General features: G+C 75.3%; 47 protein-coding genes, 2 tRNA genes, 1 other RNA gene, 1 pseudogene and 1 riboswitch. Of the genes and pseudogenes, 22 read left to right on the top strand and 29 right to left on the bottom strand.

Translation table 11 applies throughout. From position 1 onward, the window contains the following. Positions 1-4,160, top strand: a pseudogene (locus GYH36_RS11345) (hypothetical protein); the annotation flags it as partial. A 15-nt stretch (positions 4,161-4,175) separates the two neighbouring features. On the opposite strand, the gene GYH36_RS11340 reads toward GYH36_RS11345, so the two are convergent. The 3 genes from GYH36_RS11340 to upp form a co-directional block, all read right to left on the bottom strand. After that, complete coding sequence (locus GYH36_RS11340) at positions 4,176-4,898, bottom strand: SDR family oxidoreductase (protein ID WP_162289890.1); 723 nt, start codon at positions 4,896-4,898, stop codon at positions 4,176-4,178. 142 nt (positions 4,899-5,040) lie between these two features. Next, on the bottom strand, positions 5,041-5,760 hold the full coding sequence (locus GYH36_RS20065) for a winged helix-turn-helix domain-containing protein (protein ID WP_162289889.1): 720 nt from the start codon (positions 5,758-5,760) through the stop codon (positions 5,041-5,043). 328 nt (positions 5,761-6,088) lie between these two features. Then, positions 6,089-6,724 carry a uracil phosphoribosyltransferase gene (gene upp, locus GYH36_RS11330; RefSeq protein ID WP_024841493.1) on the bottom strand — a complete coding sequence of 212 codons (636 nt, stop codon included), beginning with the start codon at positions 6,722-6,724 and terminating at the stop codon, positions 6,089-6,091. A 443-nt stretch (positions 6,725-7,167) separates the two neighbouring features. Between upp and GYH36_RS11325 the strand changes: the two genes are divergently transcribed. Then, positions 7,168-7,599 (top strand): nucleoside deaminase, encoded by a 432-nt coding sequence (locus GYH36_RS11325; RefSeq protein ID WP_024841492.1) that lies wholly within the window; start codon positions 7,168-7,170, stop codon positions 7,597-7,599. Positions 7,600-7,745: 146 nt separating this feature from the next. On the opposite strand, the gene GYH36_RS11320 is transcribed toward GYH36_RS11325, so the two are convergent. Continuing rightward, on the bottom strand, positions 7,746-8,549 hold the full coding sequence (locus GYH36_RS11320; protein ID WP_162289893.1) for an NAD-dependent protein deacetylase: 804 nt from the start codon (positions 8,547-8,549) through the stop codon (positions 7,746-7,748). 396 nt (positions 8,550-8,945) lie between these two features. Between GYH36_RS11320 and GYH36_RS11315 the strand changes: the two genes are divergently transcribed. From GYH36_RS11315 to GYH36_RS11305, 3 genes are all read left to right on the top strand, one after another. Continuing rightward, a complete protein-coding gene (locus GYH36_RS11315; RefSeq protein WP_162289888.1) occupies positions 8,946-9,785 on the top strand; it encodes a siderophore-interacting protein in 840 nt (279 codons plus the stop codon). An 8-nt stretch (positions 9,786-9,793) separates the two neighbouring features. Continuing rightward, positions 9,794-10,795: an iron-siderophore ABC transporter substrate-binding protein gene (locus tag GYH36_RS11310; RefSeq protein ID WP_162289887.1), complete on the top strand. Its 1,002-nt coding sequence runs from the start codon at positions 9,794-9,796 to the stop codon at positions 10,793-10,795. A 96-nt stretch (positions 10,796-10,891) separates the two neighbouring features. Further along, a tRNA-Ser gene (locus tag GYH36_RS11305) sits at positions 10,892-10,981 on the top strand. Positions 10,982-11,242: 261 nt separating this feature from the next. Here the strand turns inward: GYH36_RS11305 and GYH36_RS11300 are convergent. After that, positions 11,243-11,689: a hypothetical protein gene (locus GYH36_RS11300; protein ID WP_162289886.1), complete on the bottom strand. Its 447-nt coding sequence runs from the start codon at positions 11,687-11,689 to the stop codon at positions 11,243-11,245. Positions 11,690-12,392: 703 nt separating this feature from the next. On the opposite strand from GYH36_RS11300, the gene GYH36_RS11295 reads away from it, so the two are divergent. Then, entirely contained in the window at positions 12,393-13,058 is a 666-nt protein-coding gene (locus GYH36_RS11295; RefSeq protein WP_162289885.1) for a Type 1 glutamine amidotransferase-like domain-containing protein, read from the top strand. Positions 13,059-13,094: 36 nt separating this feature from the next. Here GYH36_RS11295 and GYH36_RS11290 read toward each other — a convergent pair whose 3' ends face one another. Beyond that, complete coding sequence (locus GYH36_RS11290; protein ID WP_162289884.1) at positions 13,095-13,688, bottom strand: TetR/AcrR family transcriptional regulator; 594 nt, start codon at positions 13,686-13,688, stop codon at positions 13,095-13,097. 21 nt (positions 13,689-13,709) lie between these two features. Between GYH36_RS11290 and GYH36_RS11285 the strand changes: the two genes are divergently transcribed. Then, positions 13,710-15,047: a YbfB/YjiJ family MFS transporter gene (locus GYH36_RS11285; protein ID WP_162289883.1), complete on the top strand. Its 1,338-nt coding sequence runs from the start codon at positions 13,710-13,712 to the stop codon at positions 15,045-15,047. On the opposite strand, the gene GYH36_RS11280 is transcribed toward GYH36_RS11285, so the two are convergent. Then, a complete protein-coding gene (locus GYH36_RS11280; RefSeq protein WP_162289882.1) occupies positions 14,942-16,348 on the bottom strand; it encodes a DNA polymerase IV in 1,407 nt (468 codons plus the stop codon). The two genes, GYH36_RS11285 and GYH36_RS11280, sit on opposite strands and share 106 nt — an antisense overlap. 139 nt (positions 16,349-16,487) lie before the next feature. On the opposite strand from GYH36_RS11280, the gene GYH36_RS11275 reads away from it, so the two are divergent. After that, complete coding sequence (locus GYH36_RS11275; protein WP_115943290.1) at positions 16,488-18,239, top strand: glycosyl hydrolase family 18 protein; 1,752 nt, start codon at positions 16,488-16,490, stop codon at positions 18,237-18,239. 193 nt (positions 18,240-18,432) lie between these two features. Here the strand turns inward: GYH36_RS11275 and GYH36_RS11270 are convergent, their stop codons facing one another. The 3 genes from GYH36_RS11270 to GYH36_RS11260 form a co-directional block, all read right to left on the bottom strand. Next, positions 18,433-19,140 carry a phosphatase PAP2 family protein gene (locus GYH36_RS11270; RefSeq protein ID WP_024841648.1) on the bottom strand — a complete coding sequence of 236 codons (708 nt, stop codon included), beginning with the start codon at positions 19,138-19,140 and terminating at the stop codon, positions 18,433-18,435. Further along, a complete protein-coding gene (locus tag GYH36_RS11265) occupies positions 19,140-19,829 on the bottom strand; it encodes a phosphatase PAP2 family protein (protein WP_162289881.1) in 690 nt (229 codons plus the stop codon). The genes GYH36_RS11270 and GYH36_RS11265 overlap by 1 nt, the downstream gene beginning before the upstream one ends. A 228-nt stretch (positions 19,830-20,057) precedes the next feature. Next, on the bottom strand, positions 20,058-20,453 hold the full coding sequence (locus GYH36_RS11260; RefSeq protein WP_115943287.1) for a RidA family protein: 396 nt from the start codon (positions 20,451-20,453) through the stop codon (positions 20,058-20,060). 137 nt (positions 20,454-20,590) lie between these two features. On the opposite strand from GYH36_RS11260, the gene GYH36_RS11255 reads away from it, so the two are divergent. Together GYH36_RS11255 and GYH36_RS11250 are read left to right on the top strand one after the other, a co-directional pair. Beyond that, a complete protein-coding gene (locus GYH36_RS11255; protein WP_162289880.1) occupies positions 20,591-21,082 on the top strand; it encodes an NUDIX hydrolase in 492 nt (163 codons plus the stop codon). An 81-nt stretch (positions 21,083-21,163) separates the two neighbouring features. Then, positions 21,164-21,376: a hypothetical protein gene (locus tag GYH36_RS11250; protein ID WP_024841652.1), complete on the top strand. Its 213-nt coding sequence runs from the start codon at positions 21,164-21,166 to the stop codon at positions 21,374-21,376. Here GYH36_RS11250 and GYH36_RS20060 read toward each other — a convergent pair. The 3 genes from GYH36_RS20060 to GYH36_RS11240 all read right to left on the bottom strand — a co-directional run bounded on the left by GYH36_RS20060 (position 21,361) and on the right by GYH36_RS11240 (position 24,257). Continuing rightward, positions 21,361-21,489, bottom strand: coding sequence for a hypothetical protein (locus GYH36_RS20060; RefSeq protein ID WP_256891154.1), 129 nt, complete (start codon positions 21,487-21,489; stop codon positions 21,361-21,363). The genes GYH36_RS11250 and GYH36_RS20060 overlap by 16 nt on opposite strands. Positions 21,490-21,679: 190 nt before the next feature. Beyond that, entirely contained in the window at positions 21,680-22,906 is a 1,227-nt protein-coding gene (locus GYH36_RS11245) for an acetyl-CoA C-acyltransferase (RefSeq protein WP_162289879.1), read from the bottom strand. Positions 22,907-23,015: 109 nt separating this feature from the next. After that, the gene (locus GYH36_RS11240; RefSeq protein ID WP_024841654.1) at positions 23,016-24,257 is read right to left on the bottom strand and encodes an acyl-CoA dehydrogenase family protein; all 1,242 of its coding nucleotides are present in this window, start codon (positions 24,255-24,257) and stop codon (positions 23,016-23,018) included. A 176-nt stretch (positions 24,258-24,433) separates the two neighbouring features. Between GYH36_RS11240 and GYH36_RS11235 the strand changes: the two genes are divergently transcribed. Then, positions 24,434-25,087, top strand: coding sequence for a hypothetical protein (locus GYH36_RS11235; protein WP_162289878.1), 654 nt, complete (start codon positions 24,434-24,436; stop codon positions 25,085-25,087). 4 nt (positions 25,088-25,091) lie between these two features. Here GYH36_RS11235 and pnuC read toward each other — a convergent pair whose 3' ends face one another. Beyond that, the gene (gene pnuC, locus GYH36_RS11230) at positions 25,092-25,796 is read right to left on the bottom strand and encodes a nicotinamide riboside transporter PnuC (RefSeq protein WP_024841656.1); all 705 of its coding nucleotides are present in this window, start codon (positions 25,794-25,796) and stop codon (positions 25,092-25,094) included. 147 nt (positions 25,797-25,943) lie between these two features. Beyond that, positions 25,944-26,067: riboswitch (FMN riboswitch) on the bottom strand. Positions 26,068-26,230: 163 nt separating this feature from the next. Further along, positions 26,231-26,992, bottom strand: a complete 762-nt coding sequence (locus tag GYH36_RS11225) for a TetR/AcrR family transcriptional regulator (protein ID WP_024841657.1) — start codon at positions 26,990-26,992, stop codon at positions 26,231-26,233. 81 nt (positions 26,993-27,073) lie between these two features. On the opposite strand from GYH36_RS11225, the gene GYH36_RS11220 reads away from it, so the two are divergent. Continuing rightward, positions 27,074-27,544, top strand: coding sequence for an MOSC domain-containing protein (locus GYH36_RS11220; RefSeq protein ID WP_162289877.1), 471 nt, complete (start codon positions 27,074-27,076; stop codon positions 27,542-27,544). Here the strand turns inward: GYH36_RS11220 and GYH36_RS11215 are convergent. The 4 genes from GYH36_RS11215 to GYH36_RS11200 all read right to left on the bottom strand — a co-directional run bounded on the left by GYH36_RS11215 (position 27,526) and on the right by GYH36_RS11200 (position 29,673). Continuing rightward, positions 27,526-28,695 carry an SAM-dependent methyltransferase gene (locus GYH36_RS11215; RefSeq protein ID WP_312028598.1) on the bottom strand — a complete coding sequence of 390 codons (1,170 nt, stop codon included), beginning with the start codon at positions 28,693-28,695 and terminating at the stop codon, positions 27,526-27,528. The genes GYH36_RS11220 and GYH36_RS11215 overlap by 19 nt on opposite strands. Before the next feature lie 131 nt (positions 28,696-28,826). Continuing rightward, positions 28,827-29,072, bottom strand: a complete 246-nt coding sequence (locus GYH36_RS11210) for a hypothetical protein (RefSeq protein WP_162289875.1) — start codon at positions 29,070-29,072, stop codon at positions 28,827-28,829. A gap of 179 nt (positions 29,073-29,251) precedes the next feature. Continuing rightward, positions 29,252-29,539, bottom strand: a complete 288-nt coding sequence (locus GYH36_RS11205; protein WP_024841661.1) for a hypothetical protein — start codon at positions 29,537-29,539, stop codon at positions 29,252-29,254. Then, complete coding sequence (locus GYH36_RS11200) at positions 29,536-29,673, bottom strand: hypothetical protein (RefSeq protein WP_162289874.1); 138 nt, start codon at positions 29,671-29,673, stop codon at positions 29,536-29,538. Before GYH36_RS11200 ends, GYH36_RS11205 begins: the two co-directional genes overlap by 4 nt. 200 nt (positions 29,674-29,873) lie before the next feature. On the opposite strand from GYH36_RS11200, the gene GYH36_RS11195 reads away from it, so the two are divergent. Next, positions 29,874-30,473, top strand: a complete 600-nt coding sequence (locus tag GYH36_RS11195; protein WP_115943793.1) for a dihydrofolate reductase family protein — start codon at positions 29,874-29,876, stop codon at positions 30,471-30,473. A 12-nt stretch (positions 30,474-30,485) separates the two neighbouring features. Here GYH36_RS11195 and GYH36_RS11190 read toward each other — a convergent pair whose 3' ends face one another. After that, the gene (locus GYH36_RS11190; protein WP_024841663.1) at positions 30,486-30,692 is read right to left on the bottom strand and encodes a DUF2510 domain-containing protein; all 207 of its coding nucleotides are present in this window, start codon (positions 30,690-30,692) and stop codon (positions 30,486-30,488) included. 116 nt (positions 30,693-30,808) lie between these two features. Further along, positions 30,809-31,723 carry an LLM class flavin-dependent oxidoreductase gene (locus tag GYH36_RS11185; protein WP_162289873.1) on the bottom strand — a complete coding sequence of 305 codons (915 nt, stop codon included), beginning with the start codon at positions 31,721-31,723 and terminating at the stop codon, positions 30,809-30,811. A 23-nt stretch (positions 31,724-31,746) separates the two neighbouring features. Between GYH36_RS11185 and GYH36_RS11180 the strand changes: the two genes are divergently transcribed. The 3 genes from GYH36_RS11180 (at position 31,747) to GYH36_RS11170 (ending at position 34,509) form a co-directional block, all read left to right on the top strand. Beyond that, entirely contained in the window at positions 31,747-32,046 is a 300-nt protein-coding gene (locus GYH36_RS11180) for a Dabb family protein (RefSeq protein ID WP_024841665.1), read from the top strand. A gap of 53 nt (positions 32,047-32,099) precedes the next feature. Next, positions 32,100-33,023 (top strand): LLM class F420-dependent oxidoreductase, encoded by a 924-nt coding sequence (locus GYH36_RS11175; RefSeq protein ID WP_162289892.1) that lies wholly within the window; start codon positions 32,100-32,102, stop codon positions 33,021-33,023. Between the two features lie 163 nt (positions 33,024-33,186). Beyond that, positions 33,187-34,509, top strand: a complete 1,323-nt coding sequence (locus GYH36_RS11170; protein WP_024841667.1) for a uracil-xanthine permease family protein — start codon at positions 33,187-33,189, stop codon at positions 34,507-34,509. 129 nt (positions 34,510-34,638) lie between these two features. On the opposite strand, the gene GYH36_RS11165 is transcribed toward GYH36_RS11170, so the two are convergent. The 8 genes from GYH36_RS11165 to GYH36_RS11130 form a co-directional block, all read right to left on the bottom strand. Next, positions 34,639-35,247: a GNAT family N-acetyltransferase gene (locus GYH36_RS11165; RefSeq protein ID WP_051471851.1), complete on the bottom strand. Its 609-nt coding sequence runs from the start codon at positions 35,245-35,247 to the stop codon at positions 34,639-34,641. A 52-nt stretch (positions 35,248-35,299) separates the two neighbouring features. Beyond that, positions 35,300-35,950: a LytR C-terminal domain-containing protein gene (locus GYH36_RS11160; protein ID WP_024841669.1), complete on the bottom strand. Its 651-nt coding sequence runs from the start codon at positions 35,948-35,950 to the stop codon at positions 35,300-35,302. A 25-nt stretch (positions 35,951-35,975) separates the two neighbouring features. Further along, positions 35,976-36,272: a type II toxin-antitoxin system VapB family antitoxin gene (locus GYH36_RS11155; protein WP_024841670.1), complete on the bottom strand. Its 297-nt coding sequence runs from the start codon at positions 36,270-36,272 to the stop codon at positions 35,976-35,978. 96 nt (positions 36,273-36,368) lie between these two features. Continuing rightward, the gene (locus GYH36_RS11150; RefSeq protein ID WP_143314392.1) at positions 36,369-37,220 is read right to left on the bottom strand and encodes a TetR/AcrR family transcriptional regulator; all 852 of its coding nucleotides are present in this window, start codon (positions 37,218-37,220) and stop codon (positions 36,369-36,371) included. Positions 37,221-37,299: 79 nt separating this feature from the next. After that, positions 37,300-38,973, bottom strand: coding sequence for an ABC transporter permease (locus GYH36_RS11145; RefSeq protein ID WP_203231777.1), 1,674 nt, complete (start codon positions 38,971-38,973; stop codon positions 37,300-37,302). Continuing rightward, on the bottom strand, positions 38,970-39,905 hold the full coding sequence (locus tag GYH36_RS11140) for an ABC transporter ATP-binding protein (protein WP_162289872.1): 936 nt from the start codon (positions 39,903-39,905) through the stop codon (positions 38,970-38,972). Before GYH36_RS11140 ends, GYH36_RS11145 begins: the two co-directional genes overlap by 4 nt. Then, positions 39,902-40,603 carry a TetR/AcrR family transcriptional regulator gene (locus GYH36_RS11135; protein ID WP_162289871.1) on the bottom strand — a complete coding sequence of 234 codons (702 nt, stop codon included), beginning with the start codon at positions 40,601-40,603 and terminating at the stop codon, positions 39,902-39,904. Before GYH36_RS11135 ends, GYH36_RS11140 begins: the two co-directional genes overlap by 4 nt. Positions 40,604-40,956: 353 nt before the next feature. Continuing rightward, positions 40,957-41,042, bottom strand: a tRNA-Ser gene (locus GYH36_RS11130). Between the two features lie 129 nt (positions 41,043-41,171). Here GYH36_RS11130 and ffs point away from each other — a divergent pair. From ffs to GYH36_RS11100, 6 genes are all read left to right on the top strand, one after another. After that, positions 41,172-41,268, top strand: an RNA gene (gene ffs / locus GYH36_RS11125) — signal recognition particle sRNA small type. A gap of 68 nt (positions 41,269-41,336) precedes the next feature. Beyond that, the gene (locus GYH36_RS11120) at positions 41,337-42,632 is read left to right on the top strand and encodes an ion channel protein (RefSeq protein WP_162289870.1); all 1,296 of its coding nucleotides are present in this window, start codon (positions 41,337-41,339) and stop codon (positions 42,630-42,632) included. A gap of 486 nt (positions 42,633-43,118) precedes the next feature. Further along, the gene (locus GYH36_RS11115) at positions 43,119-44,021 is read left to right on the top strand and encodes a MetQ/NlpA family ABC transporter substrate-binding protein (RefSeq protein WP_024841676.1); all 903 of its coding nucleotides are present in this window, start codon (positions 43,119-43,121) and stop codon (positions 44,019-44,021) included. Positions 44,022-44,180: 159 nt separating this feature from the next. Continuing rightward, entirely contained in the window at positions 44,181-45,386 is a 1,206-nt protein-coding gene (locus tag GYH36_RS11110; RefSeq protein ID WP_376739822.1) for a methionine ABC transporter ATP-binding protein, read from the top strand. Beyond that, positions 45,386-46,048: a methionine ABC transporter permease gene (locus GYH36_RS11105; protein WP_024841678.1), complete on the top strand. Its 663-nt coding sequence runs from the start codon at positions 45,386-45,388 to the stop codon at positions 46,046-46,048. Before GYH36_RS11110 ends, GYH36_RS11105 begins: the two co-directional genes overlap by 1 nt. 46 nt (positions 46,049-46,094) lie before the next feature. After that, positions 46,095-47,385: DNA polymerase III subunit gamma and tau (locus tag GYH36_RS11100; RefSeq protein WP_162289868.1), on the top strand; the 1,291-nt coding region annotated here is incomplete at its 3' end.

Raw genomic sequence — 47,385 nt, 5'->3', positions numbered from 1 at the left:
GTGCCGCCGCGAGCGGCGGGGCCCTCGCCGCCGCCGGTGCGGGCGGTCTCGTCGCGCTCGTCACCTCGGCGCCGCTCGCCGCGGCGGCCGTCACGGTCGGCGTGCTCGCCGTCGCGGGCCTGGGCGTCGCGGGCGCGCTCGGCGTGTTCTCGCCCGAGCCGCCGCCCGCAGCGGGGTCCTCCCCGACCGGGTCCACCTCTCCTGATCCGTCGTCGGACGGCGGGACCTCGACCACGCCGTCGGACACCGGCACGGACCCGACGTCGCCGTCGAACATCCCGACGGAGCCGGTCGACGAGAGCGCGCCTCCCGCCACGGACACGGGGACGACGGCGACCGGCGAGCCCGCGCCCGTCGGGTCCACGCCCGAGGCGCCGACGACCGGCGGGACGACCGACCCCGGGACCAGCACGGACGTGCCGGCCGACCCCGGGTCGGGGACCTCGACGGACACCCCGGCCGCCCCGACGCCCGACCCGACGCCCGACCCCACGCCCGCTCCGGCGCCCCCCGCGCTCGACCTGTCGCTCGCGCCGGTCACGCTCGCCGCGCGCGAGCCGGCCGACCTGCTCATGACGGCGGCGAACACGGGAGGACGTTCCGCGGAGGAGGTCGTCGTCGACCTGACACTGCCGGCGGGCGTCTCGGCGCCGAGCTCGACGCTCGTCGCGCGCGGCACCGCCGTCGCGGGCCCGCTCGCCGCGGCCGCGCTCCCGTGCGGCAGCGCGACCGGGCAGCCGGACGGCACGAGCCTCGTCACGTGCTCGGTCGGCGTCCTGTCTCCCGGCGCGTCGCAGGACCTCCTGGTGCAGGTCGTCGCGCAGTCGGGCGGCGAGTACGCGTTCGCCGCCGACCTGCGCGCGAAGGGCGTCGAGCCGGTCCGGCGCACGTTCGCACCGACGCCCGTGCGCCACTACGGCCCGGAGATCCGGGTATCGACGACGGCCCCGTCGTTCGACAACCCCGGCGACGGGGTGCTGCGCGTGACCGTCCGCAACAGCGGCGACCAGCCCGCGGTCGAGCCGAGCGTCACCGCCGTGCTCCCCGCGGGGCTGCGCCTCCTCGACGACACGGCCGGCACGTGGTCCTGCACGGCGGACGACCGGACCGTGACGTGCGCGTCGCCGCCGGGCACCACGCTCGCGCCCCAGGCGGCGGTGGAGGTCCCGCTCGCGCTGCTCGCGGACAGCGAGGGGCCGCTGGACGCGACCGTCAGCCTGCGCGGCACCGCCGACGGCGCGCACCCGGGCAGCACGGGCGTCCCGGTCGACGTCGACGAGCCCTGGGCCGACGCCGAGGCGGGCCTTCTCGGCGACGACGGGCAGCGGCTGGGCGTCGTCCCGCGGTGCACCGCGCGCGACGGCCAGGACGTCGCGTCGCTCGTCGCGAGCTACACGAACACCACCCCGTACGACGACCTCGACGTGACGCTCGAGGCGGCCGGGTCGAGCGCCACGACGACGGTCCCCGCCGGGGACCGGGCGACGGTCCGGGTCGACGACGGCGTGCGCTTCCCGGCCGGCAGCGCGACGCTCGTGCTCACGACGACGTTCGGCGACGGCGAGTTCGCGCAGAGCTTCGAGCACCGGCTCGACGCGGGCACGTTCGACGCGCTCGACTGCTGGACCCCGCCGTCGTGGCTCACGGCCGCGGACGTGCGCGTCGCCGCGGAGAACGACCGGGGGACCGTCCGGTACACGGCGACGGTCACGAACGGCACGGGCGCGGGCGTCGACGTCCGCCTCCTCGCGCCGACCGGCGGCACGTGGTCCGGCGTCGCGGACTCCGCCGCGATCGCGCCTCTCGCCGACGGCCGCACGGGCGACCTCGTGCTCGCGACCGGGCTGCGCGAGACGACGCGCGCGAACGCGGTGCTGCGCCAGTACCGCTGGCACGTGGACGCCGACGGCGACGGCAAGGGCTACCAGTCGCTCCTGCCCGTGCTGCTCGACGAGCACCGGATCGCCCCGGCCGTCCCCGAGCCCACCGTCGGGCGGTGCACGTTCGACCCGCGCACCGACACGTCCAGCGCGCCGGTGACGCTGCGCCTCGACAACTCCGCGTCGACGCTCCCCGTGACGTTCTCCGTGCCGGGCGTGACCGAGCCGGTCGAGGTCCGGGGCGGCGTGGCCCGGTCCGTCACCGCCGTCGTGGGCGGGCAGGCCACGACGTTCCCCGTCCTCGCCGACGGCGCGCCGCTCGCGTCGCCGACGGTGCCGGGCGCCGACTGCTTCACGTGGGACGTGGACGCCACCGCGGAGGCGGGCTGGCTCGCCGACGAGCGCTCGGTCGCCGTGACCGGCACGTTCCGCAACGGCCACGCGGCGACGCGCCTCGCCGTCGTCATGGACGCCGGCGCGTGGGGGGCCACCGAGCCCGTCGAGGTCGGGCCGGGCGAGGAGGTCTCGCTCACCGTCGGGACGGGCTCGCGCGACGTCGACGCGGGCGAGGTCACCTTCCGGGTCGCGCGGGTCGGCGGTGCCGGGTCGCACGTCGTCACGGCCGCGTACGACGCGGTGCGGCACGCCCCGACGGTCGGCGCGCCGAGCGTCGGGCAGTGCGTGCTCGACCCGCGGACCGAGGTCTCCTCGGCGTCCGTCACGCTGCGCTACGACAACGCCCGGTCCACCGTGCCCGTCGTGTTCTCCGTCGACGGCCGCGACGACCTGACACGGACGGTCGCGGGCGGTGCCGTCGTGACGGTCGCCGTGCCGGGCGGCGTGGGTGCTCAGCCGCTGACGCTCGCGGTCCGGGCCGACGGCACGCCGCTCGCGAGCCACGTCGTCCCCGGCGTCGACTGCTTCGCCTGGGACCGGGTGGCGGGCACGGCGAGCGCGAGGGCCGCGTGGGTCGTGCCGTCGGGCGCCGGTGTCGGGACGTCGGTCGTGACCGGCACCTTCCACAACCCGTACGCCGCGACGACGCTGCGCGTCGGGATGTCGACCCCGCACGGCGACGCCGCGCCCGTCGAGGTCGCGCCCGGCGCCGACGTGACGCTCTCCGTGGACGCCCGCGCGCTGACCGTCCCCGCCGGCACGGCGACGTTCACGGTCGAGCGCGCGACGCCCGCCGGGCCCGGGTCGCGGACCGTCGAGGCCGCGTACGGCGCCGTGGCGTACGCCCCGCAGTGGGCTCGCACCGCGTCCGTCGAGGCGCGATGGCAGGACGGGTCGGTCAAGCTCGTCGGCACCGTCACCAACGACTCGCCCGAGACGGTCGACGTCGTCATGACGGCCGGCGCCCACGGCGACTCCGGCCCCGCGCGCCCCGTCGCGCCGGGCGCGACGGAGACGTTCACGGTCGACACGCGCGCGCTCGACGTCAAGCACGGCGCCGTCACGTTCGCCCAGTCGCGCACCGTGCTCGGCACGACCTTCACCGACGCGGGCCTCACCGCGAAGCACCAGGGCGCGACGTACCAGCCCGACTGGTCCGTCACCCCGACCGTCACCGCGCAGTGCGCGCCGGACGGCGTGGTGCTCAGCGTGGGCGTGCGCAACGACGCGTCCGAGGCCACGCACGTCGTCGTGCGCACCCCGTTCGGCGAGCGCGACCTCGGCGACCTCGCGCCGGGCGCGAGCGCGAGCGCGGACGTCCCCGCGGGGGCGCTCGCGGTCAAGACCGGCAAGGTCGAACTCGTGCTCTCGCGCACGGTGCTCGGGGTCGTGCACACGCACACCGTGACGGAGCGGTACGCCGCGCTCGACTGCGCGGTGACGAAGCCCGCGGCGAGCCTCGTGCTCGGCGACCCGTACTACGACGCGCAGCGCGGGCACTCGTACCGCGCCGTGTCGGTGCTGCTCGACAACTCCGGCTCGAACGTCCCGGTGACGTTCCGCGTCACGGGTCACGCCAAGGGCGAGTGGACGCTCGCGGCCGGCGAGCGCCGCACCGAGACGCTCGGCGAGGCGCCGGGGTCCGGCGCGACGTACGTCGTGCACGCCGGCTCGTGGTCGCAGCAGCTCAAGGTCGAGAGCTTCTCCGCGGCGCCCGCGTGCTTCGACGAGTGGGAGCGCAGCACCTGGTACGACCGCGGCGACCAGGTCTCCTACCGCGGCTGGAACTACACCGCGCGCAGCGGCACCGTGCTGGTGCGCCCGGACGACCCCGTGCTGGGCTGGGTGTTCTGGGACCGCGGGTCGGCCTGCGGCGAAGGCTGAGCGGCCCCGGCCGGTCTACGGCAGGACGTCGGCGAGCGCCTCGTCGACGGGGCGGTCGCCCGCGACGAGGTCGAGCACCAGACCGGCCGACCGCGGCTCGTGGAGGACCGCCGCGAGCACGAGCGCGACGTCGTCGCGCGTCACGTCCGCCCGCTCGCCGACCGCCGCGCCCGGCTTGCGCCGCTTGCCGCGCGGCTTGTCGCCGTCGCCCACGGGGGCGAGGGCGACGAGGCCGACGCCGGGGTCGTCGGTGAGCCGACCGGGCCGCACGATCGTCCACTGCAGCCCGTCCCGCGCGCGCAGGTCGTCCTCCGCGGCGGCCTTCGCCCGCAGGTAGGACCAGAAGACGTCGTCGACGCCCTCGGGCCGCTCGTCGGCGCGCGCCGCCTCGACGCCGCGGGACGAGACGAGCACGTAGCGGCCGACGCCCGCGCGCTCGGCGGCGTCGGCGAGCAGGGCCGCGCCCGCGCGGTCGACACTGTCCTTGCGGGGCGCGCCGCTGCCCGGTCCGGCGCCCGCGGCGAACACGACGGCGTCCGCCCCCTCGAGCTCGAAGGACACCGCGACCGCGTCGTCCTTCTCGAGGTCGATCAGCGCGACCTGCGCGCCGAGCTCGGTGACGTCGGTGATCTGCGCGGCGGACCGCACGAAGGCGACGACGTCGTCACCCCGTTCCACCAGGGTCCGGGCCAGGCGACGGCCGACCTGGCCGTGACCTCCCGCGATGACTGTGCGCATGGGGCGAACGTATCGCCGCCCGCCCGTGCGCGCCTGGCGAGCAGCGGCCGCGCCCGCAGGGAGGCGCGGGTCGGGGGTGCGCTGCCGGGCGCGGGGTCCCCCCACGTACCCCCACGTGACCGCGGCCCGGCAGCGCGAGTCCTCAGGCGGCGTCCCCCGTGCCGCCGAGGACGACGGGGGTCTGCGGGTCGAACCGGTAACCGAGCCCGCGGACCGTGGTGATGACGTGCTCCAGCCCGAGCTTCTCGCGCAGGCGTCGCACGTGGACGTCGATGGTGCGGCTGCCCGCGGCGACCTCGTGGTCGGCCCACACCGTCTCGAGCAGCTCGGCGCGCGTCACGACGCGGTGCGCCGTGCGCGCGAGGTACGACAGCAGCTCGAGCTCGCGGAACGTCAGGTGCGCGGTCCGGTTCTCGACCGTGACCGTGCGACCTGCGGGGTCGATGACGACGCGCGGCACGGGGGAGAGGGTCGCGAGCCGCTCGCGGAACGCGGCGATGTCCTGGACCGGCGACGCGGTCGCGGTCGTCGGCTCGGCGAGGGCGAGCGCGGTGTAGGTCTCCGCGCTGGGCAGCCAGTCGCGCGCGAGCTCGCCGAGGGCCTCGGCGAGCTCGACGAGCTGCGCCTGGGGCTGCTCGCCCTCCGCCGCGTCGACGCCGACGTAGAGGACGAACCCGGGGGTGCGGCGCGGCGCGACGGGCTCCGCCGTCGTGCGGGCGGGCACCGCGGCACGGGGTGTCGCCGGGCGCTGCGGGGCGGCGGGTCGCTGCGGGGTGGTGGCGCGCTGCGGCGCGGCGGTGCGGGGTGCGGCGGCGCGGGCGGGCGCGGTGCGGCGGGCAGGGCGGGTGGCGGTGAGCGTCATGGGTGGCTCCGGGTGCGTCGGGCCGACGGCAGCGCCGGAGGACCGGCGGGTCGGCAGGGGTCGAGGTCTGAACCGAGGTGCGGGAGAGGGTTCAGGCCTGACAACAGACGCACATGACCGCGCCCAGGAGCGCGCCGGACGGCGCGCTGGCGGGACGGGTCGAGGTGCTCACGGGAGCGAGCATGGCAGCGCGCGACGTGGCGCGCCAAGAGGTGCGACGGAACTTCTCAGCATGCGGACCGTTCGGGTCTCGCGTTCCGGTCGGCGAGGTGCGGCGGCGCGGGGGCCGCGCCGGGTGCGTTCGGAGCGTCGGCGCAGGTGGGACGGGTCAGACGACGCCGTACAGGCGGTCCCCGGCGTCGCCGAGCCCGGGCACGATGTACGCCTTCTCGTTGAGGCGCTCGTCCACCGCCGCGACCACGAGCTGGACGTCGACGCGGTCGCCCACGGCGTTCTCCAGCACCTGGATGCCCTCGGGCGCCGCGAGCAGGCACACCGCCGTGACGTCGCGCGCGCCGCGCGCGAACACGTAGTCGATCGCCGCGACGAGCGTGCCGCCCGTCGCCAGCATCGGGTCGAGCAGGAACACGTGCCGGCCCGTGAGGTCGTCGGGGAGCCGGTTCGCGTACGTGACGGCCTCGAGCGTCTCCTCGTCGCGCTGCATCCCGAGGAACCCGACCTCCGCCGTCGGCAGCAGGCGCGTCATGCCCTCGAGCATGCCGAGACCCGCGCGCAGGATCGGCACGACGAGCGGCCGCGGCTCCGCGAGGCGCACGCCGATCGTCGTCGTCACGGGCGTCTCGATCTCGTGGGGCTCGACGCGCACGTCGCGCGTGGCCTCATAGGCGAGCAGCGTCACGAGCTCGTCGACGAGGAGCCGGAACGTGGCGGACGCCGTCTCCTTGTTCCGCAGGACGGTGAGCTTGTGGGCCACGAGCGGGTGGTCGGCGACGTGCAGGCGCATGGCGACAACGGTATCCGACCGCACGGGCTCCCGTACCGCCCGGTAACCGTGGCCGGGCCGCGAGTTGTCGCCGTCCCGGCGCTCTATAGCCTGGTGGGGCCGTCCGCCGCGCATCAGCGCGGCGCCGGACCGGCCACGTGCCGGTACGCCCGTTCCTCGCCCCCGGAGGTCCCGTGCCCGACGACGACGCCCACCCCGGCGACCCCGCGCACCCGGGTGCGGGGCCGACGTCGGGCACCGCGCCGACCCCGGACGCGCCTGCCTCGCACGCGCCGGCCTCAGGCGCATCCGACGCCGGTGTTCCGGGACCGGGCATCGAGCTGGAGCCCCGTGACGCCCCGACGCCGGACGCTCCCGGGCCGCGCGGGCTCGACCTGCCCTGGGCGGAGGGGACGTTCCCGCCGGGCACGGTGGCGGGCCGCCGGCACGTGTGGGACGCCCTCATGGGGCTCGCGCTGCACGAGGCGACCCACGCGCTCGCGAGCGACGACGTGCCCGTGGGGGCGCTCGTCGTCGGGCCGGACGGGCGGCTGCTGGGCGTCGGGCGCAACCGGCGCGAGGAGACCGGCGACCCGACCGCGCACGCCGAGGTCCTCGCGCTGCGTCAGGCGGCCGCGACGGTCGGGGAGTGGCGGCTGGAGGGCTGCACGCTCGTCGTCACCCTCGAACCGTGCGTCATGTGCGCGGGGGCGCTCGTGCTCGCGCGCGTGCAACGGCTCGTCCTCGGCGCGTGGGACCCGAAGGCCGGTGCGACCGGGTCGGTGTGGGACCTCGTGCGCGACCAGCGCGCCAACCACGCGGTCGAGGTCGTCGGCGGCGTCCGCGAGGACGAGTGCGGCCGTCTCCTGCGCGACTTCTTTGCCGCGCAACGCTGAGCGGTCACGCGACCGAGGTGGCCTGCGCGGTGGGGAGGGACGACGACGCCGGGTCTACCATCCGGCGCCTCGTTCCTCGGCGCCTCCCGCCAGGCCCGCCACGACCCGGCGCCGTCCTTCCACCCCACCGCTCGTCGGTGGCCGGCTCAGCGCGTGAGCGCCTCCGCGAGAGCGGTGAGGGTCTCGGTGGTGCCGGCCTCGACCTTGAGCGTGGCGAGCGGGTCGCCGCGCGTCCAGCCGCGGTTGACGATGACGACCGGCTTCTCCTGCTTCGCCGCGTGCCGCACGAACCGCAGGCCGCTCATGACCGTGAGCGACGACCCCGCGACGAGCAGCGCGTCGCCGTCGTCGACCATCGCGTACGCGCGCTCGACCCGCTCGCGCGGCACGTTCTCGCCGAAGTACACGATCTCCGGCTTGAGCACCCCGCCGCAGAACTCGCACGGCGCGGGCCGGAAGTGCGACGTCTGCTCGATCACGGCGTCCGCGTCCGGCGCGATCTCGACGTCCTCGACGTCGCCGATGCTCTCGACGAAGCCCGGGTTGAGCGCGGTGAGCCGCTCCGCGAGGTGCTCGCGCGAGATGACGCGCCCGCACTGCAGGCAGATGACGCGGTCGTAGCGGCCGTGCAGGTCGATGACGTTCCGGCTGCCCGCGTCCTCGTGCAGCAGGTCCACGTTCTGCGTGATGAGCCCCACGAGCACGCCCGCGTCCTCCAGCCGCGCGAGCGCGCGGTGGCCCGCGTTCGGGTGCGTGCGGTGCACGTGCTGCCAGCCGACGTGGTTGCGCGCCCAGTAGTGGCGGCGGAACGCCTCGTCCTGCACGAACTGCTGGTACGTCATCGGGTTGCGCGGCGGAGAGTCCGGGCCGCGGTAGTCCGGGATGCCCGAGTCCGTCGAGACGCCCGCGCCCGTGAGCGCCGTGACCCGCAGGCCGCGGAGCAGCTCCACCGCGTCGTCGACCGTTCCCGTGCGGGGCGCCGGCTCCGAGCCCGTCGGCGGCTGGCTCGGGCGCCACGCGAGCCGCGAGGTCAGGGTGGGGACGGCCGACGGCAGGTCGGCCGACGACGTCGCGACGTGGGCGGGGGAGGAGGTCGGGGGGAGGGACTCGCTGGGCACGTCTCCCACGGTACGACGCGGCGCGCGGCGTCACGCGGGGTCACGTCAGGGTCACCTGCGCCCGCCGCGAACATGCGGCTACCTCCCGTCCCGGCGACCGGACGGGCCACAACCACATGCTCGGCGGGGTCGGTGGGTCGGTGGTCGGGTGGGCGCGGGTGACCGGGGTCACGGCCGGGCGTTGCCAGGCGCTGTTAGGCTCGCCTAAGTCATCGACGAGAGGTTCTCATGCCGACCACCACCGCGCCCGCACCGCGGCGCGCCCGCCCGCAGACGGTCCTCGAGGTCGTCGAGACGACGCGGCTCTCCCCGCACCTCGTGCGGGTCGTGGCAGGAGGCGACGGCTTCGCCGCGTTCACCACGAACGAGCACACCGACAAGTACGTCAAGATCTACTTCGCCAAGCCCGAGCTCGGCCTCGAACCGCCCTACGACGTCGCGGCCCTGCGCGAGACCCTCGCCCCCGACGACGTGCCCGTCACCCGCACGTACACCGTGCGGTGGGTCGACGTGGCGGCGCAGCGGCTCGCGATCGACTTCGTCGTGCACGGCGACGAGGGACTGGCCGGGCCGTGGGCCGCGCGCGCGACGCCCGGCGACCGCCTCGTCCTCTCCGGCCCCGGCGGCGGGTACGCGCCCGATCCCGCCGCCGACTGGCACCTGCTCGCCGGCGACGACTCGGCCCTGCCCGCGATCGCCGCCGCGCTCGAGGCCATGCCGCGCGACGCCGTCGGGCACGCCGTGATCGAGGTCGGCACCGAGGCGGACCGCCTCCCGCTCGAAGCGCCCGACGGCGTCCAGGTCACCTGGGCGCTGCGCGGCGACGCACCCGCCGGGACGACGACCCTCCTGCCCGACGCCGTCGCCGACCTCCCGTGGCGCGACGGCCGCGTGCACGTCTTCGCCCACGGCGAGCGCGAGGCCATGAAGGCCCTGCGCCGCGTGTTCGCCGAGCGCGGCGTCCCCCGCGCCGACCTGTCGCTCTCCGGCTACTGGGCCTACGGCCGCGCAGAAGACCGCTTCCAGGCGGAGAAGCGCGAGCCCGTCGGCAAGATCTTCGAGGACTGAGGAGTCCCATGCACCGCACCACCACGTTCCGCCGGGCGCTCGCGGCCGCGTCCGCGCTCGCCGTCCTCGCGCTCGCCGCGTGCTCGTCCGGCGGCGAGGACGACGCGCCGACGGGCGGCACGAGCAGCGACGGGGCGTTCCCCGTGACCGTCGCCACCGCGTTCGGCGACGTCGAGATCGCCGAGCAGCCGACGCGCGTCGTCGCCCTCGGGTGGGGCGACGCCGAGACCGCCCTCGCGCTCGGCGTCCAGCCCGTCGGGGCGAGCGACTGGCTCGCGTTCGGCGGCGACGGCGTCGGCCCCTGGCTCGACGGCGCCTACGACGAGTCGCCCGAGATCATCGGCACGCTCGAACCCTCGTACGAGCAGATCGCCGTGCTCGACCCCGACGTCATCCTCGACGTGAAGTCGTCCGGCGACCCCGAGCGGTACGAGCGGCTCACCGAGATCGCGCCCACCGTCGCGATCCCCGAGGGCGGCGAGGCCTACCTCACGCCCATGGAGGACCAGGTGACGATGATCGCCGCCGCGCTCGGGCGCAGCGAAGAAGGTGAGCAGCTGCTCGCCGAGGTCGACGACGCGTTCGCCGCCGCGCGCGACGAGCACCCCGACTTCGCGGGCAAGACCGCCGTCATCGGGTCGTACTGGGCCGAAGGCTTCGGCGCGTACGTGTCGTCGTCCAGCCGCGGCGAGTTCATGCAGGCCCTCGGGTTCGAGACCAAGCCCGAGATCGACGAGGCCGCCGGCGACGCGTTCTCCGTCACCCTCGGCACCGAGAACGTCGACCTGCTCGACGCCGACCTCACCGTCATCCAGCCCATCGGGTTCACCGCCGCCGACGTCGAGGCGCAACCCATCTTCCGGACCGTGCCGTCCGTCGCCGACGGCCGCTACGTCGTGCTCGACGACGCCGACCTCTCCAACGCGTTCTCGCTCGGCACGCCCACCGCCGTGATCTACGCGATCGACAACGTCGTGCCCCTGTTCGCGGACGCGCTCGGCGGGTCGTGACGGTGCGCTTCCGACGGCCGATCGGCCGGTCTGACCGGCCGATTCGGTGTCCGGGGGTGTGACCAGGTATCCTTCCTGGGCCGGGTATCCCGGCGAGGTAGCGTGTCCGAGCGGCCTAAGGAGCACGCCTCGAAAGCGTGTGTGGGTGAAAGTCCACCGTGGGTTCAAATCCCACCGCTACCGCCACACGAAGGGCCCCACCCGCATAATCCTGCGGCTGTGGGGCCCTTCGTCATGTGGAGGTCACCGGAAACTCACCTGTTTGGTGCTCGGTGGTCGTCGACCCCGCCGCATGACTTTCCCTGCTGGCTCAAGGCGCGGCTTCGCCGCGCGTCCCGTCCTCGTTGGCGAGGGCCCCGCGCTTCGCTCGCTGCGCTCGCTCCGCACCCCACCCCCGAGACCGGTCCGGGCATGCGAGGTGGCCCCAAAATCGAACCCGGGACCGCCTCATCGCGACTGAACAGTCTCCCCCGGCGTCCCTGGGCCGCGCGAGCCAAGGTCCATTCGCCTGAGGATCACTCGCGTCCACCTCCGTGGCCAGCGGACGTGTGCGCATGAGAACGCCAGCACGGTCCACCCGGCGAGCAGGAGCATCCAGTGCGGCTGGAAGATCGGTAGGTCGACGCCGTCTACGCTGACCGCGTCCGGACTGCCAGCAAGGAAGGAACTTGCGATGAGCCCGGCGCCAACGAGAGCCCCGAGAAGCGTGTACTCGCCGTTGTCGCTCCACCAGGTACGCAGCCGTGGGACCAGGCGCAGAGGAAGGCCGAGGACGAGAACAACTCCAGTCGTCAGGACCGCCAACGCTGCACTCCAGAAGAGCCACCCGAGAACAGCAAGGAGTCCGTCGTACGGGCCCGCGATCACGCAGGTGATGAGACCGACCGTGACCATGGTTGCGAGGGTCAGGAGGGACTGGAAGCCGACGAGAGCTACAGCTGAGAGGGCTGTGCGAGCTCGCGTCCAGTTGACCGGCGCCGGTTTGACAGGTTCTTGGGCCGGCAACCGATGAATCTCCGCCACTCCTGGTCGGTCCACGGCGGCGAGCCTATCGGTCACCTGTACCCACGCGGGCGCAGTCGAATCCCCGGTACAGCGAGAACTCGGGGTTTGCGTCCCGGCCCCGCACCGAACGTCGAGCATCCGGTCGGCTAGGGCCCGCGTCAAGGGCGCCTGCGGCGTCGCTGCGCGATGGCCTGCGGCCACCCCTGACCCGGACCTTCGCCGACCTCCTGTGCTCCGCCATCGGTCCGGCGCCTCCTGGTGTCCCCACCGCGGTGCGCTGCCCGAGCCCATCGGTATGCCTCCGTCTTGCCTGACGTGCGGGTGCTCCTGTGCGCAACCCCGTACGAGGAACGTCCGGGCGACGGTGCAGGTCAGGGGCCAGTTCTGGCAGCCTCGACCGAGGGCATGGAGGCCGACCATCCACACCCTCCGCCACCGCCACCCGAAGGACCCCACAGCCGCAGTACCCTGCGGCTGTGGGGCCCTTCGTCGTGCCCGGGCCGGAAGCGCTGCGTACCGTGACGCGAGCGAGCGATGACTTCCCGACCTCGTCGCGGTCTGCCGCGCATACCGCCAAATCCCGGAGGGTGCGATGAAGCTGTTGCTCACGTCAGGGGGAGTCAGGAACCCGACCATCGAGGGGGCGCTGGTCGGGCTGCTGGGCCGGCCGATCGGTGAGTGCTCGGCGCTGTGCATCCCCACGGCGCTGTACGGGCACCCGTGGGTGGGGCCGGGGAAGAACGCCCGGGACTTCATCACCGGAGAGTCGGACCACATGGCGGGTCTGGGCTGGGGGTCGGTCGGGGTGCTGGAGCTGACGGCGCTGCCGAGCATCCCCGAGGACCGCTGGTTGCCCCTCGTCCGCGAGACGGAGGTGCTGCTGGCCGCGGGTGGTGACGCCCTCTACCTCGCGTACTGGATGCGCCGCTCCGGTCTGGCCGACCTCGTCCCGACGCTCACCGGGACGGTCTACGTCGGGATGAGCGGCGGGAACATGGCGTTGACGCCGCGGGTCGGGCAGGAGTTCGTCGGGTGGGTTCCGCCCGACGGCGAGGAGGTCGCGCTCCTCGGGCTCGTCGACTTCTCGCTGTTCCCGCACCTCGACCACCCCGACCTCCCCGACAACACCTCGGCGGCGGCGGAGCGGTGGGCGGCGTCCCTGGGCGGGCCCGTCTACGCGATCGACGACGAGACGACCCTCGTGGTCGACGGCGGCGTCGAGGTCGTCTCGGAGGGGAGCTGGCGCCGGCTGGCGTGACCCCGCCGGCGGCCCGTTCGCGCGGGCCTTGGGCGACTATCCGGCGCGGTGGCGCGCGACTGCGGCCGCGGCGAGCGCGCGGCACGGGAGCGCGGCGGGGCCGTCGTCACCCGCGACGACGCGCCGCGTCCGGGAGGCGAGTGCGGCGTCGTACAGGCCGAGGATCTCGGCGGCGAGGGCGTCGGGGTCGGCGGCGCCGCTCTCGGCGGCGAGGTTGCGCAGCCGCTCGACGAGCAGGTGGGTGTCGGCGGCGAGCCAGCGGTACGCGGGGTGCTCGGGCTCGGTGACCTCGACCGCGGCGGCGAGGAACGCGCACCCGCGTGTGCTCGTCGCGGTGGGGAAGTCGTCGAGGGCGTCGAAGATCGCGAGGACGCGGGCGTCGGGGTCGTCGCCGCAGCGTTCGAGGGCGGCGTCCCACGTGGCGCGCCACCGCTCGTGGCGGCGCTCGAGGTAGCCCGCGACGAGGTGGTCCTTGCCGGGGAAGTGCGCGTAGAGCGTCGCGGGGGAGACCTCCGCGCGGCCGAGCACGGCGTCGACGCCGGTCGCGGCGATCCCGCGCTCGACGAACAGTTCCTCCGCGGCGTCGAGCAGACGGTCGCGTGCCGTCCCGCGTGCGTGGGTCCGAGGCATGGGACTACTGTAACGATCATTATGCTGAAACGATCGTTACACCCGCGCAGCGCGACGTCGCCGGGCCGTCTCGTGGCCGCGGGGACGAGCCTGATCGCGGTGACCTACGGCGTCGTGCGCTACGGCTACGGGCTCCAGCTGCCCGCGCTGACGAGCGAGCTGGGTCTGTCCTCGGCGCTCGCGGGCGCGATCGCGGCGGGGAGCTTCGCCGCGTACTGCGCGGCCGCGCTGTGGGCGCAGCGGGCGATGGCACGACGGTCGCCCCGGGCCGTCGTCTGGGTCGCGGCGGCTCTCGCGGCGTCGGGCGCGCTCCTGGTCGGCGCGTCCTCGTCGGCGTGGAGCCTCGCGGCGGGCGTGCTCGTCGCCGGCAGTGCCGCGGGCGCCGCCTCGCCCGCGCTCGTCGCCGCCGTCGCGTCCACGGTCGACGCGCGGCGCGCCGGCCGGGCGCAGGCCGTGGTCAACGCCGGGACGGGCGTCGGGGTCGCGCTGGTCGGCGCCGCGACCCTCGCCGCGCCCGACGCCTGGCGGCCCGTGTGGTTCGGCGCCGCGGCGGGTGCGCTCGTCACGGCCGCCGTCGTCGACCGGAGCGCACGCTGGCCGTCAGGCCCCGAGGGCTCGCCGCCGACGGACGACGCCGGCCCTCCCGGGCGGCAGGCCGTCGCACGGCCTCGCGGACCGTTCGTGCGTGCCGGCGTCGCCGCCGCGGTCGCGGGCGTCGGCAGCGCCGCCGTGTGGACGTTCGGCCGCGACCTCGTGACGGTCACGGGCGGTCTGCCCGGGCGCACCTCCGCCGCGCTGTGGTGCCTGCTCGGCGTGGCCGCGGTGCTCGGCGCGCTGAGCGGCGACGCCGTGCGCGTGCTCGGCCTGCGCCGCGCCTGGGTCGTCACGGTGCTGGCGACGGCCGCCGGCACCGCGGCCCTGACGCTCGCGCCCGGCAGCGTGCTCGTCGTGGCGGCCGGGGGCGCCGTCTTCGGCGGCGCGTACACCGCGATGAGCGGCGTGCTCATCGCGTGGGGCGCCGCGCTGCGCCCGCACGCGGCCGGCCGCGCGACCGCCGTCCTCTTCGTCGCGCTCACGGCCGGGCAGGCCGCAGGGGCGCTCGTCACGGGCGGGCTGAGCGACGTCGTCGGCCCGCAGGCGGCCTTCTGGGCGGGGGCGGCGGCCCTCGTCGCCGCGGCCGGGATCGTCCCGACGGCGGCCCCCGGCCCGGGCGGCCCGAGCACCACGACGGCGGGCGGCGCCGGGGAGGGCGGCTACGCGTCGTCGTCCGGTGGCACAGGGCGTACCGGCTCGCCGTCGGGGCCGAGCGGCTCGACGAGCGTGAGGTCCTCGGCGTCGGGGTCGACCCAGCGCTGGTAGCCGGGGCCGGTCCGCGCCGTCTCGAAGCGCACGGCGACGCGGCCGTCGTCGCCGACGCGCACGACCCACCCGCGCCCGTCGGCCGCGGTGACGACGTCGAGCCCGGGCGCGACGTTCGCGGCCGTCGCCCGGACCGGTCCCGAGGGCGACGGCGCGGGCAACGGCACGGCGTCGGCGGGCTCCCCGGCGGCTTCCGCGCGCTCGTCGCCGAGCGGCAGCATGAGCTGCGCGTGCTCGGACAGCGCGTGGAACGCGACCCCGAGGAGCCGGACGGGCTCGGTGACGTCGGCGAGGCGCAGCGCGCGGTGCGCGGCGTCGCGCAGCGCGCCCTCGTCGGCGGTCGGGCGGGGCAGGGTCACGGAACGCGTGAGCGTCGTGAACGACGCGAGCCGCACCTTGACGACGACGGTCCGCGCGGCGACGGCGTGCCGCTCGAGGCGGGCGAGCGCGGCGTCGACCACGGGGTCGAGGGCGGTGGCGATCGCCGCCCGGCCGTGCAGGTCGGTGTCGAAGGTGTGCTCGGCGCCCGCGGACTTCCGCTCGCGCACGGTGGTGACCGGACGGTCGTCCCACCCGCGCGCGATCCGGTACAGGTTCGTGCCGCCCGCCTCGCCCGCGGCGAGGAGCAGCGTGTCGAGCGGCTGCCGGCGCAGGTCCGCGACCGTGCGGACCCCGAGCTCGTCGAGGCGCGCGGCGGACACGGGCCCGACGCCCCACAGCGCGCGCACGGGCAGGTCGAGCAGGAACGCGTCCTCGTCGTCGGCGCCGACCACGCGCACCCCGCCGGGCTTCGCGGCCTCGGACGCGAGCTTCGCGACGAGCTTCGACCGCCCGAGCCCGAGGGACACCGGCAGCCCGCTCAGCTCGCGCGCCCGCTCGCGGATCCGGTGCGCGAGCGCGCGAAGGTCGGTCTCGGGCCCGACCGCGCCCGCGACGTCCGCGAACGCCTCGTCGATGCTCACCGGCTCGACGAGCTCGGTGACCTCGCGCAGCGCGGCCATGATCCGCGCCGAGTACGCCGCGTACGCGGCGAACCGTGGCACGACGACGACCGTCGACGGCGGGCACAGCCGCCGCGCCTGCTCCATGGGCATCGCGGAGCGCGCGCCGTACTGCCGCGCCTCGTACGACGCCGTCGCGACGACGCTGCGCGGACCCACCCCGCCGACGAGCACGGGACGCCCGCGCAGCGACGGGCGCTGGTGCTGCTCGACGGCCGCGAAGAACGCGTCCGCGTCGAGGTGGACGATCGTCGGGCGCGCGCGCAGCACCGGGGCGTGGGGCGCGCGGTCGATGCTCACCGCCCTACTCTGCCCGCCCGGACCGACACGGCGGACCTTCGTTCGGACCCTGGCGTAAACATGCCGCCGCCAGGTAAGTTGCAGGAGACCGAACAAATCCCGGGATCCCCAGCCCGGGCCGAAGAGCAACGAGGCCTTCATGACCGATCGATCGACACCCAGCGTGGCCTCCTCGGGCCGCTCGTCCACCCCCTCCCCGCACGCACCGACCGCCCGCTCGCGCGCGGTCGCGACCACCGCCGTCGTCGGGGCGCTCGCCCTCGCGGCGTCCACCTTCGCCGTGCCCGCCGTGGCGGCACCGCAGCCCGCGGCGAAGCCGACGGCGTCCGTCACCGGGCCGTCGGACATCAACGGGTTCCGCAGCGTCGGCTATGTCATGGCCGACTCGCGCGTGACCCGCGACTTCCACGTGGCCGACCTCGTGCGCACCGGGGCGATCGAGGACCTCACCCACATCAACTACGCGTTCGGCAACGTCACCACCGACCTCGTGTGCGACATCGCCGACGTCCCGGGCGAGGGCGACCCGCTCAACGACTTCGTCGCCGAGGTCCCCGCCGCGGACTCCGTGGACGGCAAGGCCGACAAGCCCGGCCAGGTGCTCGCCGGGAACTTCAACCAGCTGAAGAAGCTCAAGGCCGTCAGCCCCGAGACGAAGATCCTCATCTCGCTCGGCGGCTGGACCTGGTCCGACAACTTCTCGGAGGCGGCGTCGACCCCCGAGGGCCGCACCGCGCTCGTCGACTCCTGCCTCGACCTCTACATCGACGGCGACCTGCCCGTCATCGACGGCAAGGGCGGCCCGGGCGCCGCGGCCGGGATCTTCGACGGCATCGACATCGACTGGGAGTGGCCGGTCACGGGCGGCGAGACGGCCAACGCCCGCCCCGAGGACAAGGAGAACTTCCTCCTCCTCATGGAGGAGTTCCGCGCCGAGCTCGACGCGCGCGGCGCGGCGAACGGGCAGGAGTACCTCCTCACGGCGTTCGCCCCGGCGGGCGGCTGGAACGCGGGCGAGGGCGGCTGGCTCGACCCGCGCCTGTTCGCCGTCGTCGACTTCCTCAACGTGCAGGGCTACGACTTCCACGGCGGCTGGGTCCCGAACCAGACGGGGCACCAGGGCAACCTGCACCCCGACGGCACGCAGAACTGGGGGCTCGGGCTCGACGGCGCGCTCGCCATGTACGTCAACGCGGGCGCGGACCCGTCGCAGATCAACGCGGGCCTCGCCGCCTACGGCCACGGCTGGTACGGCGTCGAGGACGGCTCGCAGGGCTGGCAGCCCGCCGCGGGCTACGTGGGCACCAAGACGTACGCGGAGCTGCGCTCGTTCGACGGCGAGGCGTTCTTCGACCCGGAGATCGGCGCGAGCTGGCTCTACGACGGCGACGAGTGGTGGAGCTACGACGACCCGGCGTCGGTGACGGCCAAGGCCGAGTTCGTCGCGACGCAGGGCTACGGCGGCGCGATGTGGTGGGACCTCTCGGGCGACTACCGCAACGAGCTGGGCGACGCCCTGGGCTCGACGCTGCGCGCGGCGACCCCGGGACCGGGCGTCGCGGCCGAGTGCGCGGCGCCCTGGTACGGCACGGGCGTCTACACGGGCGGCGACGTCGTGTCGCACGAGGGCGCGGAGTACGCGGCCCAGTGGTGGACGCGCAACCAGGAGCCGGGCGCGAGCAACGCCTGGAAGAAGATCGGCCCGTGCGGCACGGCGCCCGCGGTCGAGGTCGCGGACTGCGCCCCGGCGTGGTCGCGCGAGGCCGTGTACGCCGGCGGTCAGACCGTCTCCCGCGCGGGCGTGAACTACCGCGCCCAGTGGTGGACGCAGGGCGAGCTGCCCGGGTCCGTGACGTGGGGCTCGTGGGACCCGGTGGGTCTCTGCGCGTGACCTGACGGTCGGCCGGGCGGTACGCCGCCCGGACCACCCCGGCACGACGACGGCGGGCCCGGTCCTCGAGGCCGGGCCCGCCGTTCGCGTCGGCGGGGTTGGCGCGATCGTCGCGGTCGGCGCGGTGGCGCGAGAGCCCGCGGCGGGCGCGGCGGGCGCGGCAGGCGCGTCAGGTGCGGGAGCGCCGGGAGGCTCAGCGGCGCTCGCGGGTCACGGCGCGCACGTCGCGCCGCAGGTAGTTCCACGCGAGCACGCAGCAGACGACGCCGTTCACGAGGCCCGCGACGACATCGGCCGTGCCGTGCGCCCCCCGGTACAGCCGGGACACCCCGACGCCGAGGGGCACGAGGCAGCACAGGATCGTCACGACGACCCGCAGCACCGGGTGCGTGATGCGCTGAGCGAGCAGCATAAGCGTCAGGTAGAACGCGGCTGACGCGCCGGTGTGGCCCGACGGGAAGCTCGACGTGGGCGGGGCCTCGTCGAGCCGTGAGACGTCGGGCCGCTCGCGCCCCACGACGATCGACGACGTGAGGAAGATCAGCGCCTGCAGCGCGACGGCGAGCGCGGGCACGACGGCGAACCACCACTGCCGCGTCCGCCACCACACGAGCAGCACGGTGAGCAGCGTGCCGCCGATGATGAACTCGGTGGTCCCGATGAGGGACAGCACGTCGGTCACCGCGTCCCAGGTCGGCGTGCGGCGCTCCTCGAACCAGCGGTTCACCGCGACCTCGCCCGGCAGGTCGCCGAGCGGCCCCCGCACGAGGAACCCCGTGGCGACGATGAGCACCCACAGCACCGCGCCGGGCACGAACGCGCGGAGGCCGACGTCGCGCAGCACCTCCTTCGCGGTGGGTCGGGACGTGTCGAGCTCGTAGCGGTGCACGAAGGGATGCATCAGACCTCGATCCTCGGAGCGGACCCGGACGGGGCGGCGGACGCCCACCCGTGGTGGCCGACGGCGGACGCCCCGGCGACGACGCCGCCGAGGAGGAGCCCGCCGACGACGTCGGACGGGTGGTGCACGCCGAGCAGCACGCGGTCGGCGGCGGTGACGAGCGCGAGCACCACGGCCGCCGTCGCGACCGCGGCACGACCGCGACGGCGCAGCAGCGGCCGCACGAGCACCGTGAGGCTCACCCCGACGGCGGCCGCGTTCATCGCGTGACCGGACGGGAAGCTCGTGCCCGGCACCGTGGTCACGACGTCCTCGACGACGGGCCGGGCGCGGCCCACGAGCCCCTTCGCCGCGAGGCCGAGCGCCCACGCGCCCCAGACCGTGCCGGCCGCCCAGGCGGCGCGCACCCCGAGGCCCCGGCGGCGCCAGGCCCACGCGCACACGCCCGTGGCGGCGAGGTTCACCCACCGCGCGGCGAGCGCCTCCTGCCCGACGAGCAGCGCGCGACGCAGCGCCGGGCGCGCGGCCGTGAACCGGGTCGCCGCGGCGACGGTCACGCGGTCGGCCTCGGCGACGACGCCCGACTCCGCACGCACGAGCCACCCGAGCGCGAGCACCGGCACGCTGGCCGCGACCCCGTACGACGCGGCCCGTCCGAGCGCGCGGCGCGAGGTCCGGTCGGCGAGCACCCCCGGACAGTAGCGGCGCCCCCGTGCGCACGCGCGCCAGACGACACCCGCCCCGCGCGCGCACGTCGGGACGGCACCCGCCCCGCCCGCAGGCCAGGACGCGTGCTCGCGCTCGCCCGCCTGCGTCCGCACGCCATGACGACGCCACGCGCGCCCGCACGGAACGGCACGACGTCGTCCCTCGACCGCGACGCCTCGTCGACGCGAGCGGGCGCCCCCCGTCGGACGTCAGGCGGGGAGGGCAGCGACCGCCTCGATCTCGACGAGTGCGCCCGGCCGTCCGAGGCCGACGCGCAGCACGGTCACGGCGGCGGGGTGGGGACCCCACACCTCCCCGACGGCCGCGAACCCCTCCATGAGGTCGGCCTCGGGGTCGAGGTAGACGGCGAGGCGCGCGACGTCCTGCGGGCCGGCGCCCGCCTCGGCGAGGACGGCGAGCACGTTGCGCAGGGCCTGCGCCGTCTGGGCCGCGATGCCGCCCTCGACGATCGCGCCGTCGGCGTCGGTGCCGTTCTGGCCGCCCACGTACAGCGTGCGCCCCGTCTCGACGATCGTGCCCTGCGAGAACGCGGGGTTGCGGTGCAGCCCGGGCGGGTTGAGGTGCGTGACGGTCGGCGTGGTCATCGTGGTCCCTCCTGCGGTCCGGTCCTCGGGCGGTCGACGCTACGCCGCACCTCCGACACGCCCGCGCGCACCGCTCGCCGGGGCGACGGCTGCGCGCCCGACGGGCCGGAGCGGCGTCCGCTGTGTAGGAAGGAGGGGTGAAGCAGTCAGCAGGGCTCGTGCTCTACCGGATCCGTGACGGCGTCGTCGAGGTGCTCCTCGGGCACATGGGCGGCCCGTTGTGGGCGCGCAAGGACGCGGGCGGCTGGACGATCCCCAAGGGCGAGGTCGAACCGGGAGAGGACGATCTGGCCGCGGCGCTGCGCGAGTTCGCCGAGGAGCTCGGGGTCCCCGCGCCCGACGCGGCGGCGCCGGACCTCGACCTGGGCACCGTGCGCCAGCGTGCGGGCAAGCTCGTGTCGGCGTGGGCGCGCGAGGCGGACCTCGACGTCACGGCGATCGCGAGCAACACGTTCGCGCTGGAGTGGCCGCCGCGCTCGGGGCGGATGCAGGAGTTCCCGGAGCTGGACCGTGCGGCGTGGTTCCCGGTCGCGCGCGCCCGCGGGCTCGTCGTCTCCGGCCAGGTGCCGCTGCTCGACCGCCTGGAGGAGCTCGTGGCGGGGCCCGAGGACCGCGCGTCCGGGTCGTAGGCTCCGGGCGTGGCGCTCTACCACTACGGTCTGTCACGGCCGCCGGGGAATCCTCGGCGGCGCCGCGCATACGCCGTCGGGGTGCTGCTGCTCTGCGTGCTGCTCGCCCCGTTCGCGGTCCGGGGTGCGGTCGAGGGCTGGGCCGCGGGCGAGGTCCCCGGGGCGGCGGTGCTCACGCTGCTCGTCGTCCTCTGCCTCGTCGGCGCGGTCGGCGCGGTGTGGGCGCTCGTCGACTCGTTCCGGCGGGCCGGCCCGCGGGACGACGACGGCGGGCCGGGTCAGCCCAGCAGGTAGGGCGCGGCGGCGAAGCCGGCGGCGAGACCGACGAGCACGACGGCGACGGCGGACAGGTGCGAGTGGCGCGCGCGGCTCGCGGTGCGGCGGGCGGCGTCGGTCACGGTGGTCATGGCGGTCCTCTCGTCGGGGTGGTACCAGGGAGAGAGACCGCGCCAGACGCGATCCATGACGCGAAATCGGCCGACCTCGGCGCGATCTGCGTCACACCGCGGCGACCGAAGCGCGCCAACCCTGGTGCAGCATCGTGCACCAGGGTTGGTCGGTTCGCGCGGCGGAGCCCCGACGGCGCCGCCCGGAGGGTCAGGCGCGCAGGATCAGCGCGTCGCCCTGACCGCCGCCGCCGCACAGCGCCGCGGCGCCGATGCCGCCCCCGCGGCGCCGCAGCGCGAGCGCGAGGTGCAGCGCGAGGCGCGCGCCGGACGCGCCGACGGGGTGCCCGAGCGCGATCGCGCCGCCGTCGGTGTTGACGACGTCCGCGTCGATGCCGAGGTCGGCGATCGACTGCAGCGCGACGGCGGCGAACGCCTCGTTGATCTCCACGAGGTCGAGGTCAGCGGCGGAGACCCCCTCGCGCTTCACGGCGGCCTCGATGGCGCGCGCGGGCTGGGAGTGCAGCGAGCTGTCCGGCCCGGCGACCTGGCCGGCGGCGCCGATCTCGGCGAGCCACGACAGCCCGTTGCGCTTCGCGAAGGCGCGGCTCGCGACGACGACCGCCGCCGCGCCGTCGGACAGCGGCGAGCTCGACCCGGCGGTGATGGTCCCGTCCTTCACGAAGGCCGGGCGCAACCGCTCCAGCGCCTCGAGCGTCGTGTCGGCGCGCACCCCCTCGTCGTGCCGGACGACGACCGGCTCGCCCTTGCGCTGCGGCACCTCGACGGGCGCGATCTCCTCGGCGAGGCGGCCGGCGTCGCGCGCCGCGGCGGCCCGCTGGTGCGAGCGCAGCGCGAACGCGTCCTGCTCGGGGCGGCCGATGCCGCGCGTCGCGCAGCCGCGGTCGGTGAGCTCGCCCATGACCTCGCCGCTGAACGGGTCGTTCAGGCCGTCGTGCGTGAGGGAGTCGGCCATCGTGACGTCGCCGAACGCGAAGCCGGAGCGCGTGCCGACCACGAGGTGCGGCGCGTTCGTCATGGACTCCTGGCCACCCGCGACGACGACGCTCGCCTCGCCCGTGCGGACCAGGCGCGCCGCGTCGATGATCGCGGTGAGCCCCGAGAGGCACAGCTTGTTGATCGTCACGGTCGGCACGTCCCAGCCGATCCCGGCGAGGATCGCGGCCTGGCGGGCCGGGCCCTGCTTGGCGCCCGCCTGCACGACCTGCCCGACGACGACGGCGTCGACCTGCTCGGGCGCGACACCGGCCGCGGCGAGCGCGCCCCGGATCGCGTGCGCGCCGAGCTCGGCGGCCGAGAGCGAGGCGAGCGCCCCGCGGAAGCGCGCGAACGGGGTGCGCGCGCCGTGCAGGAGGACCGGGGTGACCTCGTCCTCGGCGGTGACGGCTGCGCCGTCGGGAAGGGTGTCGGTGCTCATGGTGCTCCGTCCGGGAGAAGGCGGGACGCGGGGATCGGGGAGCCCCGGCGCCGCGAGGAGGGGCGAGCGGCGCCGGGGAGCGAGGGGAGGGCGTGCGCCCTCGGGGCGGTCAGACGAACGCGGAGACGCCCGTGATGTCGCGGCCGACGATGAGCGCCTGCACCGACTCGGTGCCCTCGTACGTGTGCAGGGCCTCGATGTCGGCGAAGTGCCGCGCGACGCGGTTCTGGAGCAGGATGCCGTTGCCGCCGAGCAGGTCGCGCGCGCTCGCCGCGACCTCGCGGGCCCCGCGGGTGCACGAGTACTTGGCGAGCGACGCCTGCGGGCCCGTGAGCGTGCCCGCCTCGTCGAGCCGCGTCATCTGCGCGACGAGGAGCTGGAGCTGCGTGATCGTCGAGAGCATGCGGGTGAGGCGCTCCTGGATCATCTGGTTCGCGGCGAGCGGGCGCCCGAACTGGACGCGCTGCTTCGCGTACGCGACTGCGGCCTCGTAGCACGCGACCGCGTGCCCGACGGCGGCCCACGCCACCCCGAGGCGCGTCGCGAACAGCACGCGCGACGTGTCCTTGAACGACCGCGCGCCCGGCAGGGCGTTCTCGGCGGGGACGAACACGTCGTCGAGCACGACGTGCGCCTGCCAGATCGCGCGCAGCGACACCTTGCCGGTGATGGTCGTGCCCGTGTACCCGGGGGTGTCCTGCGGCACGACGAACCCGTGGACCTGGCCGTCGCCGTCGTCGCCGACGAGGCGCGCCCACACCACGGTGATGTGCCCCGACGACCCGTTGCCGATCCACTTCTTCTCGCCGTTCAGCACGTAGCCCTCGACGCCGTCGCGGGTCTCCTTGCGCGCCGTCGTCTCGAGCGAGACGGAGTCCGAGCCGTGGGTGGGCTCGGTGAGCGCGAACGCGCCGAGGATCTCCCCGCGCGCCATGGGCTCGGCGTACCTCGCCCGCTGCTCGTCGGAGCCGAGCATCTGGATGCTGCGCAGCGCGAGACCGCCCTGGACGCCGCAGATCGTCGCGACGGAGCCGTCGCCGCGCGACATCTCCATCGCGGCGAGGCCCGCGGCGAGCAGGCTCACGTGCGGGCGCCCCTCGACGTCGACGCCGTCGCGCAGCAGGTCGAGCTCGCCCATGCGCTTGACGAGGTCGAACGGGACCTCGGCGCGCTCCCAGTAGTCGTCGATGACGGGCAGCACCTCGTCCTGGACGAACTGCCGGACGCGCTGCTGGTGGGCGCGGTCCTCCTCGGTCGCGTCGGCGAACGCGCCGGCGTAGTCGAGGTCGAGCGGCGTCGCGAGGTCGTAGGTGGGCTCGGTGACGCCGGGCATGATCGGGGTGGTGGGCATCGGTGCTCCCCTGGGAGGGCGGCTGCGGTCGGTCGTGCGACCGGCTCCGGCGCGGTGCTCCCGGGTGCGGGCCCGGCGTCGGCGGCGGTCCCTCCCATAGTGCAGCGATACCCGGTCTCAGTCAATCTGAGACGGCGTATCGGCGTCTCTCGCGAGCCGCGCCGTAGGGTCGGGGCATGGTGACCTGGGACGACGACGCCTCGGCGGGCGCGTGGATCGCGCGGCGGCTCGGCGAGTTCGGCCCGACCGTCGACGGGACCGTCCCGCGCGGGTACACCGCGTACGCGGGCGTCGCGCACCCGGGGTGGGACGACGACGGCTCGCTCGTGGCGCAGAGCGTCGCGCTCGCGGCGGCGCTCGCGCCGTTCACGGGGGAGCAGCCCGTGCACCTCGCCCTGTGGACGGGGCACGGCTTCCTCTACGACCACGGCACCGACCCGCGCGCGACGTCGGGCGTCGCGCCGTTCGTGTCGTGGTCGCCGGACGAGCCCCCGCCGAGCCCGCAGGAGCGCGAGCGCGCGCTCGACGAGGCGTGGGCGGCGATCACGGCGACGCTCGTCGAGCGCCCGGCCGCGCCGATGCTCCTGCTCCCGCACCGCGAGTACCACCTGTGGACGGGAACGCTCGCCGACGCCGCCGGGTTCCGTGCGCACGACCAGCCCCCGAACCTGTGGTGGCCCGAGGACCGGTCCTGGTTCGTCGGGACCGAGATCGACGCGGCAGCGACCTACGTCGGCGGGAGCGACGCCGTCGTCGAGGCCCTGTGCGCGGACCCGGCGCTGCGCGCGACCCGGGTCGCGCCGTCGGACCGGATGCTGTTCGACGACTGAGCCGTCAGGCGACCGCCGCGGCGGCCTCCTCGTCGGCCGTCGCGCGACGACGCACGCGCCACCACACGAAGAACCCGACGAGCGTGAACGCGCCGTAGAAGACGTACATGAACGCCGACGCGTAGTACCCGGCGGACAGGAGCAGCGGGACGCCCACGACGTCGACCGCGACCCAGATCAGCCAGAACTCGACCCAGCCCTTGGCCATGCCGTACGTCGCGAGCAGCGAGCCCATGAAGATCCACGCGTCGGCCCACACGGGCTCGTACGACTCCAGCGCGCGGAACACGGGCGTGAGGAGCGCCGTGCCGCCCACGAGCGCGACGACGAGGAACGCGCGCTGACGCCACGACGCCCAGCGCGGCACGACGGCGACGCCGTGGCTGTCCGCGTCGGCGTCCGCGCCGTCGAGCCGCTGCCGGGTCCGGCGCCACTGCACCCACCCGTAGACCGACACGATCACGAACATCACCTGGCGGCCGGCCTGGCCCAGCAGGTTCACGGGGTTGGGCGTCGCGAACACCGCGCCGAGGAACACGGTGAGCAGCAGCAGGTTGCCGACGATGCCGACCGGCCACGCCCACACCTTGCGTCGCATGCCGCCCAGCGCCGACGCCAGGCCGAACCCGTTGCCCACGATCTCGCGCCACAGCAGGTGCTGGTCGCCGATCGTCAGCTGCGCGTCGAACAGCGCGTGGATCAGGTCCATCGGATGTGTCCTCGTCCTCCCGGGCACGCCGGGCTCCGGGGCGAGGGCGGGCGGCGCGCCGGGCCGACCCGACGGCGTCGCTCACCACGGCGGGACGCGTCCCGTGCGCGGGCTCGCCAGGGAGCCCGGCCGAGGACGGCCGCGCCGCACGTGCTTCCTCCCATCCGGACTGTCACCGTCGGTCCCGGAGTTCCACCAGGTCAACCGCGCGTGGGCGCGGGTCGCGGACTGTCACCGCCGGCTCGGAATTGCACCGACCCCGGAGCACGTTCGTGCGTACTGCGTTCTGCAACGGCCGATGCTACCCGCGCATTCCCTTCCCGGGGGAGGCCGTCCGTCCGTCGCGACGTCGGCACGCGCGTCCGAGATCGGCAGTCGGGATCACCGAGCTCGGCAGAATCCGCCGACCTCGGCGCGAGCTGCCGATCTCGCGCCTAGGCGAGGGCGTCGCGCACCGCGCGGGCGACGTCGTCCGCGACGGCCTGGGCGTCCGCGCCGGCGTCGACCACCGTCACGACGACGCGCCGCGCCGCGGGGACGCCGTCGCCGGAGCCGCGCTCGACGGCGGCGTCCTCGGGCGGCCCGTAGCGACCGACGGCGGCGCGGCGCAGGTCGGCGAACGCCTCCTCGAGCTGCGGGCGCAGGTCCTGGTCGGGGGAGCGCAGCCACCGGCGCAGGAGCGCGTTGTGCACCGCGACGACGGACGCCGCGAACGCGATGGACGCGGTCGAGCGCCGCGCGTCGGGCGGGAGCGCGTCGCGCAGGTACGCGGTGAACGCGCGCTCGTAGCGGTGGGTCGTGACGAGCTCACGGTCGCGCAGAGCGGGCACCTGCTGGAGGAGCTGCCACCGGGCGAGCGACGTCTCGCGCTGGCCGACGTGGTGGTCGAACACGAGCCGCGCCGCGCGGCAGACCTCCAGGTACGGGTCGACCGACGGGTCGGGCGTGAGCCGGCCCTCGGCGTCGGGCACGGGGCGGGTCGCCGCGAGCATGACGACGACCTCGTCGAGCAGGAGCTCGTGGTCGGCGAAGACCACGTCCTCCTTGGACCCGTAGCGGCGGAAGAAGGTGGCGCGGCTGACCTGGGCGGCGTCGGCGATCTCCTCGACGGTGGTCTGCTCGTACCCCTTGCGGGTGAAGAGCTCGATCGCTGCGTCGACGGCCTGGGCGTGGGTGCGGCTGCGGACGTCGGTCATGCACCGGACGGTACACCGGTACCGGTCGCTCGCTCCCTCCCGGGCGGCGGCCCCGCCGTCCGCCCGTGCGAGGCTGGGACCATGCCCGACCAGCCCCGCGTGCACGCCATCCACGTCGCGAAGGCGCGCCGGCTGCCGACCCGCGTCGTCGAGGAGGTCGAGGCGGAGGAGGGCAAGGGCCTCGTCGGCGACCGCTACCACGGCTCGAAGCACCGGCACGTGACGATCCAGACGCTCACCGACCTCGCCGACGCGTCCGCCGCGCTCGGTCAGGAGATCGACCCGGGCCTGACGCGCCGCAACGTCACGCTCACCCACGGCGACCTGCCCACGAAGCCGGGCACGTTCCTGCGGATCGGCGACGTCGAGCTCCAGGTGCTCCGCGTCGCCGCGCCCTGCCGGCTCCTCGACGACTGGATCGCGCCCGGGGCGATGCGCGCGATGCACGCGCGCGGCGGGGTCGTGTGCCGGCTGCTCTCGTCGGGCACGATCCGCGCCGGCGACGTCGTCGTGTGGGACGACCCGCCCGACGCTCAGGGCACGAGCCGGTAGAACCGGAAGAAGGCGAAGTCCTCGACGGGCAGCACCTCGACGTCCGCGAACCCCGCCTCGCGCGCGTACCGGCGCAGCGTCGCCGGGCGCATCACGGTCCCGGTGCCGACCGACGGCGGGGACGACAGCCCGTCGGGCAGGCACACGAACAGGCTGTACCCGTACATGACGCGGTCGACGTCGTCGGCGGGCGCGGTGAACTCCTCGCCGACGGCCTCGTCCATGACGACCACGACGCCGTCGGGCCGGACCGCGCGTCGCACGGCGTCGAGCACCGCGACGGGCCGGGGCATGTCGTGGACGCACTCGAATGCGAACGCGGCGTCGAACGGGCGCCCGGCGGGCTCGACGAGCCCGAGCTCCGCGGCGTCGGCGAGGTGGAACGTCACCCGGTCGGCGAGGCCCGCCTCCTCGGCGGCGGCGCGTGCGGCCGCGACCGACGGCCGGTCCACGTCGACGCCGTGCACCACCGCGTCCGGGTAGGCGCGTGCGAGCGCGAGCGTCGACCACCCGAAACCGCACCCGACGTCGACGACGCGCGCGCCCGGCCGGCTCAGCACGTCGTGGACCTCCGGGACGCCGGCGAGCGCGGGCGCGAGCTCACGCTCGAACCAGGGGCGGTTGACGTCCGCCTGGGCCTCGCGCGCGTCGTCCCCGAGCTGCTCCCACGACACGCCGCCGCCCGTGCGGTAGGCGTCGAGCAGGTGGGGGAGCTGCGGCCCGATCGCCCCGACGAAGCGCGCGAGCGGCGCGAGGTACGCGAGCGACGACGTGTCCGCGAGGACCTCCGCGTGCGCGGCGGGCAGGGCGTAGAGGCGCTCGCGGCCCACCGTGGCCGGGTCGGCGCCGACCGCGGGGGCGGCGCCCGGGTCCTCGGCGACGAGGATCCCGCTCGCGGCCTGCTGCTCGAGCCACTCGCGCGCGTACCGCTCGTGGGTGCCCGTGCGCTCGGCGAGCCCGGTGGACGTGAGCGGGCCGCCGTCGGCGAGCGCCCGGTACCACCCGAGGCGGTCGCCCACGTAGACGGCGAGGACGTCGATCGCGCCGAGCGTCGCGGAGAACAGTCGCTCCGCGAACACGTCGGCGTCCGACGGGGCGGGGCCGCTCTCGCGCTGGTCGCCCGGACCCGGGGAGTCGTCGTCTGAGGACACCATCGCAGCCTCCGCCTGACGTTGGCCGGGCGCGTACCGGAGGCAGCGGCGCCCGTGGTTCGACGGTAGACCTCGGCGGGCGCCGCGTCGACGGGTCGAGGGGCTGAAAACCGGGTGCTCGGCGCCGCGCGTCAGCGGCCGAGGAACGCGTTCATCGCGAGGACGGAGAACAGGATCGCGCCGGCCACGACGGCGACCGCGACGAGCCACCCGTTCGCGCGCTCGACCGGCGGGACGTCGGTGCGGCGGGGGCTCGCGTCCCGGGAGCCGCGGCCCCGGCGCGCGATGGACCGCCGGCGGCGCGAGGCGGCGCGGGCGGAGCGCTCGGGGGCCTGGTCGGGGTGCGCGGCGTCCCGGGCGGGGGTGTGGGTCGTCACGGTGCGCCTCCGGTGGTCAGCGGCGCCGCTGCCCGACGCCGTGCCGCCAGTCTTCCCCGCGACCTCCCCCTCGCGCGTCGCCCGTCCGGTGGATCCTGGGGTCCACCGGGGTGCGACCTCCGGATGACGGTCGGTGCCGCCGCGTGGCCCGGGCGAGCGACCGGGCGCCGTCGTGACGGTCAGCGGGGCGCGTTCTCGTGGTAGCGGGGACGCCCGCCGCGTGCGGCGCGCTGCAGGTAGCGGACCTCGCGGAGCGCGACGGCCGCCGCCGCGAGGAGCGGGAACCAGGCCCAGGCGCGGCCCCGCAGCACGAGCACGAGGCACACGAGCGCGACGGCGATCCCGCCGAGGACGGTCCCGACGCTCGCCCAGCGCACCCCGGTGCGGACGTCGTCGGCGCGCTGCCACCAGCGGCGCAGGCGCTCCCCGAGGCCGGGCCGCGGCGCCTGGCCCGGTGCGGCGCTCACGCCCGCTCCTCGGGGGCCGGCGCGACGCCGGGCCGGTCGTCGAGCACGGCGCGGGCGTCGCTCCCGAAGAGGGAGGACGACCCCGCCCCGGTGCTCGCGGCAAGGGACTCCCGCACGCTCGTTCGTGCCGTCACGCGGCCCACGATAGCCCCCCGTCGGCCGGCACCTCACCGCGCGGGAACCGCCGCGAGGCACGGACGGCGGCCCGCTCGCGCGTCGCCCCCTCGCCGCGCGTCCGCGCCACCACCGATGAGTTCGGATGACCGCCGCGGTCCCAGGAACGTCAGGTGTGGACGACGGCGGCCGGCGTGCCGACCGCGGAGGGGAGCGCGGCATGGGCAGGGTGACGTGCGACGTGTCGGTGTCGGCGGACGGGTTCTCGTCCCGGCCGGACCAGACCCTGGAGCACCCGTTCGGCGAGGGCGTGGACCTGCACCGGTGGATGTTCGAGACCCCCGACGAGAACGCGGCCGAGCTCGAGGCGATCCTCGCGGCCGGCGCGTTCGTCATGGGACGCAACATGTTCACGCCGGGGCGCGGCGAGTGGGACCTCGACTGGACGGGCTGGTGGGGCCCGGAGCCGCCGTACCACGGGCCCGTCTTCGTCCTCACCCACCACCCGCGCGAGCCGGTCGTCATGGACGGCGGGACGACGTTCTTCTTCGTCACCGACGGCATCCGGTCCGCCGTCGCGCAGGCGCGCGAGGCGGCCGGCGACCGCGACGTCGCGATCGCGGGCGGTGCCGCGACGATCAACCAGGCGCTCGCGGCGGGCCTGCTCGACGAGCTGCGGCTGCACGTCGTGCCCCAGGTCCTCGGCTTCGGCGACCGCGTGCTCGACGGCGTCCCACCCCTCGCGCTCGAGACCGTCGCCGTACGCGCGGCGTCGCTCGTCACGCACGTGACGTACCGCGTGGTGGGACCGCTCGGCTGAGCGGCCCGCGCCTCAGCCGACGACGGCGAGCAGGAGCGGCGCCGCCACGACGAGCACGACGACCGACCCGACGGCCAGGACCTGACGCCACGGCCCGGCGTCGTGCGGCGCGCCCGACGACCGGGCGCGCGTCCGCTCGGTCCACGCGGAGCCGTCGTACCAGCGCTCGCTCCCCGAGCCCGGTGCGTCCGCGTACCACCCCGCCGCTGCCTTGCGCACGTCGCCTCCTCGCGTCCGGTCCCGTCGGCCCCTCCGCAGAGACCTGTGTCACGGCGCCCCTGTCTCTTTCACGCGGCAGCACGCCGGGAGGTCCCGCGCGCCGCGGGGCGGTCGGCTCAGGCCGACGACGTCCCCGTCGCGAGGCCGCGGACCTGCGCGGCGCCGTCCGTCGCGATCCGCTCGAAGACCCGCTCGTCGGCGGCGAACTGCGTGCCGGGGATCGGCTGGTGCACGACGATCTCGGTGATCCCCACCTCGGCGTAGCCGTGCGCGGTCTCGACGAACGCGTCGACGGACTCGAGCGCGGGATCGGGCGTGAAGCCCGTGAGCAGGATGCGCTCCACCGACCCCGGGTCGCGACCGGCGTCGCGGCACGCGGCGTCGAGCCGCTCCACCTGGTCGCAGACGGCGGCCCGCGACTGCGCCGGGGTCGCGTCGTCGGCGAGGCGGCCCTCGCCCGTCGTGACCCAGGCCTGCCCGTAGCGTGCCGCGAGCCGCAGGCCGCGCGGGCCCGTCGCGGCGATCGCGAACGGCACCCGGGGCGACTGGACGGGGCCGGGGATGGTCCGCGCCTCGTGCGCCCGGTAGTGCCCCTCGTCGTGCGTGACGGCGGGCTCGGTGAGCAGGCGGTCGAGCAGGACCGTGAAGTCGCGCAGCCGGTCGGCGCGCTCGCGGGCGGACCACGGCTCGCCGCCGAGGACGGTCGCGTCGAAGCCCGTCGTCCCGGCGCCCAGTCCGACGGTGACCCGCCCGCCCGAGAGGTCGTCGAGCGTCATGACCTCCTTCGCGAACGTCACCGGCTCGCGGAAGTTCGGCGACGACACGAGCGTGCCCAGCCGCACCCGCTCGGTGACGCCCGCCGCGGCGGCGAGCGTCGGGACCGCGCCGAACCACGGGCCGTCGCGGAACGACCGCCACGAGAGGTGGTCGTACGTGTACGCCGCGTGGAACCCGAGGTCGTCGGCGGCCCGCCAGACCTCCCGGCCCTCGCGCCACGGGTAGATCGGCAGGATCACGGTGCTCACGCGCATGGCCGCCAGCCTAGGGTGGGGGCGTGATCCAGCACACCGTCGCCTTCCGCCTCGTCCACCCCGCCGGCAGCGCGGAGGAGGCCGAGTTCCTCGGCACCGCGCGCCGCACGCTCACCGCGGTCCCAGGCGTGCGGGACTTCACGGTCTCGCGCCAGGTCAGCCCGAAGAGCCCGCTGACGTTCCAGTTCTCCATGGTGTTCGACGACGACGCCGCGTACGCCGCGTACGACGCCCACCCGGACCACCGCGCGTTCGTCGCCGACCGCTGGGTGCCCGAGGTCGCGGAGTTCCAGGAGCTCGACCTGGTGCCCGTCGCCGACTGAGCGCCGCACCCGGGCCTGGCCGGTGCGTGTGGCAGGGTGACGGCATGACCCAGATCGACCTGCGCATCTTCACCGAGCCCCAGCAGGGCGCCTCGTACGACGACCTCCTCGCCGTCGCGAAGGCCACCGAGGACCTCGGCTTCGACGCCTTCTTCCGCTCCGACCACTACCTCGTCATGGGCGACGGCGACGGGCTGCCCGGCCCGACCGACGCCTGGACGACCCTCGCCGGCCTCGCGCGCGAGACGAGCCGCATCCGTCTCGGCACGCTCGTGTCGTCGGCGACGTTCCGCCACCCCGGGGTGCTCGCGATCCAGGTCGCGCAGGTCGACCAGATGTCGGGCGGGCGCGTCGAGCTCGGCCTGGGGGCCGGCTGGTACGCGCAGGAGCACGCGGCGTACGGCATCCCGTTCCCCGAGAAGCGGTTCGGGATCCTCGAGGAGCAGCTCGCGGTGATCACGGGACTGTGGGAGACGCCGGTCGGCGAGACGTTCTCGTTCGACGGCGAGCACTACACCCTCACCGACTCGCCGGCGCTGCCGAAGCCCGCGCAGGAGCGCGTGCCCGTCATCGTCGGCGGCCACGGCCCGCGCCGCACGCCGGCGCTCGCCGCGCGGTTCGCCAGCGAGTACAACGCGGCGTTCCCCGACCCGGGCGTGCTGCCCGAGCGGTTCGAGAACGTGCGCGCCGCGTGCCTCGACGCCGACCGCGACCCCGACTCGCTCGTGTACTCGGCGGCGTTCGTCGTCGCGGTCGGCAAGGGCGAGGCGGAGTTCCGCCGCCGCGCCGACGCGATCGGCCGCGAGCCCGACGAGGTGCGCCGCAACGGCCTCGCGGGCACGGTGAGCGAGGTCGCGGACAAGATCGCCGCCGCGGCCGAGCAGGGCGCGACGCGCTTCTACCTCCAGGTCCTCGACCTGCACGACCTCGACCACCTCGACCTCATCGCGAGCGAGGTCGTGCCGCAGCTGCCCTGACGCGATCCTCTCGCCGGTCACCGTCGCGCGGCGGCACGCGACGGTGACCGGGCCGGTGCGTCCGGCACCGCCCTCGACGGCGCGGACCGGCACGCGGCGCCGTGACGTGGTGGCACTACCCTGCTCCGGGGGTCTTCACACGAACTTCACGGACAGGAGAGTCATGAGCGCCATCGGATGGCGGGTGCACGGGAACGGGAAGACGGTCGCGCCGGGGGACGTCGTCGACCCGGACGAGCGGCTGAGCTGGCCGCGGACCGTCGGGATCGGCATGCAGCACGTCGTCGCCATGTTCGGCGCGACGTTCCTCGTGCCCCTCATCACCGGGTTCTCGCCCGCGACGACCCTGTTCTTCTCGGCGATCGGCACGGTCGGCTTCCTGCTCATCACGCGCAACCGGCTCCCCAGCTACCTCGGGTCGAGCTTCGCGTTCATCGCCCCGATCGGCGCGGCGACGGCGTCCCAGGGCCAGTCGGTCGCGGTCGGCGGCATCCTCGTCACGGGCCTCGTGCTCGCCGCGGTCGGCCTGGTCGTGCACCTCGCGGGGGCGCGGTGGATCGACGTCGTCATGCCGCCGATCGTCACGGGCACGATCGTCGCGCTCATCGGCTTCAACCTCGCGCCCGCCGCGTGGGGCAACTTCCAGCAGGCGCCGGTCACGGCCGTCGTCACGCTGACCGCGATCATCCTCGTGAGCGTCCTGTTCAAGGGCATCCTCGGTCGCCTGTCGATCCTCGTGGGCGTGCTCGTCGGGTACGTCGTGGCCGTGGTCCGGGGCGAGGTGTCGTTCGACGCGGTGCGCGAGGCCGCGTGGATCGGCTTCCCCGAGTTCGTCACGCCCACGTTCGACGTCGCCGTGCTCGGCCTGTTCGTCCCCGTCGTGCTCGTGCTGATCGCCGAGAACGTGGGCCACGTGAAGTCGGTCGCGGCGATGACCGGCAAGAACCTCGACGACCTCACCGGCCGCGCGCTCTTCGCCGACGGCCTCGCGACGACGCTCGCGGGCGTGGGCGGCGGGTCCGGCACCACGACGTACGCCGAGAACATCGGCGTCATGGCCGCCACGCGCGTGTACTCGACCGCGGCGTACTGGGTCGCGGCGGCGACCGCGCTCGTGCTCTCGCTGTCGCCGAAGTTCGGCGCGCTCATCGCCACGATCCCCGCGGGCGTCCTCGGCGGCGCCGCGACCATGCTCTACGGCATGATCGGCATCCTCGGCGCCCGGATCTGGGTGCAGAACAAGGTCGACTTCTCCGACCCGGTGAACCTCACGACGGCCGCCGTGCCGCTCGTCATCGGCATCGCCAACTTCACGTGGTCCGCGGGCGACCTGACGTTCGAGGGCATCGCGCTCGGCACCGCCTCGGCGCTCGTGATCTACCACCTCATGCGCGCCGTCGCCCGGTGGCGCGGGACGACGCAGGAGCCCGCCAGCCCGGCGTCGGCCCCCGGCGGAGACGAGCCCGCCGTCCACGACGCGCACTGAGGCGGCGCTGACACCACGCGGCCCTGGGCGCCGGTCCGTCACGGCACCGGACCCGGGGCCGCGTGCTGCCCGGGAGCGCCCGCTCGGCGGCCCGGTCCGTCCGAGGAGCGGCACGCGCACGGACGCAACCTAGAGCCGCAGCCCCAGCACGAGGCCCTCGGGCACGTCGAGGCGCGTGAAGCCGAGGTGCTCGTAGAAGCCGATCGCGGAGACGTTGTCCTCGGCGACGCCCAGGTGGACCCCGGGGGAGCCCGCGGCGCGCAGCGCGTCGAACAGAGTCTCGAGCAGTCGCCGGCCGTTCCCGCCGCCCTGCGCGGCGGGCAGGAGGTCGACGTGCAGGTGGGAGGGGTACGCGTCGAGGATCGCCGCGTGCGTGCGGTGCGGGCGGTGGATCTGCTGGACGAGGGCCTCGTCGCGCGAGTCCGCGGGGAAGGTCTCGAGCGGGTAGCGCTCGCGCAGCGCGGGCCACCACTCGCGCTCGGTCCGCGCCTCGAACGCCGCGGTGTCCCGGGCCCCGAGCACGTACCCCGCGGCGACGCCGTCGGCCTCGACGACGAACGCGAGCCCGGGCTCGAGGGCCAGGTACGCGCCGAGGTAGACCTCGCCGAGCAGGCGCGGGTCCGCGTACAGCGCGGTCGCGTCGGCCCCGGACGCGCCGGTGCGCAGGCAGATCTCGTAGAGGCGGTCGACCTCGGCGGGGTCGGTGGTCCGGGCGTGCCGGAGGGGCAGGGTGCTCATGGGAACCGTTCGGCGGTCGTGAGGATCGGCGGGGCGCCGGGTGGGGACGCGCTCAGCCCTCGGTGGCGGGCACGGGGAGCGGCCGGGGCGTGATCTGCTCGATCGGGACGCAGCCCGGTCGGCTCTCGAGCGGGACGTCACCCGACAGCCCCACGAGCTCCGGGTCCACGACGTTCTCGAAGTCCGCACCCACGTACAGGTCGACGGTCGCGGCCTCGCGCACGTCGAGCACGAGGCCCGGGTTCTCGTAGTGCGCGGCCAGGGTGTACGCCTGGGCCACGCTCGTGAGGCCGAAGTGGATCTGCGTGCGCGTCATCGCGTCGGGGTCGCCGTCGCCGTCGACGTCCGGGGCGTTGCCCGTCGTGAGGATGGTGAAGCCGCGCGACTCGAGGATGTCCCGGTTGAGCCGGCCGAGCGGCTCGTCCGTGCCCGACGCGTTGTAGATGTTGACCTGGACCTGGCCCGCCGCGACCGGGAGGGTGCCCTCGGCGAGGCACGGGACCTCGACGTCCGCGAGGTCGTCGACCGCCTCGGGGGACGACAGGGGCCGGTCGAACGGGGCGTCGATCGCCCCCGTGTACACGGCCAGAGCGCCGAGCCCGACCACGGCGAGCGCGGCGATGAGGAGCCCGAACACGACCGCCTGGCGCTCGTGCATGCGTCGACGACGCTCGGCGCGCGCGGTGTCGGGGCGGGTGGTCACGCCAGAAACCTACCGGACCGGGTGCTCATCGCACGGTCAGCACGCGCGCGTGCAGGATCGCGCGCTGCTGGAGGGCTGCGCGGACGGCGCGGTGCAGCCCGTCCTCCAGGTAGAGGACGCCCTCGTACTCCACGACGTGGGCGAACAGGTCGCCGAAGAAGGTCGAGTCCTCGGCGAGCAGGGCGTCGAGGTCGAGGGTTCGCTTGGTGGTGACGAGCTCGTCGAGGCGCACCTGGCGCGGGGGCACCTCGGCCCAGTCCCGGGCGGTCACCCGGCCGTGGTCCGGGTAGGGGCGCCCGTCACCGACGGCCTTGAAGATCATGCGGGACATCCTAGAGGTCGGGCGCCGGGCCCCGCGGGGCCCTTCCGGGGGCCGGTCACGCAGTCGTCACGATCTCCCCACGAGGGGTGACCGGTCTCACCCCGGGTCGACCATCGACGGCCCTGCCGGGCCCGGCCCCGCCGCGTCGTCGACCAGGCGCGCGAGCTCGCGCACGACCGCGCCCGGCAGCGCGGAGGGGAACACGAGCGCGCGCTGGAGCTCGCCCGCGCGCCAGCCGTCGCACGCGAGCGCCGCGACCACGAGGGACGTCGGCGCGCCCTCGTCGCGCCACGCGCGCAGCACGAGCTCGTGCACGGCGTGCTGGCCCTCGGGCACGTCGTCGCGCGCGACCCCGCCGAGCGCGTAGAGCCGCAGGAGCGCCGCGGCCTTGCGCGAGTCGTCGAGCGCTGCGACGGATGCCGCGACCGCCGCGCGGGACGGGTCGAGGCGCAGGGGCGACAGGTCGTCGAAGCCGGACTGCAGGACCTCGAGCGCGACGTCGTCGACGAGGGTCTCCGCGTCGCCGAACATCGCGAGGAGGGTGGACTCGCTGCGGTCGCACCGCCGCGCGACCGCGGCGAGCGTGACGTTGTGCACACCCTCCTCCAGCGCGACCCGCAGCACGGCGTCCACGAGGGGCCGCTCGTCGTCGCGGAACGGGTCGGCGTCGAGGTCGACGTCGCGGAAGACGACCGCGCTCGCGGGCGGCCGGACGTCGGCGTACCGGGAGAGGTCCTCGATCACCGCGTCCCACTCGGACTCGGTGAGCTCGTACGCGTCCTGGTAGAGGCCCAGCCACGTCCCCTCGAGCGCGAGCGCGGCGACCCAGGTGCGCGCGTCGCGCGCGCCCGCGTCGTCCGCGCCGTCGCGCGTCGGGATCGCGGCGACCCACTCGTGCAGGGCGGCCCTGGCCGAGCGCGTCGCGTCGCTCCGGTCGGGCGTGGGCATGACCGTCACCTCCGTGGTCGGGACCGTCCACCGAGCCTAGCCGCAGGTGGGCCGCCGTTCGCGGCACGCCGTCGCCGGGTCAGGGGCGGGGGACGTCGCGGCGGCGGAACGCGGTCAGGCCGAGCCCGACGAGCGCGGCGGCCAGGAGCGTGAGCCACACGAACGGCCACGGCTCGACGTCGGCGCCGGGGAGCTGCGGCACGTGCCAGAACGGGGAGGCCGCGCCGGCCCACGACGGCAGGTCGAGCAGACCCCCGAACATCGTTACGACGAACGAGTACGCGAGCAGCGCCCACGCGAGCCCGGCGAGGCCGGGCCGCCCGCCGAACGCGGCCGCCCCGACCCCGGCGACGACCGCGACGGCGGGCAGGTACGCGAACGACGCCGCGAGGTAGTCCGCGAGCCCGAAGGCGTCCTCGCCGACGCTGAGGGCGCCGAGCCACAGCCCGAGCGCGCTCGCGACGAGCAGCGCCGCCGTCCCGAGCAGGGTCACGACGAACTGGCCGCCGAGCCAGCGCACGCGCCCCACCCCGGTCGCGAGAACGGGCTCGAGCCGGCCCGACGTCTCCTCCCCGCGGGCCCGCTGGACGGAGGCGACGGCGAAGCCGCCCGCGCCGAGGCCGAGGAAGAGCGCCATGACCGCGACGAACCCGCTCACGAGGTCGGTCGGGTCGCCGAGCATCGCGGCGATCTCGGGGTTGTCCGCGACCATCGTGCCCACGGAGTCGACGAACGTCCCGCACGCGAGCGCCGTGAGGCCGACCGCGACGCCCCACGCGAGCACGGACGCGCGCTGCTGGCGCCACGCGAGGGCGAGCGGGCTCGCGAGCCACCCCGCGGCGTCGGGCCGGCCCGCGCGCGGCGGCACGAGACCCGCCCCGAGGTCCCGGCGCGCCGCGAGCGCCGCGCCGAGCACGAGGAGCAGTGCGACCAGCACCAGCGACAGGGCGAGCGGCCACCAGCGCAGGTCCACGTACGCGCGGATCTGCTGCGCCCAGCCGACGGGGGAGAGCCACGAGACCCAGCTCCCGTGCAGCTCCTGGACGTCGCCGAACGCGCGGAGCAGGAACGCGACGCCGAGCACGGCGAGCGCGAGCCCGCTCGCGGCGCGCGCGTGCTCGGTCACCTGGCTCGTCACGGTGGCGACGGCGGCGAACACGAGGCCGGTGACGCCGACGGCGGCGCCGAGCGCGAACGAGTCGACGGGCGCGAGGCCCGCTGCGGAGAGGACGGCCCCGCTCGCGACCGCGATCGCGGCGTTCGCGACGAGGGCGGCGGCGAACGCGGCGGTCCCGGGGGCGTGGCGGCCCACGACCCCGGCCCGCACGAGCTCCGCGCGCCCCGTCTCCTCCTCGGCGCGCGTGTGCCGCACGACGAGGGAGATGCTCATGATCGCGACGGCGACCATCACCGTGAGCGCCATCTCGTTCGCGATCATGGCGCCGAGCGTGTAGTCCTCGATCCCGTACTGCGGGCCGGAGAGCATGATGCCCGCCGGGCTCGACACGAGCGCCGCGCGCGCCTGGCGCTCCGCCGCGGTGGGGTAGAGCGCGTCGAGCGCGACGGCGACGTACGCGAGGAGGAGCGCGACCGACGCGGTCCACACGGGGATCCGCACGCGCTCGCGGCGCAGCGCGAACCCCAGGAGCGTCGTCCAGCCGGTGACCCCGCGCCCGCGCGGCTCGGGTGCGACGACCGCGGTGCGGCGCCCGCGCGGCGGGGCGGCCGCGGGGGCGGTCTCGGCGCGGCTCACAGCGACCCCGCGCCGTCGAGCAGGGCGAGCTCGTCGCCGTAGTGACGCAGGAACAGCTCCTCGAGCGAGGGCGGGGTGACGGCGACGGACCGCAGCCCGAGGTCGGTGACGGCCCGCAGGACGGCCTCGACGTGGTCGTCGTCGACGTCGAACCGCACGCGCGTGCCGTCGGCGCCGGGCTCGGCGACGAGGTCGTGCACGCCGGGGAGGCTTGCGAGCGCGGCGGGGTCGCGGAGCGTGACGGCGGTGACGGACGACCGCGTGAGGTGCCGCAGCTCGGCGAGCGTGCCCGACTGCACCGTGCGGCCCGCGCGGATGATGGTCACGGTGTCGCACAGCTTCTCGACCTCCGCGAGGATGTGGCTCGACAGCAGCACGGACCGGCCCTCCGCCGTCACCTCGCGCACGCACTGCGTGAAGACCGACTCCATGAGGGGGTCGAGGCCGGACGTCGGCTCGTCGAGGACGAGGAGCTCGACGTCGGACGCGAACGCCGCGACGAGCGCGACCTTCTGCCGGTTCCCCTTCGAGTAGGTGCGCGCCTTCTTCGACGGGTCGAGCTCGAACCGTTCGAGCAGGAGCTCCTTCCGCCGCGGGTCGACGTTCCCCCGCAGCCGGGTGAGCAGGTCGATCGCCTCGCCGCCGGTGAGGCTCGGCCACAGGCTGACGTCGCCGGGCACGTACGCGAGGCGCCGGTGCAGGTCGACCGCGTCGTGCCACGGGTCGCCGCCGAGGAGCCGCGCGCTGCCCGAGTCGGCGCGCAGGAGGCCGAGCAGGACGCGGATCGTCGTGGACTTGCCGGCGCCGTTCGGTCCGAGGAACCCGGCGACCTCGCCCGCGCGGACGGTGAGGTCGAGCCCGTCGAGCGCCTGCACGTGCCCGAACGCCTTGCGCAGGTCGTGCACCTCGACGGCGGGGGTCGTGCTCGTCATGGCGTCTCCTCCTGGTGGGTGGTGTGCTGGACGTAGGCGTCGAGCAGCGTGGGCTCGGTGAAGAGCCCCTCGGTGAAGACCTCGAGCGCGGGGAGCATCACGCGCCCGACGTACTCGCGCAGGTCCGCCCCGGGGTCGCGCGGCTCGGTGCGGTCGCGCAGCACGCCGTCGACGAGCAGCGAGCCGAGCGAGAGCGACACGAGGTAGCTCGCGCGCGCCGCCTCGTCGCGGCTCGGGCGGATCGTGCCGGCGGCGACACCCGCCGCGAGGTACTCCTGCGTGACCTCGGTGAGGTGCGCGACGAACGACCGCGCGAGGTCGCCGCCCGCCTGGAGGCTGCGCAGCGTGTACTCGAACACGGGTGCGTAGTCCTCGATCGTCGCGAGCTGCGCGAGCAGTGACATGGGGCCCGCGTCGGGGTTCTCGGGGGAGACGGCCTCGGTCTTCGCGTCCCGCACCGCCTCGAACACGTAGGTGTCGCACGCAGCGCGCAGCCCGTCCTTGGACCCGAAGTGGTGCACGACGAGCCCGGCGCTCACGCCGGCGTCGGCCGCGATCGTGCGCAGCGACGCTCCGAAGCCGTCGCGCGCGAAGCGGGCGATCGCCGCGTCCCGGATCCGCGCGCGGGTCGTGAGGTCGTCGGCGCCCGTCGCCGCGGGCCGCCGTGGGCCGGACGAGGAGGACGTGGTTGAACGCATGTTCAACAGGCTAAACGAGTGTTCAACGGGTGTCCAGGGGTCGCTGCGCGGGGCGCGGGGACGTGACGGTGTGGCGAAGATCCGCGAGTCGGGCCCCCGCACCCCTGCCGTTCCGGGCCGGACACCCGTAGGCTGGGGGGAGCCGTCGGCGGCACCGCCGGCGCCACGTCCCGGCGCGTCGGACCGTCGGGACGTCGAGAGGCCCGTCGCACCCGTGCGACGGGCCTTTTCGGTGCGGGCGCTCGCCCCGCCGGCCGGGCTGCCCGTCGGGCGAGCCGGAGGGGAGGCGTCGGGCGAGCCGGACGGGAGACGACGAAGGGCCCGCCGCGTCTGCGGCGGGCCCTTCGGTCCGGCGGAGGATGGGGGATTCGAACCCCCGAGGGCTGTTAACCCAACACGCTTTCCAAGCGTGCGCCATAGGCCACTAGGCGAATCCTCCTGGTGCGACGGCCGGGTGCGCAGGCGCACCGACAGCAGCGCAACGAGGATACCGGACCGCGGCGCCCGGGCCGAATCGCCCCTGCGGACGCGGGTTTCGGGTGGGGCGCGGACCTGGGCTAGTCTGGGTGCAGACCCCTCGTGCGGCACCATCTCGCCGAACTCCCCCAGGGCCGGAAGGCAGCAAGGGTAGGTGAGCTCTGGTGGGTGTGCGGGGGGTCCTTCACATTCCCGGGGGCCGGCGGTGCCGCACGGCCGACGTGCAGTGCCCGCCCGGGCGTGGTTCCCTGCCCGTGTGACCGGGGACACCCAGAGCCCGCTGTCGACGGCGAACCTCCTGCGCCGGGTCGTCCCGGCGCTCGTGATCGGCGTCCTCTGCGCCCTCACGCTCGTCGCGCTCTCGTCGTTCGCGACCTGGGTCCAGCACCTCGTGTGGGAGAGCCTGCCCGCGGCCTGGGGCCTCGGGGCCACCCCGACCTGGTGGACGGTCGTCGTGCTCACGGTCACCGGGCTCCTCGTCGGGGCGGTCGTCCGGTGGGCGCCCGGCCACGCGGGGGTCGACCCCGCGACGACGGACCTCGTGACGGCGCCGCTCCCGCTGCGGGCGCTCCCGGGGCTCGCGGTCGCGCTCGTGCTCGGTCTCGCGGGCGGCGTGAGCCTCGGGCCGGAGAACCCGATCATCGCGATCAACGTGGCGCTCGCCGCCTGGATCCTGTGCCGCCCGCGCCTCGGCGTGCCCGTCGAGGGTGCGGTCGGGCTCGCCCTGGCCGCGACGATCGGCGCGCTCTTCGCGACGCCGGTCGCGGCCGCGCTCGTGCTCACCGAGACCTTCGCGGAGCGCGGCGACCGCAGCGGACCGCTGTTCGACCGGCTCTTCGCGCCGCTCGTCGCCGCGGGCGCGGGAGCCGTGACCATGCTCGCGCTCGAGGCGCCCACGTTCGCGATCGACCTGCCCAGCCGGCCCGGGCTCCACGCCGGGGACGCGCTCGGCGCGGCGCTCGTCGCGCTCGCCGCCGCGGCGCTCGCGCTGCTCGCCGTCCTCGCCCTGCCGTGGGTCCACCGCGCGCTGCACGGGATGCGCCACCCCGTCCTCGCGCTCGGCACGGGAGGTCTCGTCCTCGGCCTGCTCGGCGTCGTCGGCGGCCCGCTCACGCTCTTCAAGGGCCTGGAGGAGATGAAGGAGCTGTCCGAGCAGGCCGACGCCATGACGTGGGGCGCGATCCTGCTCCTGGCCGTCGTGAAGACGGGGGCGCTCGTCGTGGCGACGAGCGCCGGCTTCCGTGGCGGGCGCATCTTCCCCACGGTGTTCATCGGGGTCGCCGTGGGGTTCGCCGCCACCGCGCTCGTGCCCGCGGTGCCCGCGGCGGTCGCCGTCGGGGCGGGCGTGCTCGGCGCGACGATCGTCGTGAGTCGGGACGGGTGGCTCGCGCTGTTCATGGCGGCCGTCGTCGTCGGGGACGTGCAGCTCATCCCGGTGCTGTGCGTCGCGATCCTGCCGGTCTGGCTCGTCGCGCGCGTGATGCCCCCGATGCGCGTCGCGCCCCCGGCGGGCGGCGCGCCCGAGTTCGCCGCGCTCGCGCCGCGGTCCTGAGAGCCCTGGGACTGCCGCGCGCGGCTCGGGGGTGTGGCGCACGTCTCCCCGGCGAGGTCGCTGGGCGGCGTGAAATCCGTCGGCGACGTCCGATATTCGCCGGTTCGCCCCTCCTGTTTCCCGCGATGCGATCAAAAACCAGTCCGCATCGTGGACGATTTGCCCGGGAGATTGGCGCCGCGCGCCGACGCGTGCACATGATGTCGGCATGACCCGGCACCACGTCGACACCACGACCCCGCGCGCAGCGTCCTGCGCCGGCGCCTCGTGCTGTCGTGTCGTGCGCACCGGGCGAATGTGCGGCCGCTGACGCCGTCGTGACCCGCAGGGAGACCTGCGCCGCACCCGCCGCGTCGTCCTCGACGACCGGCCCCCGCTCGCCGCGAGGCTGATGGCCCGCCGGAAGCACCCGAACCCCACTCCTGCAGGACCGTCCCCTGCGCCCGGCCGTGCCGACCCCGCACGACCGCCACCGGAAGGAACCCCATGTCGTTCTCGACCACCCGCAAGCGCCTCACCTGGACCGCGATCGCCGCGACGGCCGCCCTCACGCTCACCGCGTGCGGCGGTGGCGGCACCGGCGGCTCCTCTGCCGACGGCGACGACGAGGGCCCGATCCGCATCGGCGTCGTCGGCGCGTCCGACGACAAGTGGGCCGTGTTCCAGGAGCAGGCCGAGGCCGAGGGCATCGAGATCGAGCTCGTCGACCTCCAGGACTACACGCAGGCCAACCCGGCGCTCTCGCAGGGCGAGCTCGACGTCAACCAGTTCCAGCACCTGCAGTTCCTCGCGGGCTACAACGTGGACGCGAACGACGACCTGCAGCCCATCGGCGCGACCGCCGTCTACCCGCTCGGCCTGTACTCGACCAAGCACGCCTCGCTCGAGGACATCCCCGAGGGCGGTCAGGTCGCCGTCCCGAACGACCCGACGAACCTCGCCCGCGCGCTCCTCGTGCTGCAGGACGCGGGCCTCGTCGAGCTCGAGGGCGGCGGCAGCTCCATCTCGACCGAGGCGGACGTGCTGCCGAGCTCCAAGGTCACGGTCACGCCGGTCGACGCCGCGCAGACGCCGATCCAGCTCCAGTCGGTCGACGCCTCGATCATCAACAACGACTTCGTCGCCGACGCGGGCCTGAAGCCCGAGGACGCGCTGTTCCAGGACGACCCGGACTCCGACGCCGCCAAGCCGTACATCAACGTGTGGGTGGCTCGTGCGGAGGACTCCGACGACGAGACGCTCCTCAAGCTCGCGGAGCTCTCGCACTCGCCGGAGGTCGTCGAGGCCGAGAAGGCGGCGTCGGGCGGCACCGCCGTCATCAAGGAGAACTCGCCCGCCGAGCTCCAGGAGATCCTCGCCGGCATCGAGGACGACATCCGCAACTCCTGACCCGCACGCCGCGGGGGTGGGTGCGCGCGCCGCACCCGCCCCCGCGCGCCGTCGTCCCGGGGGGGGAGGACGATGGCAGGCGAGCGGCTCACCGACCGGCAGCCCGACGGCGCCAGGCGGCCGGCCCCACGGACCGGCCTCCGACGAGAGGAACCCGACGTGACCGAGGCCCCCCGCGACCCGGGCGGTGACGCGCAGCCCGCGATCGAGCTGCGCCACGTGAGCAAGACCTTCGGCGACGGCGAGCACGCCGTGCACGCGGTCGACGACGTCTCCCTGACCGTCCGCCGCGGCGAGATCTTCGGCGTCATCGGCTACTCGGGCGCCGGCAAGTCGACGCTCGTGCGCCTGATCAACGCGCTGGAGACCGTGACGAGCGGCGAGGTCGTCGTCGACGGGCAGGTCATCACCGGGCTGCCCGAGCGCCGGGTGCGCGAGGTGCGCTCGCGCATCGGCATGGTGTTCCAGCAGTTCAACCTGCTGTCGTCGCGCACGGTCGCCGGGAACGTCGCGTACCCGCTCAAGGTCGCGGGGTGGCCGCGCGAGAAGCGGGCGGCGCGCGTCGCGCAGCTGCTCGCGTTCGTCGGCCTCGCCGACAAGGCGAAGGCGTACCCGCGCCAGCTCTCCGGGGGGCAGAAGCAGCGCGTCGGGATCGCCCGCGCGCTCGCCGCGCAGCCCACGATCCTCCTCGCCGACGAGGCGACGTCCGCGCTCGACCCCGAGACGACGCGCGAGGTCCTCGCGCTCCTGCGGCGCGTCAACGCCGAGCTCGGCATCACCATCGTCGTCATCACGCACGAGATGGAGGTCGTGCGCTCGACGTGCCACCGCGTCGCGGTGATGGAGCACGGCAAGGTCGTCGAGACGGGCGACGTGTACGACGTCTTCTCCGCGCCGGGCGCCGACGCCGCGCAGCGGTTCGTCGGCACCGCGCTGCACGACCGGCCGTCGCGCGAGACGCTGGCCCGCCTGCGCGAGCGTCACCCCGGCCGTCTCGTCACGGTCGGCGTGCGCGAGGGCGCGAGCACGGGCTCCGACCTGTTCCGCCTGCTGCGCGAGCACGACGTCGACGGGTCCGTCGTCTACGGCGGCATCTCCGAGGTGGGGGAGCGGCCGTTCGGGTCCCTCACCGTCGAGCTCGACGCCCCGGAGGACCGCGTCGCGCCGTTCCTCGCGGCGCTGGCCGCGCACGCCGACGTCGTGGACCTCGGGACGGCGGAGCACCCGCTCGAGGACCCGCGCGTCGCGCGCCTCGGCGCCGGTCCCGGCGGCGGGGACGCGCCCGACGACGACGGCGACCCCGGCGACCCGTACGGCACGGCCCGCGACACCCTCTTCCGCCACGGCAACCTCGGAGGCCGCTGATGAACCGCGACTGGTCGCAGCTGTGGCCCATCCTCGTCGAGTCGTTCGGCCAGACCCTGCAGATGGTGTCGGTCGCCCTGCTCACGGGCGGTCTGGCGGGCCTCGCGCTCGGCATCGCCCTCTACGTGACGCGGCGCGGCAACCTGCTCGAGAACCGCTGGGTGTTCGGCGCGCTCAACGCGCTCGTCAACGTGGTGCGGCCGATCCCGTTCATCATCTTCGTCACGCTGCTCGGTCCCGTGACGCTCCAGGTGGTCGGGACGACGCTCGGCACCGAGGCGTTCATCTTCCCGCTGTCCGTCATGACGGCGTTCGGGACGAGCCGCATCGTCGAGCAGAACCTCGTGGGGATCGACCCCGGCGTGGTCGAGGCCGCGCGCGCGATGGGCGCGTCGTCGTGGCGCATCATCACGACGGTGCTCGTGCCGGAGGCGCTCGCGCCCCTCATCCTCGGCTACACGTTCCTCTTCATCGCGGTGCTGGACATGTCGGCGATCGCCGGGATCATCGGCGGCGGCGGGCTGGGCAACTTCGCGATCGTCTACGGCTACCAGCGCTACAACTGGGGCGTCGTGGTCGTGACGGTGCTCGTCATCATCGCGATCGTGCAGGTGGCCCAGCTGCTCGGCAACTGGCTCGCGCGCAAGGCCCTCCACCGCTGAGGACGCGGCCTCGTGCGTGTGGGTCGCGACGTCTAGAGTGACCGGGGTGAGCACCGCCCTGTACCGCCGCTACCGGCCCGAGACGTTCGCCGAGGTGATCGGTCAGGACCACGTGACCGCGCCGCTCATGCAGGCGCTGCGCAGCGGGCGGGTAAACCACGCCTACCTCTTCTCCGGCCCGCGCGGGTGCGGCAAGACGACGAGCGCGCGCATCCTCGCGCGCACGCTCAACTGCGCGCAGAACACCCCGGACAACCCGCTCGACACCCCGTGCGGCGTCTGCCCCTCGTGCGTCGAGCTCGCGCGCGGCGGCCCGGGCAGCCTCGACGTCGTCGAGATCGACGCGGCGTCGCACAACGGCGTCGACGACGCGCGCGAGCTGCGCGAGCGCGCCGCGTTCGCCCCGGCGCGCGACCGGTACAAGATCTTCATCCTCGACGAGGCGCACATGGTGACGCCGCAGGGCTTCAACGCGCTGCTCAAGCTCGTCGAGGAGCCGCCCGAGCACGTGAAGTTCGTGTTCGCGACCACGGAGCCGGACAAGGTCATCGGGACCATCCGCTCGCGCACGCACCACTACCCCTTCCGCCTCGTCCCGCCGGACGTGCTCGGCCCGTACCTCGAGGAGCTGTGCGCCGCCGAGCGCGTCACCATCGGCAGCGGCGTCGTCCCGCTCGTCACGCGTGCCGGGGGAGGCTCGGTGCGCGACTCGCTCTCGGTCATGGATCAGCTCATCGCCGGTGCCGAGGACGGCGCCGTGGAGTACGAGCGCGCGGTCGCGCTGCTCGGCTTCACGCACGCGACGCTGCTCGACGACGTGGTGGACGCGCTCGCCGCGCGCGACGGCGCGAGCATCTTCCGCGTCGTGGACCACGTCATCGCCACCGGGCACGAGCCGCGGCGCTTCGTCGAGGACGTGCTCGAGCGGCTGCGCGACCTCATCGTCATCGCCGTCTCCGGCGACGAGGCGCAGGCCGTGCTGCGCGACCAACCGGCCGACCAGCTCGAGCGCATGCGTGCCCAGGCGCAGCACCTCGGCGTCGCCGAGCTCTCGCGCGCGGCCGACCTGGTCAACGCGGCGCTCACCGAGATGACGGGCGCGACGTCGCCGCGCCTGCACCTCGAGCTCCTCATGGCGCGCCTGCTCCTCCCGGGCGCGGACGACGGCGCCGCCGGGTTCGCGGCGCGCCTCGACCGCCTGGAGCGCGGCGGCCTGGGCAACGTCGTCGTGCCGCCCGCGGCCGGGACGCCCGCCGGGTCCGACGCCGCCGCCCCGGCTCCCGCGGCGACCGCGCCGCCGTCGGGGCTCACCGGTCCCGCCGCCGTGCGCGCGGAGC

The sequence above is a fragment of the Cellulosimicrobium composti genome (assembly GCF_010287905.1).
GTDB classification, from domain to species: Bacteria; Actinomycetota; Actinomycetes; order Actinomycetales; family Cellulomonadaceae; genus Cellulosimicrobium; species Cellulosimicrobium composti.
The sequence above is the reverse complement of the archived record's forward strand: the minus strand, read 5'-3'. Positions and strand labels throughout refer to the sequence as shown.

Bases quoted from the DNA above. Each gene is read 5' to 3' on its own strand.
- GYH36_RS11220 (WP_162289877.1), top strand. From the start codon at position 27,074: ATGCCCGACCAGCCCCGCGTGCACGCCATCCACGTCGCGAAGGCGCGC.
- GYH36_RS11290 (WP_162289884.1), bottom strand. From the start codon at position 13,688: ATGCCTCGGACCCACGCACGCGGGACGGCACGCGACCGTCTGCTCGAC.
- GYH36_RS11140 (WP_162289872.1), bottom strand. From the start codon at position 39,905: ATGACGAGCACGACCCCCGCCGTCGAGGTGCACGACCTGCGCAAGGCG.
- GYH36_RS11170 (WP_024841667.1), top strand. From the start codon at position 33,187: ATGAGCGCCATCGGATGGCGGGTGCACGGGAACGGGAAGACGGTCGCG.
- GYH36_RS11155 (WP_024841670.1), bottom strand. From the start codon at position 36,272: ATGATCTTCAAGGCCGTCGGTGACGGGCGCCCCTACCCGGACCACGGC.
- GYH36_RS11270 (WP_024841648.1), bottom strand. From the start codon at position 19,140: ATGCATCCCTTCGTGCACCGCTACGAGCTCGACACGTCCCGACCCACC.
- GYH36_RS11315 (WP_162289888.1), top strand. From the start codon at position 8,946: ATGCCGACCACCACCGCGCCCGCACCGCGGCGCGCCCGCCCGCAGACG.
- GYH36_RS11245 (WP_162289879.1), bottom strand. From the start codon at position 22,906: ATGAGCACCGACACCCTTCCCGACGGCGCAGCCGTCACCGCCGAGGAC.
- GYH36_RS11240 (WP_024841654.1), bottom strand. From the start codon at position 24,257: ATGCCCACCACCCCGATCATGCCCGGCGTCACCGAGCCCACCTACGAC.
- GYH36_RS11310 (WP_162289887.1), top strand. From the start codon at position 9,794: ATGCACCGCACCACCACGTTCCGCCGGGCGCTCGCGGCCGCGTCCGCG.
- GYH36_RS11300 (WP_162289886.1), bottom strand. From the start codon at position 11,689: ATGGTCACGGTCGGTCTCATCACCTGCGTGATCGCGGGCCCGTACGAC.
- pnuC (WP_024841656.1), bottom strand. From the start codon at position 25,796: ATGGACCTGATCCACGCGCTGTTCGACGCGCAGCTGACGATCGGCGAC.
- GYH36_RS11115 (WP_024841676.1), top strand. From the start codon at position 43,119: ATGTCGTTCTCGACCACCCGCAAGCGCCTCACCTGGACCGCGATCGCC.
- GYH36_RS20065 (WP_162289889.1), bottom strand. From the start codon at position 5,760: ATGACGCTCACCGCCACCCGCCCTGCCCGCCGCACCGCGCCCGCCCGC.
- GYH36_RS11295 (WP_162289885.1), top strand. From the start codon at position 12,393: ATGAAGCTGTTGCTCACGTCAGGGGGAGTCAGGAACCCGACCATCGAG.
- GYH36_RS11235 (WP_162289878.1), top strand. From the start codon at position 24,434: ATGGTGACCTGGGACGACGACGCCTCGGCGGGCGCGTGGATCGCGCGG.
- GYH36_RS20060 (WP_256891154.1), bottom strand. From the start codon at position 21,489: ATGACCACCGTGACCGACGCCGCCCGCCGCACCGCGAGCCGCGCGCGC.
- GYH36_RS11195 (WP_115943793.1), top strand. From the start codon at position 29,874: ATGGGCAGGGTGACGTGCGACGTGTCGGTGTCGGCGGACGGGTTCTCG.
- GYH36_RS11135 (WP_162289871.1), bottom strand. From the start codon at position 40,603: ATGCGTTCAACCACGTCCTCCTCGTCCGGCCCACGGCGGCCCGCGGCG.
- GYH36_RS11260 (WP_115943287.1), bottom strand. From the start codon at position 20,453: ATGACCACGCCGACCGTCACGCACCTCAACCCGCCCGGGCTGCACCGC.
- upp (WP_024841493.1), bottom strand. From the start codon at position 6,724: ATGCGCCTGCACGTCGCCGACCACCCGCTCGTGGCCCACAAGCTCACC.
- GYH36_RS11285 (WP_162289883.1), top strand. From the start codon at position 13,710: ATGCTGAAACGATCGTTACACCCGCGCAGCGCGACGTCGCCGGGCCGT.
- GYH36_RS11275 (WP_115943290.1), top strand. From the start codon at position 16,488: ATGACCGATCGATCGACACCCAGCGTGGCCTCCTCGGGCCGCTCGTCC.
- GYH36_RS11150 (WP_143314392.1), bottom strand. From the start codon at position 37,220: ATGCCCACGCCCGACCGGAGCGACGCGACGCGCTCGGCCAGGGCCGCC.
- GYH36_RS11325 (WP_024841492.1), top strand. From the start codon at position 7,168: ATGGGGCTCGCGCTGCACGAGGCGACCCACGCGCTCGCGAGCGACGAC.
- GYH36_RS11105 (WP_024841678.1), top strand. From the start codon at position 45,386: ATGAACCGCGACTGGTCGCAGCTGTGGCCCATCCTCGTCGAGTCGTTC.
- GYH36_RS11165 (WP_051471851.1), bottom strand. From the start codon at position 35,247: ATGAGCACCCTGCCCCTCCGGCACGCCCGGACCACCGACCCCGCCGAG.
- GYH36_RS11185 (WP_162289873.1), bottom strand. From the start codon at position 31,723: ATGCGCGTGAGCACCGTGATCCTGCCGATCTACCCGTGGCGCGAGGGC.
- GYH36_RS11340 (WP_162289890.1), bottom strand. From the start codon at position 4,898: ATGCGCACAGTCATCGCGGGAGGTCACGGCCAGGTCGGCCGTCGCCTG.
- GYH36_RS11225 (WP_024841657.1), bottom strand. From the start codon at position 26,992: ATGACCGACGTCCGCAGCCGCACCCACGCCCAGGCCGTCGACGCAGCG.